Below are 54801 nucleotides of genomic sequence, written 5' to 3'. Positions count from 1 at the left end.
GCCGGGGGCCTGAATCTACTGCACAGGGTCAATTGCCCTTCGGGTGGACTCCTGCTCGCCCGGCATCAGGGTGTGGTCTCCCTGACCACAAGGATAAAGGTACAAGGGTGGACCTTCAGGTCCACCAAGGGGTGATCTGCGAGCCGTGGCCGTTATTATTCCATGTCCAGCTTCTTCAGCTTGTAACGCAGGGCGCGGAAGCTGATGCCGAGGAGTTGAGCGGCCGCGGTCTTGTTGTAGCCGGTTTTCTCCAGCGCCTTGATCACCACTTCGCGCTCCACGTCGGCCAGGTAGTCGTCCAGGGCGAAATCGTCGTCCGGGGCCGGTACGGCGGCTGCAGTGTCCTGGTGCTGGGTGCCAGTGGTTTCCGGGAGCTGGAGGTCCTCCGGCTCGATGGTGCCGCCTTCGCACAGGGTCAGTGCCCGCTCGAGGATGTTCTCCAGCTCGCGCACGTTGCCCGGAAAGGGATACGCCCGCAGCGCACCCAGCGCGGCGTCGTTGAGTTGTACGGGCGGGTCGTCGCCGTCGCCGGTCAGCCGCCCGAGGACGTGGTTCACCAGCATGGGGATGTCTTCCCGTCGCTGGCGCAGGCTCGGCACGGCGAGCTGGATGACGTTGATGCGGTAGAAGAGGTCCTGCCGGAACAGGCCTTCATCCACGAGCTGGCCGAGATCCTTGTGGGTGGCGGAGAGGATGCGTGCGTTGACGCTGATCTCCTGCTCGCTGCCCACCGGTCGCACGGCCTTCTCCTGGATGGCGCGCAGGAGCTTCACCTGCATGTGCTGGGGCAGTTCGGCGATTTCGTCCAGGAACAGGGTGCCGCCGTCGGCGGCCTGGAACAGCCCCTGCTTGTCGCGGTTGGCGCCGGTGAATGCACCTTTCACGTGGCCGAAGAACTCGCTCTCCATGAGCTCCGACGGGATGGCGCCGCAGTTGATGGGCACGAAGGGCTTTTCGCGCCGGTCACCCTTGTCGTGGATGGTGCGTGCCACCAGTTCCTTGCCGGTGCCGGATTCGCCGCTGATGTAGACGGGCGCCGTGCTGCGCGCCAGCTTGGCGATGGTGCCGCGGATCTTCTGCATGGCCGGCGAGTTGCCGAGGAGTGTGTCCCGGGAGCGGCGGTCGATGCGCGGGCCGTGGCTGAGCCGGGTGGCGCCCCCCACCAGCTGGCGCAGCATGCCGAGGTCCACGGGTTTCGGGACGAAGTCGAAGGCGCCCGCCTTGAGCGCCTGCACCGCCGTGTCCATGTTGCCGTAGGCGGTGATCACTGCCATGGGCAGCTCCGGCTGCTCGGCCACGGCCTCGCGGACCAGGTCAATGCCGTTGCCGTCCGGCAGCTGCATGTCGGTTATGCACAGATCAAACGCGTGCTGACCGAGCAGGTCGCGCGCTTCCTGCAGTGTGCCGGCGATGTGGCAGTCCACCTCCATGCGCTGGAGGGTGACCTGGATCAGTTCGCAGATGTCCGGCTCATCATCAATGATCAGGGCCAGGGGACGTTCCGTGGTCATGTCTGCTCGTGTCCTGTGGCTGTGAAGGTGATGCGGAAGCGGGTACCGGAGTCGCCGGTGTCCAGCAGGGTCAGCCGGGCGTGGTTGGCCTCGCAGAGCTCCCTGCAGAGGTAAAGCCCAAGCCCGGTGCCGTCTCCCGCGGTGGTGAAGAAGGGGTCGAAGAGCTGGTCCCGGCTTGCTGCGGGGATGCCGGGGCCGTTGTCGATGATGTCGAGATAGGGCTGCTCGCGCGGGTCGCGTCCGGCCATGACGGTGACGGTCAGTTCCCGCTCGGGGTGGCGGGCGTGCTTTGCCGCGTTGCGCAGGAGATTCATCAGCACCTGGTGCAGGTGGCCGGGGTCGAACTGAACGGTGGCATCGCGCGGTACCGTGCCGGCACGCAGTCGCAGGGGCTGCAGATCGGGCTGTGCGCGCACGTCGTCGTTCAGCTCGGCCGCCAGCTCCTGGAGGTGGACGGTGTCCAGATCCGGCTGCTGCCGACGGGAGAGCCGCAGCACGTTCTCCACGATGGCGTTCAGGCGTTGGCCGTGGCGCTGGATGATGTCCACCAGCCGGCGGTCCGCGTCGGTGAGCTCCGCCTCGCCCAGGAGCTGCCCGGCGTGGGTCATGGCCGACAGCGGGTTGCGGATTTCGTGGGCGATGCTGGCGGTGAGGCGCCCCAGAGAGGCGAGCTTGGCCTGCTGCACCTGGGCGTGCATCTCCGCCAGATCCTCCAGGAAGATCAGCACACCGCTGCCGGATGCGCCGGAGAGCACCCGGAAGCGGGGCTGCAGCACCGGCGAAAGGAGGTCCGGCTGAAACGACGGCGGCTCCGCGCGCGGATTGTCCTGCCACTGGGTCAGGGCCCGTGCCAGCGGGGCGCAGAGGTCTTCCAGGCGCGGTGCATCTACGTGGGGCGGCTGACCGAGCAGTTTCCAGGCGGTGGCGTTGATCAGGCGAACCCGCCCGGCGCGGTCCAGCACCAGGACGCCGTCCTGGAGGCGCTGCACGATGTGGCCGTTGAGCACTTCCTGGTCGGCCAGGTCCTCGCCGCGCTGCTCCGCCAGGGCGTGTTCCTCGCGGGCACGCTGGGCGAGCCGGTTGCCTGCCAAGGTCACCAGAAACAGGGCAATGCCGAACGCGCCCACTTCGGCGTAGCCGACCGTGCCCGCCTCGGTGTCGAGCTGTGCCAGGAACTCCAGAAACAGCAGCGTGAGCGTGGCGATGGCGGCGAACAGGGCGGCCAGCCGCCGCTCGACGAAGATGCCGCAGCCGGCCACGGCCACCAGCATGAGCACGCCCAGGCCGGGATCCTGTGCCCCGGCGGTATAAATGAGGGCGCTCAGCATGAAGATGTCCACCACGGCCTGGACACACACCTGCAGTGTCAGCGCCCGCTGCCACTGGTAGGCGATGGCCAGCAGCATCAGCGCCAGCACCAGGTAGACGAAGGCGAACTGCAGAAACAGTACCGGCTGCTCGGAGCGCACCAGCAGCGTGTCCTGGCCGGTGAGAAAGACGATGGCGAGCATCAGGGCCACGAGCAGGCGGTAGTAGGCGAACAGCCGCAACGGTCGCCAGGTGTAGCGGTCCCTGCTGTCCGCAGACAGGGCGGGAATGGATTCGCCGAGAATGCTCACCGGGTCTCAAGCCTCCTGCCGGGTCCGGTCGGGACGCGGCTGCTCATGCGGGTGGTGCATGCGCTCACGTCCCCGTGTGGCGGGGGGATGGTACACCGGTCGTCCGCCGCCGCCGCATTATAGACGTTTGCGCGGCCAGGCAATGTGATGAGATTCCGCTCACCCGCTTTGATTTGCGGCCGCCTTTGGTGGAGAATTGCGGTTCCATTTTCTCGGGAGGTCGGGCGTTACCATGAATCTTCACGAGTATCAGTCCAAGGAGCTGTTCTCCGAATACAACATTCCCATCCCCCAGGGCGATGTCGCCAAGACGGCCGACGAAGCCGTGGCCGTTGCCGAAAAGCTGGGTGGCAGCGTCTGGGTCGTGAAGGCCCAGGTCCACGCCGGTGGCCGTGGCAAGGCGGGTGGGGTCAAAGTCTGCAAGAGCAAGGACGAAGTCCGCGAGTACACGCAGTCCATCCTCGGCACCCGCCTGGTGACCCACCAGACGGATGACAAGGGCATGCCCATCAACAGCGTGATGGTCGAGCAGGGCCTGGATATCCAGTCCGAGCTCTACCTTGGCGCCGTGGTGGACCGCGCCACCAAGCGGATCGTGTTCATGGCCTCCGTTGCCGGCGGCATGGATATCGAGGAAGTCGCCGAGAACGAGCCGGAGAAGATCGTCACCGTCGCGGTGAACCCGGTCGCCGGCCTGCAGGCCTTCCAGTGCCGCCAGGTGGCGTTCGCCCTGGGCCTCAAGGGCGATCAGATCAAGCAGCTCGTGAAGATCATGGACGGCCTCTACCGCCTGTTCGTCGCCAGCGATCTGAGCCTGATCGAGATCAACCCGCTGATCGTTACCGGCGACGGCCAGCTGCTGGCGCTGGACGCTAAGCTGAACGTCGACGACAACGCCATCGAGGTGGGCCGCCAGAAGCGCATCGAAGCGATGTACGACGCCTCCCAGGAAGATCCCACCGAGGTGGAAGCGGCGCAGCATAACCTCAACTACATCACCCTGGACGGCAACATCGGCTGCATGGTCAACGGTGCCGGCCTCGCCATGGCAACCATGGACGTGGTCAAGGTGCACGGTGGCGAGCCCGCCAACTTCCTGGACGTGGGCGGCGGCACCAACACCGAGCGCGTGACGGCGGCCTTCAAGCTGATCCTTTCCAGTGATTCCGTGGAAGGCGTGCTGGTGAACATCTTCGGTGGCATCGTCCGCTGCGACATGATCGCCGAGGGCATTATTGCCGCGGTGAAGGAAGTGGGCGTGAACGTCCCCGTGGTGGTGCGCCTGGAAGGCACGAACGTGGAAGAGGGCAAGGCGCTGCTGAAAGACAGCGGCCTCGACCTCATCGCCGCCGACGACCTCTCCGATGCGGCGAAGAAGATGGTCGCCGCCGTCGGCAAGGCCGCCTGAGCCCACGCCACCGAATCACTGCGAGGTTGTTGTAATGAGTATTCTCGTCAACAAGGACACCAAGGTCATCGTCCAGGGCTTCACCGGCAAGCAGGGCACGTTCCACGCGGAGCAGGCCATTGCCTACGGCACCAACATTGTCGGTGGCGTCACCCCCGGCCGCGGCGGTGAAACGCACCTGGACCGGCCGATCTTCAACACCGTGAAAGACGCGGTGCGCGAAACCGGCGCCGATGCCTCCATGATCTACGTGCCGGGCGGGTTCGCCGCCGACGCGATCCTGGAAGCCGCCGAAGGCGGCATCAAGGTCATCGCCTGCATTACCGAGGGCATCCCCGTGCTGGACATGCTCAAGGTGAAGGCGGCGCTGGCCTACTATGATGACGTGCGTCTGATCGGCCCGAACTGCCCGGGCATCATCACGCCCGACGATTGCAAGATCGGCATCATGCCGGGGCATATCCACCAGAAGGGCCGCATCGGCATCGTCTCCCGGTCGGGGACACTCACCTACGAGGCGGTGAAGCAGACCACGGATGCCGGACTCGGTCAGAGCACCTGTGTCGGCATCGGCGGTGACCCGATTCAGGGTATGTCGTTCGTGGACGTGATCGAGCTGTTCAAGGACGATCCGCAGACCGAGGGCATCGTCATGGTCGGCGAGATTGGCGGCACGGCCGAGGAAGAGGCGGCCGAGTACATCCAGGCCAACGTCAACAAGCCGGTGGTGGCGTACATTGCGGGTGTTACGGCGCCTCCGGGCAAGCGCATGGGCCATGCGGGCGCCATCATCAGCGGTGGCAAGGGCACGGCGGACGACAAGTTCGGTGCCCTGGAGAAGGCCGGCGTGACCACTGTGCGGTCGCCGGCCGACATCGGCGAGAGCATGAAGAAGCTGCTCGGCTGATCCGTCTGCTGCCGACCTCCAGCCGCCGCCCCGTGCGCGGGGTGGCGGCCCACTGAACGGCATGGAGCGCACGAGCATGTCCGAGCAGCTGCGTGTCGCAATGGCCCAGCTGGACACCCGCGTCGGCGATGTGTCCGGCAACGTGGAGCAGGTGATCGCCACCGCACTCCGCGCCCGCGACAAGCACCACGCCGATGCGGTGGTCTTTCCCGAGCTGACCCTCACCGGCTATCCGCCGGAGGATCTCCTGTTCCGGCCCGATTTCATCCACAGCATTGGCCAGGCACTGGCGCGAATCCGGGACGAAGTCACCGGCGTGGCGGTGGTGGTCGGGTTTCCCCATCACGAGAAGGGGCGGCTGTACAACTCCGCCGCGGTCCTGCAGGACGGCATGGTGCTGGGCGTCTACCACAAGCACCACCTGCCGAATGGCGGCGTCTTTGACGACAAGCGCTATTTCGAGTCCGGCAGTACGCCGCTGGTGGTGGAGATTGCGGGTCATCGCTGCGGCGTGACCATCTGCGAGGATCTCTGGCATCCGGGCCCGGCCCGCTGGGCAGCAGACGAAGGCGCCCAGGTGCTCTTCAATCTCAATGCCTCCCCCTTCCACGCCGGCAAGTTCGAAGATCGCGAGACGGTGATCCGGGCCCGCCAGGAGGAGGCGGGGCTGCCCGTGGTCTATGTCAACCTGGTGGGCGGTCAGGATGAAGTGGTCTACGACGGCGTTTCCGTGGTCTACAGCGGCGACGGCGCCCTGGTCGCCCGCGCGCCCGCCTTCCGGGAAGCGCTCGTGCCGGTCACCTTCGTTCCGCGGGGTATATCTCTGGTTCCCGAGCCTGCGGAGGTGGATGCCCTGCCGGACGAGGACGAACAGGTCTACCGCGCCCTGGTCCGCGGCCTCGGCGACTACGTCAACAAGAACGGCTTCCCGGGTGTCGTCCTTGGTATGTCCGGCGGTATCGATTCCGCGTTCAGTGCCGCTGTTGCCGTGGATGCACTCGGGCCGGAGCGGGTGCATGCGGTTATGCTCACCTCCCGTTACACCTCGGAGGAGAGCTTGGAAGACGCTCAGGCCTGCGCTCAGATGCTGGGGGTGCGCTACTCGAGCCTGGACATCGACACCGCCTTCCAGGCCTGCATGGACGAGCTTGCGCCGCTGTTCGGCGACCGGCCCATGGATGCGACGGAAGAGAACATGCAGTCCCGTGCCCGGGGGCTGATGCTGATGGCATTGTCCAACAAGTTCGGCTCCATGGTCCTGGCAACGGGCAACAAGAGCGAGTACGCGGTCGGGTATGCCACGCTGTACGGCGACATGTGCGGCGGTTTCGCGCCGCTGAAGGACGTCTACAAGACCCAGGTCTACCGCCTGTCCGACTGGCGCAACGCCCTGGGGCGCGTGATCCCGCAGCGGATCATCGACAAAGCGCCCTCGGCCGAGCTGCGGCCCGACCAGAAGGACGAAGACTCGCTGCCGCCCTATCCGGTGCTGGATGGGGTTCTGCGGCGCTACCTGGACGAGGACGCCGCGCTGGCCACCCTGATCGACGAAGGGTACGACGACGAAGCCGTTCGGCATGTGGTGGCGTTGTTGCACCGGAACGAGTACAAGCGCCGGCAGGCGGCGCCGGGGGTGAAAGTCACGCGCAAGGCGTTCGGGCGGGAGCGCCGCTATCCGATTACCTCCGGTTACCGACCCTGGGCCGGCTAGACGGGAAATGCAGAAGAGGTTGCCATGAAAAAGATCGAAGCCGTGATCAAGCCGTTCAAGCTCGATGATGTGCGCGAGTCATTGTCCGATATCGGTATCACCGGGATGACCGTGACCGAAGTGAAGGGGTTCGGCCGCCAGAAGGGGCACACGGAGCTCTACCGGGGCGCCGAGTACGTGGTGGATTTCCTGCCCAAGATGCGGGTGGAACTGGTGGTGGGTGACGATCAGGTGGATCGCTGCGTCGATGCCATCATCGGTGCCGCCAAGACCGGCAAGATCGGCGACGGCAAGATCTTCGTAACCCCCGTGGACCGCGTGCTGCGCATCCGGACCGGGGAAGAGGACGAAGAAGCGATCTGACCGCGTCTGCAAGCCCGGATTGATGGTGGATCTGAAGATCCACCCTACGCCTCGCAATCCGTAGGGTGGACCTTCACAGGTCCACCATTTCTCGATCGACCGATCCACGCAGCACCCGTAGGGTGGACCTTCAGGTCCACCGATTCCCGAACCGATGGGCAATCCGTCCGGTCCTACGAATCCTGCTCGTTCTCCGCGGCGGCTGCGTCGCCAAGGCCGGGCGAGAAGAGCGTGTCCTGCAGTGCGGGGTGCTCGGGGTAGTTCATCTCCAGCACCCGCACCACGTCGGCCTGCAGGTCGGCGAGTTCCAGTTCGCCGTAGGCTTCGGCCAGCACCACCAGCGCGTCCCGCACCGCGGGCGTGCCCTGGAAGTTCTGAATCACGTTCTGCGCCCGGTTCGCGGCGGCCACGTAGGCGCCACGCTTCATGTAATACCCGGCCACGTACATCTCGTAATGGGCCAGATGCTGGCGCAGGATCACCATGCGCTCTTCGGCATCGTCGGCGTATTCGCTGTCCGGGTAGTTGTCCACCACCTGCAGGAAGTCCGCATAGGCTTCGCGTATGGCGTTGGGGTCGCGGGTGCGGCGGTCGATGTCGAAAGTGCGGGTGAGGAAATCGTTGCCGCGGTCCAGGTTGGCCCGCCCGCGCATGTAGCGCGCGTAGGCGACCTGCTCGTCCTGCGGATTGAGCCGCATGAAGCGGTCCGCCGCGTTGATGGCCGAGCCCATCTCGCGCGCCTGGAAGTAGGCGTAGATCAGGTCGAGCTGCGCCTGCCGGGAGTACGGTCCGAACGGGTAGCGGGCCTGCAGGTTCTCCAGGCGCTCGGCGGCCGTGCGGTAGTCGCCGCGGCTCATGGCGCTGCGGGCCGACTCGTAAAGCTCTTCCGCGGAACGCTCGTCCTGGCGATTGTCCCCGGCGCCACGCTGCATCGGGTCCGACACATCCGGGCTGCCGCCGCGGCCGCCGCAGCCGGCCAGCACGATGGCGAGGGTGATCAGGACTGCTAAGGACACTCGGGACATCACGGGCTTCCGCTTGCGGATCTCAAAGCGCGTATTCTAGGTGACGCATCGGCTGACGCATAGCATGGCGTTCAGCCGTTGCCCCGGGCTGACACTGTGCCCGGCAAGGCGGGTACACTGCGCAAAGCAGCCCGCGACGGACACACGTCGCGGCAACCCAGCAATGGTTTAGTGCCGGAGAGGGCAACAAAGTTCCCATGAGCGAGTTCCTGGAACTGGATGCAAACATCCCCGAGTCGGCGGCCGGCAAGCGTCTGGACCGGGCGCTGGCGGACGTGTTTCCGGACTACTCCCGGAGCCGTCTGCAGCAGTGGCTGAAAGACGGCGCCATCACCGTGGACGGCGCGCGCCGGCGCGGCCGGGATCCGGTGAAAGGCGGGGAAACGGTCGCCGTGCGCGCCGCCCTGGCCCCGAACGCGCCCTCGGTGGAACCCGAGCCGATCGAGCTCGACGTGGTCCACGAAGATGACGACATCCTGGTGCTGAACAAGCCGGCGGGGCTGGTCGTTCACCCTGGCGCCGGCAACCCGGACGGCACGCTGCAGAACGCCCTGCTGCATCGGCACCCGTATCTGGAGCAGATCCCCCGCTGCGGCATCGTGCACCGGATCGACAAGGACACCTCCGGGCTGATGGTGGTTGCCCTGAGCGATCGCGCGCATACCGCGCTGACTGAACAGCTTCAGGACAAGAGCGTGGGCCGCGAATACGAAGCGCTGGTCAGTGGCACGTTTACCGCCGGCGGTACCGTGGAGGCGCCCATTGCCCGTCACCCGCGGGATCGCAAACGCATGGCGGTGGTGGCTAGCGGTCGCCCTGCGGTCACCCATTACCGCATCGCCGAGCGGTTCAGTGCGCACACGTTGTTGCGGGTGTTCCTCGAGACCGGTCGCACGCACCAGATCCGCGTGCACATGGCGTACATCCAGCATCCGCTGGTGGGCGACCCCGTTTACGGCCTGCGTCCGCGCCTGCCGAAGCGAGCCGATGACACCGTGCGGGACGCGCTCGCCGGCCTCGGGCGGCAGGCGTTGCACGCGGCGCGCCTGGTGTTGCAGCATCCGGGGACGGAGGAAACCATGGCCTGGGAAACGCCCCGGCCGGCCGACATGGATGCGGTCATGGACGTTCTGCGGGAGCACGACCGACGAATGGCCCTATGAACCACGCCTGGATTCATCCGCAATGGCCCGCCCCGGCGCACGTCCGGGGGCTGTCCACCACCCGGCAGCACGGCTTCAGCGAACCGCCTTACCAGTGGCTCAATCTCGGGAGCCGCACGGCCGACGACCCGGACGCGGTCAGGCTCAACCGCAATTACCTGCGTGAACACGCCGGGCTGCCCGACGACGTCTTCTGGCTCAACCAGGTGCACGGCACGGCGGTGGTGGCGGCCCATGCCGGTGGTGACGAGCCCGAAGCCGACGCGGTGTGGACCGACCGGCCGGGGCTGCCCTGTGGCGTGCTCACCGCCGACTGCCTGCCCGTGCTGCTGTGTGACCGCCGCGGTACCTGCGTGGCGGCAGCCCATGCGGGGTGGCGCGGCCTTGCCGCCGGTGTGCTGGAGGCCACGGTGGCTGCGCTGCCGGCGCAGCCCGAGGACCTGATCGCATGGCTCGGCCCCGCCATCGGCCCGAGCCGCTTCGAGGTGGGTGACGACGTGCGCCAGGCGTTCCTGCAGGCCGGCCCCGGGGCCAGTGATGCGTTTGCCGCCGGCCGGCGCGGTCACTGGTACGCCGATCTCTACCGTCTGGCGTCCGCACGGCTGCGCGCCCTGGGCGTCCAGTCCGTCCACGGTGGCGGTTTCTGTACCCACACCGACCGGGACCGTTTCTTCTCCTACCGCCGCGACGGCGAGACCGGGCGCATGGGCACGGTGATCTGGCTGGCGCGTTGAGCGCCCGTCAGCCATATTGGCAGGGCACACTTTCCTTTTCCGTCATCCGTCCCCATCTAGGTTCTCAGAGATATCCACAGGAATTCGAGGACCCAACCCCATGCGAATGGATCGATTGACAACCAAGTTTCAAAACGCCCTGGCCGACGCCCAGTCGCTGGCGGTCGGTCGGGATCACCAGTTCATCGAGCCGGTGCACCTGATGGTGGCGCTGCTGGATCAGGAGGGCGGCACGGTCCGTCATCTCCTCAACCAGGCCGGCGTCAACGTCAACTACCTGCGCTCGCAACTGGGCGAGGCCATGGAGCGTCTCGCCTCGGTGGAGGGCAGTGACGGCCAGGTGGGCCTGTCCAACGACATCCAGCGGCTGCTGAACCAGACCGACAAGCTCGCGCAGAAGCGCAAGGACCAGTACATCTCCAGCGAGCTGTTCGTGCTCGCCGCGGTGGAGGACAAGGGCAACCTGGGCGAGCTGCTGCGCAAGGCGGGTGCGACCAGGGAAAAGCTCGAGAACGCCATCGAGGAGGTCCGTGGCGGTGAGGCGGTGAACGACCCCAACGCCGAGGACCAGCGCCAGGCGCTGGAGAAGTACACCATCGATCTCACCGAGCGCGCCGAACAGGGCAAGCTCGACCCGGTGATCGGCCGTGACGACGAGATCCGCCGGACCGTGCAGGTGCTGCAGCGGCGCACCAAGAACAACCCGGTGCTGATCGGCGAGCCCGGCGTGGGCAAGACCGCCATCGTCGAGGGGCTGGCCCAGCGCATCATCAACGGCGAGGTGCCCGAGGGGCTGAAGCACAAGCGGCTGCTGTCCCTGGACATGGGCGCCCTGATCGCGGGCGCGAAATTCCGCGGCGAGTTCGAGGAGCGCCTCAAGGGCGTGCTCAACGATCTGTCCAAGCAGGAGGGGCAGATCATCCTGTTCATCGACGAGATCCACACCATCGTCGGTGCCGGCAAGGCGGAAGGCTCCATGGACGCCGGCAACATGCTGAAGCCGGCGCTGGCTCGGGGCGAGCTGCACTGCATCGGCGCCACCACCCTGGACGAGTACCGCCAGAACATCGAGAAGGACGCCGCCCTGGAGCGGCGGTTCCAGAAGGTGCTGGTGGACGAGCCCTCGGTGGAGGACAGCATCGCCATCCTGCGCGGGCTCAAGGAGCGCTACGAGGTCCACCACAAGGTGGAGATCACCGACCCGGCCATTGTCGCCGCGGCGACCCTGTCGCATCGGTACATCACTGACCGGCAGCTGCCGGACAAGGCCATCGACCTCATCGACGAGGCGGCCAGCCGCATCCGCATGGAGATCGACTCCAAGCCGGAGTCCATGGATCGTCTGGAACGGCGGCTCATCCAGCTCAAGATCGAGCGCGAGGCCCTGAACAAGGAAGAGGACGAGGCGTCGAAGAAGCGGCTGAATACTCTGGAGGAAGAGGTCGAGCGGCTGGAGCAGGAGTACCGCGAGCTGGAGGAGATCTGGAACTCCGAGAAAGCGTCGGTGGAAGGCACAACCACCATCAAGGAGCAGCTCGAGCGGGCTCGTCAGGAGATGGAGACCGCGCGCCGCGCCGGCGATCTCACTCGCATGTCGGAGCTGCAGTACGGCCGTATCCCCGAGCTGGAGCGCAAGCTGGACATGGCCTCCCAGGCCGACATGACCGGCAGCAAGCAACTGCTGCGCAGCGAGGTGGGCGAGGAGGAGATCGCCGAGGTGGTCTCCAAGTGGACCGGTATCCCCGTGTCCAAGATGCTCGAGGGCGAGAAGGCCAAGCTGCTGCGCATGGAGGAGGCGTTGGGCGAGCGGGTCATCGGCCAGCAGGAGGCGGTGAAGGTGGTGGCCGATGCCATCCGCCGTTCGCGCGCCGGGTTGTCCGACCCCAATCGGCCGAACGGCTCGTTCCTGTTCCTCGGCCCTACCGGCGTTGGCAAGACCGAGCTCTGCAAGGCCTTGGCCACCTTCCTGTTCGATACCGAGGAGGCCATGGTCCGCATCGACATGTCGGAGTTCATGGAGAAGCACTCCGTGGCCCGCCTCGTCGGCGCGCCGCCGGGGTACGTGGGCTACGAGGAGGGCGGCTATCTGACGGAAGCCGTGCGCCGCAAGCCCTATTCCGTGATCCTGCTGGACGAGGTGGAGAAGGCCCACGCCGATGTCTTCAACATCCTGCTGCAGGTGCTGGATGACGGCCGGCTCACGGACGGCCACGGCCGCACCGTGGACTTCCGCAACACGGTCATCGTCATGACGTCCAACCTGGGCTCGGAGATCATCCAGTCCATGGCGGGTGAGGAGCACTACACGCAGATGCGCGCCTCGGTCATGGACATCGTCGGCACCCATTTCCGGCCGGAGTTCATCAACCGGGTCGACGACGTGGTGGTGTTCCATCCGCTGGATCAGGCCCAGATCAAGTCCATTGCCGCGATCCAGACCCGCTACCTGTCGGAACGGCTGGCGGAGAAAGACATGGCCATCCGCTTCACCGACGAAGCGCTGGGCAAGCTCTCCGAGGCCGGGTTCGATCCGGTCTACGGCGCGCGTCCGCTGAAGCGGGTGATCCAGTCGCAGGTGGAGAACAGCCTGGCCCACGAGATCCTTGAGGGGAACTTCGGCCCCGGGGATCTGATCGAGGTGGACCACGGCGACGATGGATTCACCTTCGAACGCAAGGCGCACGAAGCCGCGTGAGTTACCGCCGCTCCCGCCCCGGGAGCGGCGGCTCGCCTACCAGCGCTGGAACCGCTGCAACCCCAGTCCGTCGAGCCCGATGGCTGGGGTTTCGCCGTTGACGACATCCGCCACCAGGCGGGAGCAGCCGCAGGCGAAGGTCCAGCCCAGGTGGCCGGGGCCGGTATTGAGGAACAGGTTGGACAGGGGCGACGGGCCCAGCACCGGCGGGCCGTCCACGGTCATGGGGCGCAGCCCCGTCCAGTAATCCGGGGTGTGCTGCTCCGTGTGCTCGCCGAGGCTGGGGAACAGCCCCGACGCCTGGCGCAGCACGGTGGCGGCGCGGCGCGTCTGCAGGCTGGTGTCGTAGCCCGCGAACTCGGCGGTGCCCGCCAGGCGGATGCGATCACCCAGCACGGTGACCACGACCTTCCGCGCGTCGTCGATGAGCGGGATGACTGGCGGGTTCCACCAGCCGGCCAGCGGCAGCGTCACGGAGTAACCCTTGACCGGGTAGATGGGCAGGCGGATGCCGTGCGCTGCGGCAAGACGCTTGCTGTCGTTGCCCGCGGCAATCACGAAGCCATCCGCCTCGATATCGCCGGTGTCCGTCTCCACGCAGGCGATCCGATGGCCTTCGCGACGCAGGCCCCGGACATCGACGCCGTAACGGAATGTCACCCCCTCCGCCTCTGCCAGCGCAGCCAGGCGTTGCGTGAACAGCAGGGCATCTCCGCTTTCGTCGTCCGGGTAGTAGATGCCGCCGGTGAGCTGGTCCTCGGCCTCGCCCAGTGACGGCTCCAGGGCGATCGTCTGGCGCGCGTCCAGCACCGAGTGCCGCACGCCCAGCGGGGCCATCAAGGTGGATGCGTGCTGCGCCTTGTCCATGGCGGCACGCTCGTGGAAGACCTTGAGGATGCCGTTCTGGCCGTCGTCGTAACGGATGCCCGTATCCCGGCGCAACTGACGTAGCTGCTGCAGGCTGTAGACCGCCAGGGCGGCATTGACGCTGGTGTTGCGTTCGAAACGGTGGCGCGTGCTGTTGCGCAGGAACCCGAGCCCCCAGCCCGTGAGCCGGGGGATCTGGCCGGGGCGCAGCAGCAGGGGAGAGTCCTCGCGGCCGATCCAGCGCAGCAGCTGCCAGACAACACCGGGCGCATTCCAGGGTTCCGCGTGGCTGGCGTGCAGCAGTCCGCCGTTGGCGTAGCTGGTCTGCTGGCCTGGCATCGGGTCGCGGTCCACCACCGTGACTGCATGACCGTCCCGAGCGAGGTACCAGGCCGTTGTGACTCCCAGTACCCCGGCGCCGATCACGACGATCCGCATACCACCCCCGATGGCTGTTTGCGAGTGCTGCCGGCACCGCCGGCCCTGTTGCGATGATACAGGGTTCCGGCCGGCTCTTGCAGCGACGGATTGAGGCCGCAGGCGGGTCTCAGGGCCGTGCAGGGGAGTAGATGCACCAGCGGTTCTTGCCGTGCTCCTTGGCCTGGTACATGGCGCGGTCCGCCCGGTGGAGCAGGGGCCGCTCGGAGTCGCCGTGATCCGGGAACAGGCTGATGCCGATGCTCAGGCCGACAGGGAGTTCCGAGGGCATGCGGGCCGCTGCCGCCAGCAGCTTCTCGGCCACCGCCGCGGCGTCGCCGCTGCGTGCGATGCCGGCGATGACCACGAATTCGTCGCCGCCCAGTCGGGCCAGGGTGTCGCCGGGGCGGAGCACGCCGGCCAGCTGCGCGGAAAGACGGCACAGTAACTGGTCGCCTTCGTCGTGCCCGCGCTCGTCGTTAACCTGCTTGAACCCATCCACATCCAGCAGCATGACCGCGACCGGCCGATGGGTGCGCCGTGCCAGTCCGAGCTGGTGCCGTAGCCGGTCACTGAGTAGCCGGCGATTCGGCAGTCCCGTGAGGCCGTCGTGAAAGGCGTGGGACTCCAGCTCCTCCAGGAAGTTGGCGTGGCTCACCGTCAGCGCCGCAAGATCGGCCAGTCGTTTCATTACGTCCAGTTGCTGGCTGTTGGGCTGGCCGGCGTGGCGGTGGCAGACCGTAATCGCCCCAACCGTATTGCCGTCACGGGTGATGAGTGGCTCGCCCCAGATGCTGTGGATGCCGTGGGCCACGGCGAACCAGCGGTAATCCGGCCAGCGGTCCTCCATGCGCACGTCCGGGCAGATGTGCCTTTCGCCGGTGGCGACCACCGTGGCGCAGAGGCTCTCGTCCGGATCGAAACGATGATGGCTCTCGATGCCGTGGCGGAAGTGCTCGGTCATGCTTGGTGCCGCCAGCAGCCGTCCGCCCTCCGGCTTGGGGACTGAGATAATGGCGAGGCTCCCGGGCCACTGGTTCTCGGCGATCTCACAGATGGTAGAGAGGGTGCTGGTTACCGGTTCGCGACGCGCAACCCGCTCCAGGACCAGGGTGCGGGCATCCTGCAGGTTGGTACACGTCGCACCGGTGGTGTACCACCGCAGCAGTATCCGCTGGGAGTGGCCGTCGTGGTGCAGCAGCGTCTTGCGCAGCACCACCTGCTGCTGACGTGCCAGCGGGACCTGCAGCCGCCAGGTTCGGGCGGTGTCTGGGTAATCGCTGCCGCCGTGGGGCTGGAGGAATTCGCCCACTGAGAGGTCGTCCTCGCTGAGCAGCGTGGCAAGGTTGCGCCCGACCAGTTCCTGGCGCTCCTGGCCAAGCAGGCGGCTCAGTGCCCGGTTGGCTGACAGAATCCGCCCCTGGCGGTCGCAGGTGCATAGCGGGTCGTCGAGGCCGTCGAGGGTCTGTTGCAGCAGGCTGGCGTGGGCGATATGGCCTGTCTGCGACTGGGCCTCCCGCCGCCGCTCCAGCAGCAGCTGCAGGTGCGCAGACAGGGCGTCGAGTGCTTCCGGGGGCGGCTCCGGAGGCGCCCCCGCTTGATTCTCGGGAGTGAACAGGCAGAGCAATAGGTCTTCCTTCGGGTCCGGCAAGGGGATGAGCCGAAGGCCGCGGGCCGGTAGCGGGAGGTCCTGTTCCGCCGTTGTGGTGATTGCAGACTCCGGGTAGGGCAGGAACCGGGCGGCTGTGTGGGAGAGTTCAGCGAGATTGTGGGTATCGCCGGCGGCACCAATGAGGCTCGCCCGCCCCTGGGTCCAACGAAGGACGAAGGCTCCGCTCAGCCCTGGATCCAGGCACAGCCACTGTAGAATCGGCGTCAGGCTGGCAATGGGAAATTCATGTCCCACGGTTTTCCCGTGGCCGTAGTACAACTCCGCGTCCGGCGCTCCATTGCGCACGCTGCGTCCCTCCGTCCTTCTGGTGACGGTGCGATGACGACACTTGGGCGCGCGAATACGCAGGCCCTGCCCCCCAAGCGTTTTCTACACTTGAATAAAGCAGAAACTGGAGCGGGTGACCATAGCCTTTCGTCGGGTTGTTGAAGCCGCTGGTGCGGTGACTCACCCCAGTCGAGCGCCGTTGGGAACGGTCCTGTCGGGCACCGCGAGGACAACGCTGCCGTCGTCCTGATACAGCCCCGTTACCAGGCATTCGGAGCGCATCGGGCCGATCTGCTTGGGCGGAAAGTTAACGACAGCAATCACTTGCCGGCCGATGAGGCTGTCTGGTTCGTAGTGGTCGGTGATCTGCGCACTGGAGCGGCGTTGCCCCAGTTCGGGCCCGAAATCCACGGTCAGCCTGTAGGCGGGGCGGCGCGCTTCCGGGAACGGTTCGGCGGCGGTGATTGTTCCCGCGCGCAGCTCCACGGCCTGGAAGTGATCCCAGTCGATGGTCTCCATGGTGTCCTCCTGTGCGGTCCGATGGACTCATGGTGCCACGAAACGGAGGTTCAGTCGGTCTAGTCCGTTGTCCACAGTTCCTGTGGATAACTGTGTGGATAATATCTGTAAGCGGCGCCGAAACCCCTATCGGCAGGGGCTTTATGTCAGATTGGTGAACTTTTCGGCAGTTTTTTCAATATCCTTTTGTGTCAGGTAGTTAAAAGCGTTTGTGTGTAGTGGTTCTCTGCATTTTCCGTTTGTTCTCTCCGGCGTGGAGGGGTTGACAGCCCGTTTTCATTGCTGTGCACAACCGGCGCGCGCTTCACCGCGCCGGGACTTGTTACACTGCGCCTCGAAGGTCACCTCACCCGAACGGACAAAGTGGGTCGTGCATGCAAGACGAACAACGCACCATCGATACCGCAGCCCAGGCCGTGGTCGATCTGGGCAATCAACTGGCTGAGCGGGACCAGGATGCCGACATGGGCGATATCGCCGATGGCCTGCTCTCCGGGGCTGTCCACTACTGGCTGTACACGCGGCAGCCCTGCGAGGACCCGCGCTGCCCGGATTGCGCGCAGCTGCGAACGGCGGAATGGCGCATGCAGTTGCTGCAGCAGCTGGTGGAGGAAATGGCCCGGAGCAGCGACTATTTCGAATCACCGGACGACATGACCCCGGGCAACGCATGAAACGGATGACCTCTCAATGAGTGGAAACGAACGCAGCAAACCGCCGATCGCCGAGCGGCAGTCCAGTGTCAGCGCCCACCACGGCCATGAGCGGGACGATCCCTACGCCTGGCTGCGCGACCCGAACTGGCGCGAGGCCATGCGCGACCCGGCACAGCTGGCCGCGCCGATACGCGCCTATCTGGAAGCGGAGAACGACTACGCGGACGCGGTCATGGCGCCTACTGAGGCCTTCCGTGATGCCCTGTTCCGGGAGTTGCGCGGCCGCATCCGTGAGGACGACAGCTCTGTCCCCATGAAGGACGGCTCGTTCTACTACTACAGCCGTTACCGCGAGGGCGGCCAGCACCCGCTGCTCTGCCGCCGGGAAGGGGTGGAGGACGCACCGGAGGACATCCTGCTGGATGGCGACGGCGAATCCGCGGGGCACGACTACTTCCGCCTGGGCGGCGTCGAGCACAGCCCGGATCACCGCTATCTCGCCTACGCCGTGGACACCTCCGGTGCCGAGAGCTGGACCATCCGTATCCGCGATCTGCAGACCGGCACCGACCTGCCGGACAGTATTCGCGATGCCCGTGGTGACTTCGACTGGGCGGCGGACGGGCGCACCCTGTTCTACACCGTGCTGGATGACGACCACCGGCCCAAATGGGTCTACCGCCACCGCCTCGGTGAAGATCCGGCAGCGGATCACCTCGTTTATGAAGAGCCCGACGACGGCTTCTTCGTGGGCATGGACAAGACCGAGAGCGGCCGGTACCTGGTCATCTCCAGCCACGATCACGTCACCAGCGAGGTCCGCGTCATCCCGGCGGACAACCCCGACGCGGAACCGTGGCTGCTGCTGCCCCGGGAGACCGGCGTCGAGTACGACGTGGCCGATCACGGCGATCACTGGCTGATCCTGACCAACCGGGGTGCCGAGGACTTCCGCATCGTGCGCGCGCCACTCGAGTCGCCGGATCGCGCGGGCTGGGAGGATGTCGTCGCCCACGAGCCGGGGCGACTGATCCAGGGCATGATCGTCTACCGCGACTACCTCGTGCGCGTCGAGATCGCCGATGCGTTGCCGTCCATCGTCGTGCGCCATATGGCCTCCGGGGAGGAGCATGCCGTGCGCTTCGACGAGGACTGCTACGACCTCGGCGTGATCCCCGGTTACGAATTCGACACCGTGACCCTGCGGCTGACCTACAGCTCCTTCTCGACCCCTACGCGGGTGTACGACTACGACATGGCCACCCGCGGGCGCATGCTGCGCAAGGAGCAGGAGGTGCCCAGCGGGCACGACCCGGACGCCTATGTGACCCGGCGGCTGTTCGCCACCGCGCCGGATGGCGAGCAGGTGCCCATCTCCCTGTTCCACCACCGTGACGTCACCCCGGGGCCGGCCACGCCGCTGCTGCTCTACGGCTACGGCTCCTACGGCATGATCGACCTGCCCGGATTCTCGCCCCTGCGCCTGAGCCTGGTGAACCGGGGATTCGTCTACGCCTTGGCCCACGTGCGCGGTGGCAAGGACCGCGGCTATCGCTGGTACCGGGACGGCAAGCTGGAGAGCAAGTCCAATACCTTCGATGACTACATCGCCTGCGCGGAGCGGCTGATTGCCGCGGGCTACACCACGGCAGGCCGGATCACCGCCCATGGCGGCAGTGCCGGCGGCATGCTGGTGGGTGCGGTGCTCAACCGGCGTCCCGAGCTGTTTCACGCGGCAGTGGCGGATGTGCCCTTCGTGGACGTGCTCAACACCATGCTCGACCCGAGTCTGCCCCTGACACCACCGGAGTGGCCGGAGTGGGGCAACCCCATCGAGGATGCGTCTGCGTATCAGGGGATCCTAGCCTATTCGCCCTACGACAACGTGAACGCGCAGTACTACCCCCACATCCTGGTGACCGCCGGGGTGTCGGATCCGCGCGTAACCTACTGGGAGCCGGCCAAGTGGGTGGCCCGTCTGCGGACCCTGAAGCAGGATGACAACCTGCTGCTCCTGCGCACGAACATGAGCGCAGGACACGGCGGTCCGGGTGGCCGGTTCGACTTTCTCGAAGAGGTGGCGTACCGCTACGCCTTCATCCTCATGGTCTACGGTTACCAGGAGGCGCAGGCGGACGGCTGAGCGGAGGTGTCATGGAGATCCGCTGCAAGCGGGTCTACGACCCGCCGGAAGCCGGTGACGGCCGGCGGGTGCTGGTGGATCGCGTCTGGCCCCGGGGTGTGCGCAAGGCGGATGCCGCTGTCGATGCGTGGGAGCGGGATCTGGCGCCGACCTCGGAACTGCGCCGGTGGTTCGGTCATGATCCGAAGCGCTGGGAACGTTTCCATGCGTGCTATCGCGCCGAACTGGCGGCCATGCCAGACGCTCTGGACCGCCTGCTGGCTCAGGCCGGTGAGGGCCCGCTGACCCTCGTTTTCGCCGCCCGGGACCGGGAGCACAACAACGCCGTGGTGCTGCGCGACGTTCTGCGGGAACGACTGGCCGGCCGGCAGGAGGATCCCGGCAGTTCGCCGGTGTGCTACGCGGCCGATTTCCCGGCCTACAACGGTCTGGATGGTCGCGACTGACGTCGCTCCTGCGGGACGATGCCGGATCTGCGCTGGGTGGTCGCGGCTTGCGCCGCTCCTACGAAGCCGTGCCCGGGCCCGCTGTAGGAGCGGCGCAAGCCGCGACCACCCAGGCGCCAACAAAAAACGGGAGGTCGCGCTCGCGACCTCCCGTTCGGTGACAACGCGGATGGCAGTCCATCCGCAGTGGCCGGATTACTCCAGGTCGAAGCGGTCGGCGTTCATCACCTTGGTCCAGGCGGCAACGAAGTCCTTGACGAACTTCTCCTGGTTGTCGTCCTGAGCGTACACCTCCGCGTAGGACCGCAGGATCGAGTTGGAGCCGAACACCAGATCCACCCGGGTGGCGGTCCACCTGGGCTTGTCCGTCTTGCGATCGCGGATCTCGTAGACGTTATTGCCGGTGGGCACCCACGTGTAGGCCATGTCGGTCAGGTTGACAAAGAAATCGTTCGTCAGCTGACCCTCGCGGTCCGTGAACACGCCGTGCCTGGTGCCGCCGTGGTTGGTGCCGAGCACGCGCATGCCGCCAACCAGCACCGTCATCTCCGGCGCCGTCAGTCCCATGAGCTGGGTGCGGTCCAGCATCAACTCCTCGGGTTGGACGGTGTAGTCCTTCTTCACGAAGTTGCGGAAGCCGTCAGACAGCGGCTCCAGCCACTGGAAGGACTCCTCGTCGGTCACCTCGGCCGTGGCATCACCGCGGCCGGGGTGGAAGGGCACAGCGATGTCGTGCCCCGCAGCCCGAGCCGCCTTCTCGATGCCGACATTGCCCGCCAGCACGATCACGTCGGCCACACTGGCGCCGGTCTCGGAGGCGATGCCCTCAAGCACCTTGAGCACGCGGGCCAGCCGCTCCGGCTCGTTGGCGATCCAGTCCTTCTGCGGCGCCAGGCGGATGCGCGCGCCGTTCGCACCGCCCCGGTTGTCCGACTGACGGAAGGTGCGGGCGCTGTCCCAGGCGGTGGCCACCATGTCGCCGATGCTCAGGCCGCTGTCGGCGATCTTCTGCTTCACCACTTCCACGTTGTAGTCGGTGCTGCCCTGAGGGACGGGATCTTGCCAGATCAGATCCTCGGTAGGCGCCTCCGGGCCGATGTAGCGCTGCTTGGGGCCCAGGTCGCGGTGGATGAGCTTGAACCAAGCGCGGGCGAATACCTCATTGAAGTACTCCGGATCGTTGTAGAACTTCTCGGAGATCTTCCGGTATTCCGGGTCCACTTTCATGGCCATGTCCGCATCCGTCATGATCGGATTCAGACGGATGGAGGGATCCTCCACATCAACCGGCTTGTCCTCTTCCTTGATGTCCTTGGGCTCCCACTGCCAGGCCCCCGCCGGGCTCTTGGTGAGCTCCCACTCGTACTCGAGGAGCAGATAGAAGTAGCCGTTATCCCACTGAATCGGATTGGTAGTCCAGGCGCCTTCGATGCCGCTGGTCACCTGATCACGACCGATTCCGCGGGACACCTTGTTGTTCCAGCCCAGGCCCTGCTCGTCAACATCGGCCGTTTCAGGATCGGGGCCGAGATTCTCAGCATTGCCGTTGCCGTGGCACTTGCCGACCGTATGACCACCAGCGGTCAGGGCAACGGTCTCCTCGTCATTCATCGCCATGCGGGCGAAGGTCACGCGCACGTCATGAGCGGTCTTCTGCGGGTCGGGATTACCGTCCACACCTTCCGGGTTGACGTAGATCAGACCCATCATCACCGCCGCGAGCGGGTTCTCCAGAGACTCCGGGTTGCGGTCCTTGTCGTATCGGCTGTCAGGATTGTCGCTGGATGCGAGCCACTCCTTCTCGCTACCCCAGTAGGTATCCTTCTCCGGATGCCAGATGTCTTCGCGGCCGAAGGAGAAGCCGAAGGTCTTGAAGCCCATGGACTCGTAGGCGACGTTGCCGGCCAGCGCGATCAGGTCGGCCCAGCTCAGCTTGTTGCCGTACTTCTTCTTGATCGGCCACAGGAGGCGGCGGGCCTTGTCCAGGTTGGCATTGTCCGGCCAGCTGTTGATGGGTGCGAAGCGCTGATTACCGGTTCCGGCGCCGCCGCGGCCGTCGGCCACCCGATAGCTCCCGGCCGCATGCCAGGTCATGCGGATCATCAGGCCGCCGTAATGGCCCCAGTCGGCGGGCCACCAGTCCTGACTGTCGGTCATCAGCGCCGTCACGTCCTTCTTGACCGCATCGAAGTCCAGCTTGCGGACCTCGTCCCGGTAGTCGAAGTCCGGGTCCATGGGGTTGGTTTTACTGTCGTGCTGGTGGAGGATGTCCAGATTCAGGTTGTTCGGCCACCATTCCATCACGGAGTCCTTGACTTCCGTATTCGCGCCATGCACGACCGGGCATTTGCCTGCAGTCTCGCTCTTTGCCATCTCTACTGCTCTCCGTTCGTTACCGTTTTGATGAACAGATCCCTCTGCGTCCTGACCACAGCATAGTCTGTCGTGGCGGTCAGGCCTGTGTCGGGCGTTGCGGTTGCGCGGCTGGGTCGAGTGGTAGTCGCTGCCCGGGGGAGACGATCCGGGCGCGCTGCCGCATCCTGCCGCAACGTCCACCTTTATAAAACACACAGTCGATAGACGCCAATGCAAAATCGGGATCATGTCGATAGATTTCGCCGATGCGCTGCGTCGAACGACTGTCCTTCACTCCTGACCGAGGCCCTGAGCCCGGCCCGGCAAATGGCCCAGAAACTCGGCCAGGATTCGCGCCGTGTGGGATGCATCCTTACCGGCCACGTCCTCCGGCACACCCCGCGCCACCACCTGCCCACCGGCGTCGCCGCCCTCGGGGCCCATGTCGATGAGCCAGTCCGCCTCGGCGATCAGGTCCAGGTTGTGCTCGATCAGCACCACGGTGTTGCCGGCGTCCACGAGGCGGTGGAGGACATGGATGAGCTTCTCCACATCGGCCATGTGCAGGCCCACGGTGGGTTCATCCAGCACGTAGACGGTGTGGGGCTGCTGGCGGCCCTTCATGTTGGGTCGCGCTTTGGCCAGCTCGGTGACCAGTTTGATGCGCTGGGCCTCGCCGCCGGACAGTGTCGGGCTCTGCTGGCCCAGGGTCAGGTAACCCAGCCCCACCGCCTGCAGCAGCTCCAGGGCGTGGTGGATCTTCGGGTGGGCGCTGAAGAAGTCCACCGCCTCGTCCACGCTCATGTTGAGCACGTCGCCGATGGACTTGCCCTTGTAGGTCACTGCCAGGGTCTCCGGCGTGAAGCGCAGCCCGTAGCAGAGTTCGCAGGGTACGGTGACGTCCGGCAGGAAGCTCATCTCGATCTTCTTCACGCCTTGGCCGTCGCAGCCGGGGCAGCGACCGTCCTTTGTGTTGAACGAGAACCGCCCGGCGTTGTAGCCACGCAGCCGCGCCTCTTCGGTGTCGGCGTAGAGTCGGCGGGTGGCGTCCCAGAAGCCGATGTAGGTGGCCGGACAGGAACGGGGTGTCTTGCCGATGGGTGTCTGGTCTACTTCCAGCACCCGGTCCACGTGTTCCGCGCCGGTGATGCCGGCGCAGCCGTCGAGGACAGGCGTCGGGTCACTGGGGCGGCGGCCGGTGAGCCGCTTGAGGCCGGCCTGCAGGACACCGCGCACCAGCGACGACTTGCCGCTGCCGGATACGCCGGTGACGCACACCAGCCGGTGCAGGGGGATGTCGACGTCCACGCTCACCAGGTTGTGCAGGCTGGCCTGCTGCACGGTCACCGTCTGCTCGGCAGGAAAGCCCCGGCGCTCGCCGCGCAGCGGATGGCGTAGCGGGTTGCCGAGGGCGCGGCCGGTGACCGAGTCCGGGTTGGCCAGCAGTTGGTCCACGGTGCCCTCGGCCACCACGCGGCCGCCGTTCACCCCGGCGCCCGGGCCCAAGTCGATGACGTGCTCGGCGCGGCGGATGGTGTCCTCATCGTGTTCCACCACCACGATTGTGTTGCCCTGGCCCTCCAGACGCTGGAGCGTGTCCAGCAGCATGCGGTTGTCCCGCGGGTGCAGCCCGATGGTGGGCTCGTCCAGCACGTAGCACACGCCCTGCAGGCTTGAGCCGAGCTGGGCAGCCAGCCGGATGCGCTGGGCCTCGCCGCCGGAGAGGGTGGGGGCGGCACGGTCCAGAGCGAGATAGCCCAGACCCACCTGCTGCAGGAACTCCAGCCGGTTGCGCAGCTCCGGCAGGATGTCCTGGGCGATGGCGGCGTCGCGGCCGGTCAGGCTCAGGTCGTTGGCCCAGCCGGCCGCGTGCGCCACGGACTGCTCCGAGACTGCGGCAATGCTGTGCCCCTTGAACCGCATGGCCAGCGCCACCGGGTTGAGCCGCTGACCGTCACAGGTGGGGCAGATCACCGGCTCGGCGTCGTCCTCGGTCCAGGCGTTCTCCTCGCCGGTCTGCTCGGCGTCGAAGCCGGGCAGCACCTGGCCGGTGCCAAAGCACGATGGACACCAGCCGTGCTTGGAGTTGTAGGAGAACAGCCGCGGATCCGGCTCCTCGAAGCTGGTGCCGCAGGACGGGCAGGCGCGCTCGCTGGAGAAGACAACGTCGGCGGCACCGTCGGTGGCCAGTTTCAGGGTGTGCTTGCCGTACTCCAGTGCGCGTTCGACCGTGGTGCGCAGGGCGTTCTCGTTCGCCGGGTCCACCGTGAACGTGGCCAATGGCAGGTCGATGTCGTGCTCGCGGAAGCGGTCCAGCCGCGGCCAGTCGGCGGTCGGCAGATCGTCGCCGTCCACGCGCAGGTGGTCGAAGCCCTTGTTCGCCGCCCACTTGGCGAGATCCGTGTACACGCCCTTGCGCGCGGCGATCAGCGGCGCCAGCAGGGTGACCTCCCGGTCACGGTAATCGGCGAGGATGCGCGCGCAGATGGCCTCTGGCGACTGCGCCTCGATGGGCACGTCGCACTCCGGGCAGTACTGGGTGCCCAGCTTGACGTACAGCAGCCGCAGGAAGTGGTGCACCTCGGTCATGGTGGCCACGGTGGACTTGCGCCCGCCGCGGCTGGTGCGCTGCTCGATGGCCACCGTGGGCGGGATGCCGAAGATGGCTTCCACGTCCGGGCGGCTGGCGGGTTGCACGATCTGCCGCGCGTAGGCGTTCAACGACTCCAGGTACCGCCGCTGGCCCTCGTTGAACAGGATGTCGAAGGCCACCGTGCTTTTGCCCGAGCCGGACAGCCCGGTGATCACGGTCAGCGTGTTGCGCGGGATGCGGATGTCGATGTTCTTGAGGTTGTGTTCGCGGGCGTGGTGGATGGTGATGGCGTCGGCGGGGGCGTAGGCCGCCGGGGCTTCGGCGACGGCAGATGCCTCTGGAGGAGTGACGTCAGTCGCAACCCGTGTGGCGTTGGACGCCGTGCCTGGACCTGTCGCGACGGACGTCGCTCCTACACTCGGATTGACCCCCTGGTACTGCCGCAAAGCGCTTCCGGTATGGCTGGCGTCCACCGCCATCACCTCCTGCGGCGTGCCCGCGGCGACGACCGTGCCGCCCTGATCCCCGCCCTCCGGACCCATGTCGATGAGCCAGTCGGCACAGCCGATCACGTCCAGGTTGTGCTCGATCACCAGCAGCGAGTGGCCGGCGTCCAGCAGCCGCTGGAACGCCTGCAGCAGCACTGCCACGTCGGCGAAGTGAAGCCCGGTGGTGGGCTCGTCGAACAGGAACAGCATGCGCCCCTGGCCCTTGCGCCGGCGCGCCGCCTCGCCCAGGTGGCCGGCCAGTTTCACGCGCTGTGCCTCACCGCCGGAGAGGGTGGGCACCGGCTGGCCGAGCTTGAGGTAGCCCAGGCCCACCGCTTCCAGCGGCTCCAGCCGGTTGCGGATCTCGCGGTTGTCGCCGAAGAACCGCACCGCCTCGGTGACCGTAAGCTCCAAGGCACCGGCGATGGAGCGGGGCGCGTCGTCCACGCCCGGGGCCGGGGGCAGCTTCACCTCCAGCACGTCGTCGCGGTAACGGCGGCCATCGCAGTCCGGGCAGCGGATGTAGACGTCGGAGAGGAACTGCATCTCCACATGCTCGAAGCCGTTGCCGCCGCAGGTGGGGCAGCGGCCGGCGCCACCGTTGAAGCTGAAGGTGCCGGGCTTGTAACCGCGCTCCCTGGCCAGCGGCTCGGCGGCGTAGGCCTTGCGGATGGCCTCGAAGGCGCCCACGTAGCTGGCCGGGTTGGAGCGGGTGGTCTTGCCGATGGGGGACTGGTCCACCAGCACCACGTCATCCAGGTGCTCGTCGCCCTCCAGGGCGTCCACGTGACCGGCCGGGTTGGTGCCGTGGCCTTTGCGCCGGGCCAGGGTGTTGTAGAGCACGTCCGTGACCAGGGTGGATTTGCCGGAGCCGGAGACGCCGGTGACGCACACCAGTCGCTCCAGCGGGATGTCCGCGTCCAGGCCCTGCAGGTTGTGCTCGGTGGCGCCGCGCAGGCGCAGCCAGTGGTCGGCCGGTTCCCGGCGGACGTCCGGCCGCGCCGCGGCAACGCTGCGCCGACCGGCCAGGTAGTCGCCGGTGAGCGAGCCCTCGGTGCCGGCCACCTTGTCCGGGGTATCGAAACAGACGATCTCGCCGCCCCGCTCGCCGGGGCCGGGGCCGATATCCAGGATGCGGTTGGCGGCGTGCATGACGTCCGGGTCGTGCTCCACCACCAGCAGCGAGTTGCCGGCGTCGCGCAGGCGGTGCATCACCTCGATGATGCGGCCCATGTCGCGCGGGTGCAGGCCGATGCTGGGCTCGTCCAGCACGAACAGCGTGTTCACCAGCGATGTGCCCAGCGCCGTGGTGAGGTTGATGCGCTGCACCTCGCCGCCGGAGAGGGTGCGCGACTGGCGGTCCAGGGTGAGATAGCCCAGGCCTACCTGGGTGAGGTAGCGCAGCCGTGCGCGGATGCCGTCCAGCAGCAGCTCGGCGGCCTCGTCCAGCGGGGCGGGCAGCTCCACATGCTCGAAGTAGTCGCGCAGGCGTCCCAGAGGCAGGTTCATCATGTCCTGCAGGTTGAGCCCGGGTAGCCCCAGGAAGCGCTCCTGATCAAGCTGCGCGCCGTGCGGCCGGTAGCGGTGGTCGCGCGCCACCACCCGGTCCACCTCGTCGTGGCCGCCCACGCGCCACAGCAGGGGCTCGGGCTTGAGGCGCGCGCCGTCGCAGTCGGGGCAACGGTCGTAGCTGCGGTAGCGGGACAGCAGCACGCGCATGTGCATTTTGTAGCTCTTGCGCTCCACCCAGTCGAAGTAGCGGCGCACGCCGTACCAGCAGCGCTGGTTCCAGCCGCCTTCCCCCTCGATGACCCAGTCGCGGTGGTCCTGGGGCAGATCCTTCCACGGGATGTCCGTGGCGATGCCGGCGCGGCGTGCGTAGCGCATGAGATCCGTCTGGGATTCCGCCGAGCGGCCGGACTGGAACGGGCGGATGCAGCCATCGGCCAGCGTCTTGTTCTCGTCCGGGATCACCAGGGAGTAGTCGATGCCCATGACCCGCCCGAAACCGCGGCAGGTCTCGCAGGCACCTACCGGCGAGTTGAACGAGAACAGGCTGGACGAAGGCGCCTGGTAGTGGATGTCGCAGTCGGCGCAGTGGAAGTCCGCGGAGAAGCGCCAGGGATCCAGCGGCTTACGGTCGTCGTCCAGCGGATGTACGGCCACGTTGCCGCGCCCCAGGTGCAGGCCGGCCTCCAGCGCCTCCACCAGACGGTCGCGCCGATCGCCGGCCAGGCGCACCCGGTCCACCACCACCTCGACGCGGTTCTTCAGCGTCTTGTGAAAACGGGTGTACCCCTGGCTTTCCAGCAGCCCCTTGAGCTCCTTGGCGGTCAGCCCCTTGGGCACGGCCACTGTGGCCACCACCATGGCGCGCTGCCCCTCGGCGCGGGCGAGCAGCCGGGCGGCGATGCTCTCCGGGTCGTCCTTCTGCACCCGCTGGCCGCAGCCGCCGCAGTAGAGCTGCGCCGTGCGCGCAAACAGCAGCTTCAGGTGGTCGTTGAGCTCGGTCATGGTGCCCACGGTGGAGCGGGATGTGCGCACCGGGTTGTTCTGATCGATGGCGATGGACGGCGGAATGCCCTCAATGGCGTCCACCGCCGGCTTGTCCATGCGGTCCAGAAACTGCCGCGCGTAGGGGGAGAAGGTCTCCACGTAGCGGCGCTGCCCTTCGGAGTACACCGTGTCGAAGGCCAGGGACGACTTACCCGAGCCGGACACGCCGGTGACTACCACCAGCTCGCCCAGTGGCAGGTCGATGTCCAGATTGCGGAGGTTGTTCTGGCGGGCGCCCTTGATGCGGATCACGTCGTGGGCCATGGAACTCCCCGGTCACCGTGGATAGACGGGGGAGTATAACGGCTATTGGCGCCGCAGTGCCTGCAGCACCGAGCGCAGACCTTCCTCCAGAACCGGATGGTAGAAGGGGAGCTGCAGCGCCTCGTCCACGGTGACACGCTGCTGAATCAGCCATGCGAGTGCGTGTCCCAGGTGCTCCGCCTCCGGCGCCACCAACTCGGCACCCAACAGGCGACCGCTGGCGTCTGCATCTACATGCAGCACACCCTCGGGCCGATTCATCAGTATTGCCCGCCCCTGCTCCGCCATGTTGAACGATGCCGAGACCGCGTCCGACGGTAGGTCTGCTACCGGAACACCCACGCGCGCAAAACCCGGTTCCGTGAACACAATGGCCAGCGGCGTGCGCCGTTCCTGCGGTTGGGTTCCCTGCAGGGCCTGCCGTGCGGCGATAACGCCCTCGTCAGCGGCTTCGTGCATGAGCGGACGCAGACCATGGACATCCCCGGCGAAGAATACCGGCAGATCGGCCACCCGCAGCGTCCTGGGGTCAATCTCCGGCAGTCCTCGCCGGTCGAGCGGAACGTCCAGGGCTTCGAGTCCCAGCCCTTCCACGTTCGGCTGCCGTCCCACGGCGGCGAGGACACGGTCTACCGTCAGCGTCTGTCCCTCGCCCCAATGCACGCAGACGCCCTCATCGGTGCGCTGCAGAACGACGTCGGTGCCGGTATGGATTGCCATGTGCCGATTCAGCGCTGCCTTGGCCACGGTGTTGCTTGTCCTCCGCTGGAGTCCGCCCAGACGCGCGCCGTGGCCGAAGGCATGCACGTCCAGACCAAGCATGCCGAGGGCCTGCCCGAGTTCCAGGCCGATGGGCCCGAGCCCGATCACGGCGATGCGTCCGGGCAGGTCCGCTTGGTCGAAGAGGGTGTCCGAGGTGAGGATTCGGTCCGAAACGGGCGCCCAAGCCGTCGGGATCAGCGGCCGGGTGCCGGTGGCCACAATGATATGCCGCGCCTGAATGTGCTCGCCGTTGACGTCCAGCGTCTGCGCATCCAGAAAACGTGGCTGTCCGGCAATGTAGCGTTCGCCCAGTTTGCGTACGCTGGCAGCGGGAACTGCGGCGAATCGGTCCCGGAGGGTCTGGACGTGGGCCATCACCGCCGGTACGTCTACCTCGATGGCGGTGTCGACCAGGTGCTCGCGGTCAATGGCCTCCCGGGCGGCGGCCACGTCGCGCGCCGCGTGCAGGAGTGCCTTGGACGGCATGCAGCCGACCCGCGCACAGGTGGTTCCCAGAGGGCCAGGGTCGATCAGGACCGTGTCCCGCGTGCTGCGGCCAGCCTCTTTCAGGGCGCTGAGCCCGGCAGTGCCGCCACCGATGATGGCCAGTTCCACATTGCGTTTCACGGTACAGGCCTCCGGTTGCAGGCGTCTCAGTGGTTCAGGTTGCCCCGGTACAGGGCGCGGAGTGTCAGCGCGCTCACGCCCAGAAGCAGAATGGTCACGGCCCCGGTCAACAGCCCCAGGAGCATGTCCACGTTGGCCCCGGTGGCGTCACTATAATGAAAAACCGCCACCGTGAATGCCGCCGCCGGGAACGTATACGCCCACCAGGAGGGGAAGAAGGGCAAGCGTGCAAATGCCGGAAGCTGCGCAACAACCAGCAGTGCCGTCATTACGGCCACGTAGAACAGCAGCGTACCGGCTGTCCCCACGTCACCGGTAAGTGCGTGCCAGGCCAGAAAGGCCACACTGGGGGGTGCCAGAAGCACGGCCAGCGTCGGGCGCATGGGCGGCTCCAGTGCCGGGCCGGTGATCAGCCGATGGAATACCATGACACCGAGGACCACCCAGAACAGTATGCCGGCGGCGAAGAAGAACCAGCCCAGCTGGGCATAGCCCGCGGGTGCCGCCGCCAGGGGTACCAGGACATTACCCACGGCCGGTATGAACCAGGCCGGGTTCAGGGCGGCCGCGGGCTGCTCGCCGCCGAGCCAGCGGGTCACGATGCCTACCGTCAGGATGAGGTGCAGTGCCGCCCCGCTCCCCCACAACCAGAGGCTGACGGAGGGCGTCGTGCTCTGGGCCTGCAGACCGAGAAGGATCAGCGAGATGGAGATCGCCGGCAGAAAGTTGATGCGAACAGGGTGGCGGATCTCTTCCAGCACGGCACGTGGTGCGATGACCGCCTTGCAGGCGTAACCTGCCAGTAACAGGACGAACACCGTCGCCGACACCAGACCAACAGCCCCGGCGATCGGCGCAGGCAACCCCCAGTGTTCCCCGGCGGCCTGCCAGACCAGCCCGAGACCGCTCAACCCCATGACCGCGGCAAACAGCGGAAGAGGCAGCGTGGCGCAGCGCGCTTGCGATGGATCGGTCATGACGCTTGGCAACTCCCAGTATCACCACGCAAAGCGCCGGACCGCTCGGCCCGGCGCACTATACCGCGACATCCTGCGCCAGGTGCAGTGGGGGGCGTCAGTGACATAGTCACAGAGTGCCTGTGGCCGAACCAGGATGAGCTGTGCTTGCCAGTGGTGCGCTCCGCCCTCAAGGGGAGCAGGGTCACCGACGTGGGGCCCTCCCTGGATGGCCTCAGTGAGTCAGGACCATGTCGCCCTGGCATCTGCGCCGCATGTCTGATCCTGGAGCCTCCAAGTAAGGGTTCTTCCGTTTCGATAATGCAAGCCATGGTAATGGGTGCGAAAAATACTTGTTCCAGAAACGCATGTAATCCTTTATAAGAGGTTTTAGAAAAAAAGCGTCTTCCGCCTCAGAAGGCCTCGTGCGACAGATATGCCCAACTCCTTTCTTTTCAAAGAAGAGGGCGGTTGTATGCGCAATAATGAGCCAGTCACACAAGAACGAGTCGATGTAGAAAGGGATGCTAATATCCTCTCTACAACCGATTCCAATGGCAGAATCACTCATGTAAATGATGAGTTTGTCAAAATAAGTGGATTCGAAAGGGAAGAATTAATAGGTCAGCCGCATAATATAATTAGACATCCGGATATGCCAAGGCAGGCGTTTCTCGAACTCTGGATGACCCTGCAAAAAGGTCAATCCTGGATGGGCATTGTAAAGAATCGCTGCAAGAGTGGTGATCATTATTGGGTTCATGCGTATGTGACACCCATCTTTGATGCCGATGGCAATCTCCAGGAGTGCCAGTCGATCCGCCAGAAGCCCGATGAGGAGGATGTTGAGCGGGCAGCAGCGCTTTATGAGAAGTTGAAACGTGCGGAACCCGAGAGCGGCCGAGTAAGCAACGTCACGCGCCGTGCGCGGTGTCCCGGGGTCATGGGCCGTGTTGCTGCCACATGCTTAGCCGGATGTGCGCCCATGGTTACGCTTGCTGCCTATTCACAACCGGCAGGTTCAGTCGTGTTCGTGGCGGCAGCGAGTACGACGATATTCCTTGCAGGCCTCTGGTGGGCTTTCAATCCGCTTCGAAATCTGGAGAGAGCGGCTCGGCAAGTCGTCGATGACCCGTTGGCTGAGGCCGTTTACTGCGGTCGTCACGATGAGAATGCACGAGTTCACGTCGCCCTGACGCGTCGACGTACTGAGGTGCAGGCGATCACCAAGCGCATTCTGGACACGACGCTGAAGGTACAAAGCACCGCGGCTAGTGCGTTGCGAGCCATTGATGAAGGAAGCCAGAAGGCAGAATACCAAACCAGCGAAACGCAGCAGGTCGCGGGCGCCATGGAGGAGATGGCTCAATCCGTCCACGAAGTCGCCTGTGGCTCGTCACAGGGTCTGGGCACTGTCGGTGATGCTCGCGATGCCGCCTCACAGGGCCGGGAGGCCATGGATAACACCAAGGAATCTCTTCACGAACTCAAACTCCACATTGAGGCGTCATCGAGTGTTGTCAGTCGGCTTGCCAGTGAAACGGAGCGCATCAGCGGCGCCCTGGCCCTCATCCAGCAGATAACCGAGAAGACCAACCTGCTCGCGCTGAACGCCGCGATCGAGGCGGCACGGGCAGGCGATGCGGGGCGGGGGTTCGCGGTTGTGGCCGATGAAGTCCGTGACCTTGCCAATAGTACGGCAGCGTCGACCAAGGAAGTGCAAGGGATTATCGAGTCGCTGCAGCAGGCGGCAGGGGAAGCAGTTGAGTCTATGCAGCACAGCACTGAAAGGGCACAGCAAACCGAATACGACGCTGAACGGGCGCACGACGTACTCGGAAGTATCGACGCGAAAGTCGCTATGCTCCAGGACGCCACGAAGCAGATAAAGACTGCCACCGAGGAACAGAGCAGCACAGCCGAGGAAGTCAATCGCAACATGAGCAACATTGACGTTCTTGCCGGTGAACTCTGTGAATCGTGCACCGCGGCACGCGAGAGCATGGACCGGCTCGCCGCGGAGATACGGGACGCATCCGGCCTGGTTCGCCGGTTCTCATCATGGTCCTGAACCCTTAACCGCCTTGCTGCGTTGGCGTTCGGACTCGACGGAGATGTCATGTCAAGCGCAGAGGAAGATACCGAAAACGAGCTTGCCCGGCTGCTTTGGAGGACCACTCCGCATGCGGTCGTGGCAATCGACACGACTCAGCACATTCGTTTGTTCAACCGCGCCGCGGAAAGGCTTTTCGGTTACGAGAGCTCTGAGCTTAAGGGGGCTCCGCTGGACTGGCTCATTCCCGACGACATGGTCCAGCAGCACAAGGTGCACCTTGACGCCTTTGTATCCAGCGGGCAGCGCGCTCGCTGGATGCGGGAACGTACCGCAATACGCGCCCGGCACCGAACGGGCCGGGAGATCATCGTCCAGGCTGCCATCGTGCGGCTGCCCACGGAGCCGGAGCCACTGTTTGCGGCGGTAATCGAAGACATAGCCAGTCAGCACGAACAACAGCAGGCTATCGCACGGCTACTGGAGATTCTGGAGAGTACGCCTGATCTGGTTGCCATGGCCGATCAAGACGCAAGGGTTACCTACCTGAACGCTGCCGGGAGGAACATTCTGGGCATTCCCGAGGACCTGGACGCGGCAGAGGTTGATATCGGCGCGTCGCACCCCGAATGGTCCGCAACGCGGCTCTTTCAGCAGGCGTTCCCTCAGGCAGCTGAATTCGGGATGTGGCGTGGTGAAATGGCCTTGCGCAATCACTTGGGTGAAGAGATCCCGGTGGATCAAGTGGTGATTGCCCATCATGGGAATGGTGGAACGGTGCAGCGGTTCTCGACGATCGCTCGTGACCTGAGTGGCCGCAAGAGAATGGAGGCGACTCTGCGCCAGCAGGCTCGCGCTCTGGAGCAGACTGCCGACATGGTGTGGATTGTGAGCACCAGCGGTCAGATTGTTTACGTCAATGAGGCGTTCAAGCGAATTACGGGCTATGACTCTGAGGAGGCGATAGGGGAGCGCCCTGGTGAGCTCTTGTCATCCGCCGAGCATGCAGGCGCCTTCGATAGTGTGCTGCGTCAAAGCGCGGATACTGGTGTCGCACAGACGGGTGTTTTCAAGAACCGCCGCAAGGATGGATCGCCCATCTACACGGAAGAAACCATTGCCCCCGTGATATCGCGGGACGGTGCGGTCGAGTGCTTCGTGGCAACCGGCCGGGATATCACCGATCGGGTCGGCATGGAGCGCCGGCTTCAGGACCTTGCATACAGGGATCAGTTAACTGGGCTGAATAATCGGGTGTGGTTCCACGAGAGCCTCGAAGAAATGCTCAAGACTGCACATGCGGGCGATGCGCCGCGACCCCTCGCCGTACTTTTCCTGGATCTGGACAACTTCAAGGCCATCAATGACGCCCTTGGGCACCGTGTTGGTGATGAGATTCTGGAGAGAATCGGTGCGAGGATTCGCGCTGTCCTGGATGACAGGAATGTGGTCGCCCGTTACGGCGGGGACGAGTTCGCGATCCTGATTCCGAACGTCTCCGATGAGGCCCGCTTGCTGGCGCTTGCGGATCAGCTCCATGACGCGCTGGCAACGCCCAGCGTTGTGTCCGGCTATCAGTTCGATGCATCCATCAGCATGGGCATCGCGACCTGTCCGCATGCCGGCCAGACGGCTGATGATCTTATTCAGGCGGCTGACACTGCGATGTACCAGGCGAAGACGAAAGGTGGTGGTCAGACCGCATATTATACGCCGGTCATGTCCGAGCGCGCGTACCGCAAGTTCCGACTGCTCGAGTCGCTCCCGGGGGCAGGTACCCGGGGCGAGTTGCGCGTATTGCTTCAACCACTGTTCGATGTTCACGGGCAACAGCTGGTTGCGGCGGAAGCACTTCTGCGGTGGAGCCACCCCCACCTCGGAGAGGTCTCGCCCCGGGAGTTCATTCCGGCCGCCGAGGAGGGAGGCAGCATCAACCAGATAGGCGTGTGGATGCTGGAAACCGTGTGTCGGGAAATCCATGGATGGCGGGCCGCCGGGCTGAATCCGCCGCCCGTGACCGTGAACATATCGGCCGTGCAACTGGACGACCCGGCCTTTGTGCATAGCGTGCGAGACCTGCTCGCCGAATACGAACTCACGTCCGGACACCTGGTATTCGAGCTAACGGAATCCGTCTTCGTTGGTGACGACAAAGATCGTGAGGCGGCGTTGATACGGTTGCGTGGCTTAGGCGTAAGTCTTGCGATCGACGACTTCGGTACCGGTTACTGCTCCCTCGCTTACCTCCGGCGTCTGCCCGCAGACTGGATCAAGGTTGCCCGCGAGTTCATTCAGGGCCTCCCCGAACATCAGGACAACAGGGCTGTTCTCCAGTCGATTCAATCGCTTGGACAGGCGTTGGGCAGCAAGGTGGTTGCCGAAGGCATAGAGACGCAGCAGGAGCACGAGTGGGTTCGAAGGATCGGTATTGACGCGGTTCAGGGCTATTTCTTTGCACGCCCCATGACTGCCGAAGACCTGGCTGAGCAGTGGCTGGGCTCCTCCCTTTGAGGACGGGGGGTGCGTATCTTCTGTCGCGTCGTATCGTAGTTGGAACGCTTCGCGCAAAGCCGAGGCATAAAGCCGCCTCGTTGTGCCCGGCGGCGCCCGCTGATGTGTGCCGCCGGGCAATCACGATTCTGGACCAAGCCACGCTCCTGGAGCCAGGCGGTGACCCTTACGAAGAATCCGCCGGTGCCTTGGGGATTACTCAGAGTTTCCCTTGCGTCCGGATGCCCGTGGCCTCAGGTTCATTGCGTAAAGGCTGAGCAGGCCCACCATCAGCAGTGCCAGGCTGTTCGGGTTGGGGATAGCGACAGGATCGTCCTGGGCCAGGTCCCAGAAACTCGTTGTCATGCCCCAGTTCGCACTCGGCACCCCTGGGTCATCCTCGCTCCTGGTACGGCCTCGCCACATGCCCTCGGTGCTCTCGTCGTGGGCCGTTGCGGCGAAGTTGGCCCAGCTGCCTTCGTGGATGATGTCGCCATCTGCCCGGATGTCGATCAGCAGGTTGCCGTCACCAGGGTCGTACTGGAAGCTCTCCCCACTGATGCTGAACGGGTGATCGGAGCCGCCATCCAGTGTCAGGTGCGTGAAGTGGTGCTCGACTTCTCCAAAATTGTCCTCCAACGGCAGATTTGTATCAGCGGGATCTGCGTCTGTGACCGAGAAGCGGATGTCGAAAGACCCGCTGACGAGGTTGCCTTGCCCTGCAACCGACCAGAACCCGAAGGCATCGATATTCACCGTATCGGCGAAGAGGTCCGATCCGTAGATGTACTGGGTCTGGTGTGCCAGATCACAGCCGAAAGGAATGCAATTCAGTCCCGTGGCTGAATCGCCCACATCAATACGTGCTGCCGAGGCAGTGTCAGCCAGGAAGACCCCAGGAAAGGAGAGTACGGTCGTGAATACGAAAGGCGCTGCCCATTTTCTTGCTTTACTCATCTAAACACCCGATTATTCTTGAATTTGGCACACCGCTCCATGCAAGTGCCAAGCCATTCGAATTGGTTGTGAATTCAAAGGCGCGCATGGCGGCGGTAGGGGCGATTTTGGTGGGTGCCACGACCGGGTTGTGGGACAGCTGAACCAATGTGAGTGTAAAGCTTTCTTTACTGAAATCGGGACCTTTCCGCCGGTTCTTGCCGGAGAGCGTAAAAGATTCCGACATCTGTCATCAGAGGCGCCGGCTCTGCCGCAGGATTGCCGACCACGCGTCGTGGTCAGGCGGGAGTCTGGCGATGTTGGCGTGGTGGAGCCCCGCAGGAATGATGGTCGGCCAGGTGATAAGCTGTAAGTGGAGGAGCATGGAGGAACTAACCATGGGCGCCGACGATTTCTCCGCGCTGGTAAGCGTGGACTGGCTGGCCCGCCACCTGAGCGATGCGCGCGTCTGCGTGATTGATGCAAGCTGGCATCTGCCGAGCGCCAAACGTGATGCAGTGGCAGAGTTTGGGCAGGGGCATATTCCGGGCGCGGTATTCTTCGATATCGACCGGATCGTGGACCCGGACGCCGAACTCCCGCACACGCTGCCGGCAGCGGCGGACTTCGCCCGTGCCGTTGGTGCGCTCGGCATCAGCAACGACAGCCAGGTGGTGGTGTACGACACGCGAGGGCTGTTCTCGGCAGCCCGGGCCTGGTGGATGTTCCGGGTCTTCGGCCACGAGCAGGTGTCCATTCTCGATGGCGGCCTGCCGGCATGGGTGCGGGCTGGCCAGCCGCTGGAGGCCGGGGATGTGCCCGTCGAGCCGCGGGCGTTCAAGGCGCGGTTCCAGCCGGATCACGTGTGGCGCCTTGAAGACGTGCAGCGCAACCTCGGCTCCGGTGAGGCGGTCATGCTGGATGCCAGGCCAGAGGGGCGGTTTGCGGGACGTGATCCTGAGCCCCGCCCAGGGGTTCGCGGTGGGCATGTCCCGGGGGCGCGCAACCTGCCGGCCGATCGTCTGGTGGACCCCGCCACCGGGCGCATGCACGACACGGACACGCTCGCCGAGCTGTTTTCGGGCACTGACGACAAACCGGTGGTGTGTAGCTGCGGCAGTGGTGTGACCGCCTGTGCGCTGGCGTTTGCCCTGCACCGGTTGGGCCGGGACGATGTGGCCGTCTACGACGGCTCCTGGACGGAGTGGGGCGGCCGGGATGACACGCCGGTGGACACGAGCGATTGATCTGCGCGCGTTCGCCCAGCCCTGGTGGATCTCCGCCCGGCTGCGGCCGGCGCACCGGGTCAGCTCCTGAAATGTAATCGCCCGGAGCGGCATCGCCGGGATCCGCACCGGGCGCGAGCCAATCTGATCGAGGGTCAGAGCTTACGGGCAAGTGCCCTCTTCGAAGTACCCCTCGTCGGTTTCCGCCAGCGTCGCCTCATTGAAGAGATTCCACAGGCCGAGGTTGTCATCGGAGCCCTGGGCGTAGGCGGTGCCACCGGACTGGTAGGCACGGCCGGCCTCGACGTGGTCATAGGTGCTGCTGGTGGTCTCGGTGCAGGCAAAGCCGTTGTCATCATCGCCGTTGCCGTCGTCACCGTTACCATCATCCCCGTTGCCATCGTCGCCGTTACCGGGATCGTCCGGCGCATCATCAATACGGCGATTGTTGGCGAAGAGGTAGGTGGTGAGGTAATGGGGGTAATCGATGCTGTTGCTGGTGATGTAGCTGCCACCGTTGCCGGCACCGGCCGGCCAGTTATGCCCCATCCCGGTGTTCTGGATCAGTGACACCCGCGGCCCGTCGGCATCCTCGAACAGGGTGCCGGAGCCGCTGGTATTGTTGCCGCGCAGGTCGTCCAGGCTGAAGGGCGAAGTGGCATCGGCGCCGTAGATGCTGGCCATGATGTCGGCGTTCAGCGGGTTGTAGCCCGGGGCAACGATGTCGTCATTGTCGCCGTAGATCACGGAAGCGATCTGCGTGTCGAACTCGGAGGTGTTGTTGCCGGCGAAGTCTTCACAGGTGTTGCGGCCCTGGGCCTCGCTGGTGGAGACGAAGCCGATATCCCCGGAACCAGTGCCCACCGTCGGGCCCGCATTGTTGCCGAAGCCGGCAAAGACGTCCGGTGCCAGGCAGCCCATCACCATGGCTTGCGAGCCACCGGAGGACAGCCCGCTGATGTAGACCTGATCGGGGTCTACCGTCATGTCGTTGCGGTCGAGCATCTCGCCCACAAGGTCCAGCAGGTTACCGTTGTGGCGGTTGGTGCGCGTGTGGTTGCTGTCGTAGTAGTCCCAGCAGCCGAGCAGCACGCCGCCGCCAGGGGCATTGGGCAGGACCACGACCATGCCGAACTCATCGGCCGTGGCCTCCCAGTTGCCGGCGTTCATCAGGTCGGTGTTTGTCTGGGTGCAGCCGTGCAGGTTGACCATCAGTGCGCGTTCGTCGCCGAGCACGGGCTCGGAATCGGGCATGTAGATCTGTACGTTCATGCCGGCGATGGTCTCTTCGCTCCAGGCGCCCTCTGCTGCGTCACCACCGCTGGAGCCCCCCTCGTCACTGCCGGAGTCGCTGCAGCCGGGCAAGCTTTCAAAGCCTGGGCCGCAGTCGATGGCAATGGCACGGTCGAACGGCGAGAAGAGTAGCACCAGGGCCGCCAGAGGGGCGGCGAAGGTGAACAGGCGCCAGGAACTGGTCGGATTTGTCCTTATCGTCATTGTTCTTCTCCTCATTGTGCGCCGGTCAGGCAATCGAACGCGTCTGCGTCGGCGCTTTGGTGTTTTTGTCGAAGTCAGTCGCATTACATGAGACATGACTCATTCGTCATTTAATGCCAGGTTCTTATGGATGTCAAACAGGATTGCTTTTGAAAGCAACGTGTTGCGATGCCGCGCTGGCGGGTTTTCGGGCGGGGCAGGCGGATGGCCAGTGGAGCCAGGAGTCATCAGGTACTGGCCCGGAGTATCGGCTGCGCGTCCGCTCAGCCCTGGTGGATCTCCACCCGGTGGCGGCCGGCGCGCTTTGCGCGGTACGCCGCGTCGTCGGCGCGCCTGGTCAGTTCCTGGAGGGTGACGGCCTCCATAGCGGGAGCTGCCGATGCCAGACCGACACTCACGGTAACGGGGATGGCATGATCGGTGCCGTTCGGCCCCTGGAACGGCCTCTCCGCGACTTGCTCACAGATCTTCTCTGCCAGCATCCGTGCCGTTGCCGCGTCCGCGCCTGGTAGGATGATGGCGAACTCTTCGCCGCCGAATCGGGTGGCCAGATCCTCGATGCGGGTGCATCGTTCGATGCGAGCCGCGATCTGTCGAAGCAGATGGTCGCCGCAGATGTGTCCATAGTCGTCGTTGATCGCCTTGAAGTGGTCCACGTCGATGAAGATCACGCTCATTGGCCTGCGTTCGAGCGCCGCCCGCTCCACCAGGTGTTCGCCCACGCGAAGGAAGCAGCGGCGATTGGGGATGCCGGTGAGAGTGTCTGTCTCGGCGTCTCGTTTCAGGCTGCTGTGCGCATTGTGGGCCGGATTGGCCAGCATGATCGCGCCCAGCAGGATCACTGAAGCGGTCTGGAACAGTCGAATCCAGGCGACGCTGCCCATGTTGCCCGGGTCGATGGCGTAGTCCCAGGCCAGGTTGCTGATCACGAAGAGCGCCGCGATAAAGGTTGCGACAACGGAGAACCGCCCCAGGTAGACGCCCTTGGCATCCAGGTAGGCGGCTGTATGCACCGCGCGCAGCCAGTGGGTGAGGCGGGCAAGGCGCGTCGTTGCGGTGTCGGTATCCTGCGTCAGTACCCGCACTGAAGCGGTGCTCGCGGATCAGCTTCGGATATGGAGCCTGAAGCTTGACCGGAAGCGATCAACGATTCAATCAACCAGTTCTCACCCGAGCACGGTAACCGGACAGGCTGCGCCGTGAATGACGCGCTGGCTCACGCTTCCCAGCAGGGACTCGATGCGATTGAGGCCGCGCCGGCCCAAGACCACCTCGGCCGGGCCCAGGTCCCGCACATACTGATTGATGGCCCGCGCCGGGTTGTCGTGGCGACGAACGTGGACCACATCCGTGTCCGCGTCCAGGGCGTCGCCCATGGCATCGCGGGCGGTCCTGAACGCATCCTCGGCGCTCTGCCGCGCCATCTGGCTGAGCGTGCGGCGTGATACTGCGTCTGTCCCCGTCGTGGAGATCATGGCGTTGTGACTGGGGTCGATGCCCATTAGCCCCGGGAAGGCGTGCAGCAGGTGAATGGCGGCGCCACTGCGTGCGGCGAGTCGGGCCGCGTATTCTGCTGCCTTGCCGGACGGACGGGAGCCGTCCACCGGCACGACAAAGGGGACGGGCCCGCCGTCGCGGGCCTCCACCGATTCCCGACCGGCCGTGACCACGGTCACCGGCTGCCGGACGCTCTGGATGACACGCTCGCTCACGCTGCCGAGCAACAGCTCCTGCACACGGCCAAGCCCGCGGCGGCCCATGACCACCTGGACGTCGTGGCCGTCGCCCACGAAAGCCGCGATGGCAGACGGCGGCTTGCCGTCGAGGACGTGCTCGGTGACGTTGTCGGCAGCCCCCAGGTACTCGCGGGCGTGCTGGAATGCGCGGCGGGCGCTGCCATTGCGCAGGGTCTCGAAGGCTTCCGCGGTGAGCCGCTCGGCGCTGGCGTCTCCCGGGCTGCGGCCGAGGGTTTCCATCACGTGCTGAATGGAACCCGGGAAGGCGTGCACGAGATGGATGTCGGCATCCAGCGTGCGCGCCATGCGGGAAGCGTAACGCACGGCGGCGCCGGCATGATCCGAGCCGTCCACCGGCACGATGATGTCCTGAATGCAGGCGTTCATGGAGTCCTCCGGCGGCCCGACGGCCGGTCGATTGCTAACGCGCCATGCCGGGCAGTAGACCACGACCGCCCGGGAGGTCCGTTGACGCAGATCAAGGGTGGCAGCGGCGCGCGTCTCTCGTGCGGTGGCGCATTGCTGCTATGCTCAGTGACCCGATCCAAGGCTTTATCGAATACCAAGGGGGAGAACGACACCAATGGCAGAGAATCAACGCATTGTGCTGGCCGCACGCCCGGAAGGCATGCCCGACGAGTCGCACCTGAAGCTGGAGTCGGCGCCCATGCCCGAACCGGCCGACGGCCAGGTCCTGCTGCGTACCATTTACCTGTCCCTGGACCCGTACATGCGCGGGCGCATGAGTGCCGCCAAGTCCTATGCGCAGTCCGTGGAAGTGGGCGGCGTCATGGAGGGCGGCACGGTCTGCGAAGTGGTGGAATCGCGCAGCCCGGACTGGCAGGCCGGCGATCTGGCCCTGGCGCACACCGGCTGGCAGGCCTATGCCGCCGTCAATCCCAAAGGGCTGAAACGCCTCAACCCGGACGATGCGCCGATCAGCACTGCCGTGGGCGTACTCGGCATGCCCGGCTTTACTGCCTATGTGGGCACGGTGGAGCACGGCCGGCCGCAGAAAGGCGAGACGGTGGTCGTCTCTGCCGCCAGCGGCGCCGTGGGGCAGGTGGTCGGCCAGCTCGCCCAGCACTGGGGCTGCCGGGCCGTGGGGGTTGCCGGCGGGCCGGACAAGTGCCGGTTTGTTACCGAATCCATGGGGTTTGACGCCTGTGTCGATCACCGCTCCCCGACCTTCGAGCAGGATCTGGCGGCGGCGTGCCCGGACGGTGTCGACATCTACTGGGAGAACGTGGGCGGCAAGGTGCAGGCGGCGGTGCTGCCGCTGCTCAACGAGTTCGCACGCATCCCCGTGTGCGGCCTGATCGCCCACTACAACGAGACCAGCGCGCCGGAAGGCCCGGACAAACTCTCGGGTTTCATGCGTCACATCCTGACCAAGCGGCTGACCGTGCGCGGCTTCATCCAGTTCGACCACGCGGAGCGCCGCGGCGAGTTCTTCAAGACCGTCGCGCCGTTGGTGAAGAGCGGTGAGATCAAGTACCGCAACGACGTGGTGCAGGGGCTGGAGAACGCCGTGTCGGCGTTCCAGGGGCTGCTCACCGGCAAGAATTTCGGCAAGTTGTTGGTGCAGGTAGGCGACGACCCGACGCAGTAACGCGACCGTGGGGTGGATCGTCGTGTGATGGTTCGGTGGACCTGAAGGTCCACCCTACGAATGCCCGGATGTCCCGGTTATTCGGGTTATTCGGGTTATTCGGGCGTAGGCCGGACCTTCAGGTCCGGCGCCCACCCGTTCCGGCATACCCGCCCGGCCAATCCGTAACGCCCATGGGGCTACCAGGTCCCGACGTTCTCCATGGACTTCCACGGCTCCTGCTCCGGCAGCGGGTCGCCCTTTTGCAGCAGCTCGATGGAGACCCCGTCCGGCGAGCGCACGAACGCCATGCGGCCGTCGCGGGGCGGGCGGTTGATGGTGACGCCGGCGTCCATGAGCGACCGGCACAGAGCGTAGATGTCCTGGACCCGATAGGCCAGGTGGCCGAAGTTGCGGCCGCCGTCCAGCTCTTCCGGATCCCAGTTCCAGGTCAGCTCGATCATGGGCGCCTTGTCCTCCCGGGCCCGTTCCGCGTCCTCCGGCGCCGCCAGGAAGATCAGCGTGAAGCGGCCGGCTTTCACCTCCCTGCGGCTGATTTCCACCATGCCGAGTTTGTTGCAGTAGAAATCGAGGGAGTCGTCGATATCGCTGATCCGGACCATGGTGTGCAGGTATTGCATGGTGTCATGCCTCGGGTTGTCGTGAGTTGTTCCTGTCGGCGGCGGGCTGCGAGGGCCGGCGGACGCCGGCGCGGCCGCTGCGCAGCCCCACTGCGATCACCATACCCGCCGCCAGCAGGGTGAGACCACCCAGGCCGACCATGGTCTGCCGCAGGCCGATCCAGTCACTGGCAGAGCCCACCCCAAGCACCACCGAGGCCATGGTCAGGTAGGCCAGCACGTAGAAGCTGGAAACGATCTCGCCCCGGCGTTCCGCCGGTGCCTCGCGACTGACCGTTGCCACCGCGCCGATGGCCGTGACGCCGGCCCCGAACGCCGTGGTGACCGTGCCGAGCGCGAAGACCAGCGGCGAGACCAGCACGATGCCGGTGACGCAGATGGTCATGCCGGCCGCCAGGAGAATGGGGCCGAACAGCAGCGTCTGCCGCGGCTCCTGACGCCGGGCAGCGAACTGACCGATGCCGGCCACGAGCTGGAACGCGGCGGCATAAAGCCCCGCCAGCGCGCGATTGTCGATAGCCACCAGCTCGGTCGCCAGCGATGGCCCCAGGGACGCGTACAGGCTGCCCGCCGACCAGGACAGGCACATGGCGGCACCGGCGAACAGAAAGCTGCCGAGAATGGGGCGGGGCACGGACAGACGCGTGGGCCGCCAGTCCCGCAGGCGAAAGCCGGGCCGCTTGCGGCCGATTCGCCGGGGCCAGCGTACGGATACGAGAAGGACGGCCGTGGTCAGTGCCAGGCAGCCCACCACCATGAACGGCGTGACCAGCGGCCAGAGATCCAGGTGCAGCAGGGCGGAGCTGAACAGCGGCCCGGCCGTGGCACCGGCCGTGAAGGTGAGCGCCGAGATGGCCGCCGCGCGCACCCAGTTGTTGTCGGGATCCAGCTCCACCAGGGCCGCCGTGGCGGTGCCGGTGACGATCCCGGTGCCCACGCCGGTGAGCAGGCGGCCGGCGCCGAGCCAGTAGATGTCGGCGGCCACGGCGAACACGATGCTTGCCGCCGCGATGCAGAGCAGGCCGGGCACCAGCACTTCGCGGCGGCCGGCCAGGTCCGACAGGGCGCCGATGGTGGGCAGCATGGCGATGACGCCCACCACGTACACCGCAAACACCGCCGTCAGCGCCGTGGACGTGAAGCCCCAATGCACCTGCCACACCGCGTACAGCGGCGTGGGGACGTTGCTGGCGAAAATTGCCGTGAAGATGGCGAGAACGGCGGCCAGACTTGCCAGTCGCCGACCGTGTCGGCGCCGCCTCATGGCGTACTGCGCCGTTCGTCCGGGTGCATGTCAGGGTGATCCGCCCGGTCGGGCAGCACGGGGTCGTAGCCGTGGTCGCGCAATGCCTGGATCAGCTCCCGGGTGTGATCGGCACCCAGGGTCTCCAGGGTGGTCTCCACCTCCACCGCTCGCAGGGGTAGATCGGTGAACTGGCGCTGATGCGCGATCTGGATGATGCCGGCGTTGTGGTCGGCCAGCACCCGCGTCAGGTCCGCCAGGGCGCCGGGTACATCCGGCACGCCCACGCGCACCCGCACCACACGGTCGGTGCGCACGAGGCCGCGCTGGATTACCGATGACAGGGGCAGCAGGTCGATGTTGCCCCCGCACAGCACGGTGCCCACGCGCCGGTCGCGGAATCGCTCCGGGTGCGCCAGGATCGCGGCGAGGCCGGCGGCGCCCGCGCCCTCCACCACCGTCTTCTCGATCTCCAGGAGCAGGAGAATGGCCTGCTCCAGGTGCGCTTCTTCCACCAGCAGGATGTCGGAGACCAAGTCGCGGATCAGGGGCAGGGTGCGCTGGCCGGGCACCTTCACGGCGATGCCTTCGGCAATGGTCGCCGGCCCCGTGGACACGGGATCGCCGGCGATGGCCTGTTTCATGGCCGGAAAGCGGCTGCTCTGCACGCCGATGATTTCGATGTCCGGCTTGATCGCGCGGGCGGCGACGGCCATGCCACCGATAAGGCCGCCGCCGCCGATGGGCACCACCAGGGTATCCAGGTCCGGTACGGCCGCCAGCATTTCCAGCGCAATGGTGCCCTGGCCGGCAATGACGTGGTCGTCGTCATAGGGGTGGACGAACACATGACCGCGTTCGGCGGCGAGGCGCTCGGCGAAGGCGCCGGCCTCGGCGACGCCGTCACCTTCCAGCCGCACGTCGGCGCCGAAACGGCGCGTGTTGGCGACTTTCATGTTCGGCGTGTGCCGGGGCATGACGATGGTTGCGCCGATCCCGAGCCGGCTGGCGTGGTAGGCCAGTGCCTGGGCGTGGTTGCCCGCGGACATGGCAATGACGCCCCGCGCCCTTTCCTCCGGCGAAAGTGCCAGCAGGCGATTCAGCGCGCCGCGTTCCTTGAACGCCGCGGTGAACTGGTGGTTCTCGAACTTCAGGTACAGCTCCGCGCCAAGCATGGCCGAGAGAGTGCGGGAGCGGTCGCAGCGGGTGCACTGGATGCTGCCTTCGAGCTTCCCGGCCGCTTCGCGGATGGCGTCGATGGTGACTGTCACGGATCAGTCCTTGACCGGGCGCGGCCGGCCGTCGGCGTCAAGGGCCACGTATGTGAACAGGCCTTCGGTGACCAGCAGGCGTTCACGCTGCTGGTCACCGGCGCGCAGGACCCAGGCCTGCACATCCACGGTCATGGAGGTGCGGCCGACGCGGTGCATGCTGGCGTAGCAGCACAGCACGTCGCCCACGTACACGGGCAGGTGGAACTTCATGGATTCCACCGCCACCGTGGCGACCCGGCCCCGCGAGTACTCGGCGGCAAGCAGGCTGCCGCCCACGTCCATCTGTGACAGCAGCCAGCCGCCGAAGATGTCGCCCGACGGGTTGGTGTCCGCCGGCATGGCCAGGGTGCGCAGCATGAGATCGCCGGTCGGGGTGTCCGCGGCCATGGCGTGCTCCTGTTCAGTGGGTGTGCCGTTATCCGTGATTGTAACGGAGTGGGGCGGCGGGAGCGTCACCGGGAGTTGCAATGCGGCGCCAGGTTCGTGACCCTGAGTGGACCGTCGGCCAAGGGCCACCCCGTATGGTTTTTCCATCATCCGCCTGCCGCGCGCTGCTTGTTGCGGCTTGCGTGCTCGCTGTTGCGGGCTGCGCCACCACCGAGCCGCCCCGGCCGGCGCCGGAGCTGCTGGATCGCGTGCCGTTTCCGTTCACAGAAGGCGTACCGCAGGAGCGTCCGCAGCCACCGCTGCGTGCCGATGGGCTGCAGGACGACGAGATCAATACCGTCAGCGTCTACCGCGACCGGATCCGTGGCGTGGTCAACATCACCACGCTGAGCGCCTATCGCACGCGGTTCGGCCGGCCGTTCCCGGATTCCGGTACCGGTAGCGGGTTCATCATCGATCAGCGCGGGACGGTGGTCACCAACCACCACGTGGTCGAGCGCGGTCAGCGCCTGATCGTGACGCTCTACGACGGCAGTCTCTACCGCGCCGAGGTGGTGGGCACGGATCCGGAGCTGGACCTGGCGGTGCTGCGGTTCGACCCCCAGGGCCGCGAGCTGACGACACTGCCCCGGGGCAGGAGTGACGAGCTGCAGGTCGGTCAGAGCGTGTACGCGCTGGGGAACCCGTTCGGGCTAGAAGGGACGCTGACCACTGGTGTGGTCTCGGCACTGAACCGCCCCGTGCAGACGGGCTCGGGATTCATCATGCGGGATCTCGTTCAGACCGACGCGGCCATCAACCCCGGCAACTCGGGCGGTCCGCTGCTGGATTCGCGCGGGCGGGTGATTGCCGTGAACACCATGATGGTCTCCCCCGGGCCGGGCAGCGTCGGCATCGGCCTGGCGGTGCCGGTGAACGCCGTGGACCGCGTGGTCGGGCAGATTCTCCGCGAGGGGCGCGTGACCCGGGGCTGGATCGATGTGCGCGGGCTGGCGTTGACCCCGTCGCTGGCGTCAGCCGGCGGGCTGCCCGTCCGCCAGGGCATTCTGGTGACGCATGTTCAACCCGGAAGCGAGGCGGAGGCAGCTGGCCTGCGCGGCGGTGACAGTCGGCGCCAGGTGCGTCACGGGCCGCACCGTGTGCCCATGGGCGGCGACGTGATCGTCGCCGTCAACGGCGAGCCCACCACAAGCGTCGCCGAGCTGTTCGCGAGCCTCGAAGCAACGCAGCCGGACGACGAGGCCACGGTGACCGTATTGCGGAACGGTGAGCGCCGGCAGGTGACCATCACACTGAGTGCCCGGCCGGGCACGCAGGGGAAATGACCAGGCGGCCGATGCCGCGGGAGGATTGAGGTGACACAACAAGGTTCCGGGTGGTTGGAGCGCGTGACCGAGCACCGGCGCTGGGTTCTGGCGGGCATGGTTGGGCTGGCGGTGCTGTTGGTACTGGCTGGCTGGTCGTTGCTGCAGAGCGACGAGACCCCGCCGCCGGCCGGGTTGCTGGAGCGCGATGAGGAACTGCCCGAGGAGATCCCCGAGCTGCCGGCGGACATCACCTACGATGAGCGTCAGGATGTACTGCCGCCGCTGGTGGAGCTTCGCGCCGGCTCGGCCGACGAGCTGGGGGAGGCCTTCGCCGCCGTTGATTACGAATGGCCGCCGGGATCCACCGTGCCCGCGGTGTCGGTGCGTGCATTCCCGCCACTGGGCGACCTCACCGTGGACGAACGCAAGTCGCTGTTCTTCCGCTCACTGTTGCCGCTGGTGGTCGCGGAGAACCAGATCATGCTGGCCACGCGCGAGCGGATCCAGATGATCTTCGCCGAGGGTGAAGTGGCACCGGATTCCCGCGAGGCAAGGCTGCTGCAGACGCTGGCGGAGCGCTTCCGCGTGGATGGAGATCCCAACAGCGCTGCCTTCCGGGAGGAGTTGCTGCGCCGCGTGGATGTGGTACCGACCGACATGGCCCTGGCCCAGGCGGCCAACGAGAGTGGGTGGGGCCAGTCGCGGTTCACCCGGGAGGCGAACAACCTCTTCGGCGTGTGGACGTGGCATGAGAACCGCGGCATCGTGCCGGAGCGACGCGCCGCGGGGGCGACGCATTTTGTGCGCGTGTTCCCGAACCTGCGAGCCTCGGTGCGCAATTATCTCTATACCATCAACGTGGGTGACGCCTACAGCGGCCTCCGGGACGTTCGGGAGCAGGCCCGGGCCGACGGTGGCGGACTCTCCGGCATGCGTCTGGCGACGGGGCTCGAACGTTATTCGGAGCGGGGCGCGGCGTACGTCGAGGAGATCCAGTCCATGATCCGGACCAACGATCTCGCGGAACTCGCCGGGCTGGAGCTGACGCCGGTCGAGGCGACCCGTTTGCTCGGCGAGCAGTGAACCTGTCTGCCGTCCCGGTGACCAAGGGCCAGACGCGTCTGAATGGCGGGCATTCAGAGCGTTAGAGGGGGGCAGCCAACCATGCCGGGACCGGGCATCGCGACCCGCACCATTCCGCTCTGTCTGGTCATCCTGGCGGCGATGGTGCTGGCGGCGTGTGACGACGCGCCGCAGCAGGCCGAATCCGAGGAGCAGCAGCGTACACCCGTGGCCGCGGTGGAGATGGAGCCGCGCGACCTGTCGCGCCGACTGTCCGTGTCGGCCACCGTGCAGCCGCGGGTGCAGATCCGGCTGGCCAGCCGGGCGAACGGAACGTTGGAAGAGGTCGGCCCGGAAGTCGGTGATCGGGTTGAGGCGGGCGACGTGATGGCACGGCTGGACGTTTCCGAAGAGCAGGCGGAACTGGCCCGCGCCCGGGCCCAGGAACGGGATGTCCGCAGCCAGTACGAACGTACCCGCGAACTCAACGAGCAGGGCGTTGCCAGCGCGGCGCAGCTGCAGCGCGACGAGGCGGCCGTGCTGGTGGCGGAGAGCGAGCGCCGACTGTGGGAGAGTCGCGTGGCGTTCGGGCGGGTCGAGGCGCCCCGTGACGCCGTGGTTACCGCGCGCTACGTGGAGCCGGGCGAGGCGGTGGATGCCCGGCAGACCCTGTTCGAACTGGCGGTGATGGACGAACTGGTCATGCGACCGGGCGTGTCCGAGCGGGATGTCGTGCATCTCAGCGCCGGCATGTCCGTCCCCATCCGGCTGGACGCCATGCCGGGGCGTGAGTTTACCGGCGAAGTGCGCAGAGTCTTTCCCATGGCGTCCCATGACAGCCGGCTGGTCACCGTCGAGGTGTCGCTGCCCGCGGATGCCGCCGCTGACGGTGTGCGGCCCGGGTTCCTGGGGCGGATGCGCATGGCAATTGACCGGCGCGATGACGTGCTGGTCGTGCCGGCCGATGCCATTAGTGACCGGGACGGGCGGCGGTTCGTGTTCGTCATCGAGGACGAGCGCCTGGTGGAGCGGGCGGTGGAACCCGGCATCTCCCGCGGCGAGTGGACGAAGATCCGCGACGGGCTGGAGCCGGGCGACGTGGTGCTCGCCAGCAACCCCGGCGATCTGCAGGACGGTGACGCCGTGCGCATCGTCACCTGGCGGGACTGACCCGCCGCCACGAACAGGTAGTACGCCATGGAACGCATCACCCGGCACCGTAGAAGTCCGGCCAATGCCGCCATCCGCAGGCCCATCGGCACGCTGGCGCTGGCGTCGGTGGTGTTCGTTCTGGGGCTGTTCTTTCTCGATCGACTGCCGGTGGATCTGCTGCCCCATGTGGAGTACCCGCAGATCCGGGTGACCGTGAACTACCCGGGCGTGGCGCCGGAAGTCATGGAGGAGCAGGTCACACGCGTGCTCGAGCGCGAGCTCGCCGCCACCGAGAATCTGGTCACCATCGACAGCCGCGCCTCCCAGGGGCGCACCAACGTCAACCTGTTCTTCGAGTTCGGCACCAACCTGGACGTGGCGCTGCAGGATGCCTCGCGCCATCTGGAGCTGGCCCGCACCCAGCTGCCGCCCGACATCGAGCCTCCGCGGCTGTACAAGTTCGACGCCTCCCAGGACGCGGTCTGGCAGGCCGGGTTCAGTTCCAGTGTGCGCTCCGAGGCGGCGGTGCGGGACTGGGTGGACAACCAGCTCGTGCCCCAGTTGATCGCCATCCACGGCGTCTCGGGGGTGGAGGCCGCCGGCGGCATGGTGCGCGAGATGGAGGTGATCGCCGACCAGGCGCGCCTGCGCTCCTACGGGATGGGGTTCGATGATCTGCTGGATGCTCTGGCGCGCGAGAACGCCGACATCGCCGCCGGTTGGGTCACCTCCGACTCCTTCGACGTGATGGCGAAAACGGACGGGCTGTTCACGTCCGTGGACGACATCCGCAATGTGCTCCTGCCCATGCCGGGCAACAATGCCCAGCATGTGCCCATCACCGATGTGGCGGAGGTGCGCGACGGCTTCCAGGAGCAGCGCGTGCTCGCCCGCCTGAATGGCGTGTCCGCCGCCCAGGTGTCCGCATTCAAGCTGCCTGCGGCCAATACCGTGGAGGTGGTCGACAGCCTCAACGACACCATGGCCGGCCTGGAGCGCTCGGGCTTCGTGCCGGAGGATATTCGCTTCCAGACCACGCGCGACCCGGCGTTCTTCGTTCGTGGCGCCGTCACCGGCGTCGCCACCGCGGCAGTGCTCGGCGGTACCCTGGCGATGCTGATGGTGCTGTTCTTCCTCGGCAGCCTGCGCAAGGCGTTCGTGATCGGGCTGTCCATCCCCATCGCCATCATGGCCACGTTCGCCATGATGGGCGCGGGCGGGCTGACCCTGAACATCATGAGTCTGGGCGGGCTGGCCCTGGGTGTCGGCCTGCTGCTGGACAACGCCATCGTCATGCTGGAGAACATCTCCCGCCATCGGGACAAATTGGGCAAATCCGCCAGGGATGCCGCCCACGACGGCTCCCGGGAGGTGATTTCCGCCATCACCGCCGGCACGGCCACCAACCTGGCGGCGGTGCTGCCGTTCCTGTTGATCACCGGCGTGGCGTCGCTAATCTTCCGGGAGCTGATCCTCACCATCTCCTTCGCCATCGTCGCCACGCTGGCCGCCGCGGTCACGCTGGTTCCCATGCTGGCGGCGGTGCTTGGCGGCGTCCGGTTCCGTAGCCATCTGGGCGACACAGCCCCGTTCCGGGGCTTTAACTGGCTCATGGATCGCACCCGTGGGGGCTACCGCCGCGTGATGCCGTGTATCCTGCGCTGGCGTTGGGGCGTCATCGCCAGCGCGGCTGTGGCCATGGCCGCAGCCGTGCCGGTCTTCACCGACCTGGGCAACGAGTTCCTGCCGCAGGTGGATGACGGCAACGTCAACGTGCGCCTGTTCCTGCCGCCCGGCACGTCGCCCCGGGACACCGACGCCGCCAAGCGCCTGGTGGAGGAGGAAATCCAGGCGATGCCGCACGTGGAGAGTATGTTCACCATCGTTGGCGGCCACTTCAGCGGTGGCATCATCAACGAGCGGCCATCCACGGCACGCAGCCGGGTGCAGCTGGCGCCGGCCGGAGAGCGGCCGGACATGCCCGCCGGCCGGTGGGTGGAGGACGCACAGCAACGGCTGGAGGCGCTGGACATCCCCGGTGCCCGCATCAGCGTGCGGCCGCCGCGCATTGACGGGCTGCGGTTCGCCACGCGCGGTGACGATCTGATGATCGGAGTCATGGGAGAGGATCTGGAGACCATGGGCGCCGCGGCGCGGGAAATTACCTCGCGGCTGGAGGGCATCCCCGGCCTCGAAGGCGTCGAGCTCAGCCGCGAAGACGAAAGCCCCATGCTCAATGTGCGGGTGGACCGGGAGCGGGCGGCGGACCTGGGGTTGCGCGTCTCGGATGTGGGGCAGTCCGTGCGCAATGCCGTGGACGGGGCGGTGCCGACCCAGTTCATGACCCGCAACCAGGAGTACGACGTGCGCGTGCGCTTGCCCCGGGACGAGGTCCAGGACATCGAAACCCTCGGCGAGCTGCTGCTGTTCCGGCACAACGGCGAACCGATCCAGCTGCGGGATGTGGCCGAGTTCCGTATTGGCGACAGCCCGGCGCACATCGAACGTGAGAATCAGAACCGGCTCGTGCGGGTTGGCGGCGACATCAACACCGACGTCAACGATGTGGGCAGCGTCATGGCGGAGGTGGATGCCCGACTTGAGGGGCTGGATTTGCCCGAAGGCTACAGCCTGATCTACGGCGGTCAGTGGGAGACCATCCAGGAAACCAACAGGGAACTGGGAACGGTGATTCTGCTGGCCGTGTTCCTGGTGTTCGTCGTGCTGGCGGTCCAGTACGAGCGGCTTAGCAATCCGCTGGTGATCATCAGTGCGGCGCCGCTGTCGATGATCGGCGTCACCGCGATCCTCTGGGCCACGGGGACAGTGGTCTCCGCGCCAGTGCTCATCGGCATGATCCTGCTGATCGGCATCGTCGTGAACAACGCCATACTGCTGGTGGAGTACATTGAACTGGGGCGTCGAAACGCCGGGCTGTCCGTTGCGCGGGCGACCGTCGCCGCCGGTGGGCTGCGCCTGCGGCCGATTCTGATGACTACCCTGACTACGGTGCTGGGCATGACGCCACTGGCCGTGGGCATGGGCGCCGGGACCGAGATCATGCAGCCCCTGGCGCTGACGGTGATCGGCGGGCTGCTCATGGGCATGCTGCTCACGCTCGTGGTCGTGCCCTGCCTCTACCTGGTCATCGACGATGCGGCCGCGCGGCTCAAAGCGTGGTTGACCGGGCGGGAACGGCCACTCGCGACCGCTTAGGAGGAACAGATATGCCCCTGGCTGCAGGCCGCTTCTGGTTCACGGTGCTCAAGGACACGGTCCAGCTCTGGCTGGACCGCAACGCCTTCGCTTACGCGGGCGCGTTGGCGTTCTACACCCTGTTCTCCCTGGCGCCGGTGATGATCATCGCCATTGCCATTATTGGCGTGGTGCTGGGGCAGGACGCTGCTCAGGGGCAGATCGTGGGGCAGCTCGAAGGAGCCATCGGCGCCGATGCGGCCGAGGCGGTGGAACAGGCGGTGGCGGCGTCGCGCCTGGAGCAGGCGGGCTGGCTGCCGACCGTCATAGGCGTGGCCGCCATGCTGGTGGGTGCCACCACCGTGTTCGCGCAGATGCAGCTCTCCCTGAATGCCATCTGGGGCGTGGTCGCACGCCCCACTCGCAGCGGGCTGCTTATCCTGGCGAAAAACCGGCTGTTGTCCCTGGCGGTGGTGCTTGCGATCGGTTTCGTGATGTTGGTGTCGCTGCTGGTCACAGTGGTTCTGCGGGCGCTGATCCGCTTTGCCGAGGAGTGGCTGCCGGTGCATGCGAGCATTGTCGGCATGACCGAGTTCGTCCTGTCTATGGCGTTGATCACCGTGCTGTTCGCCATGATCTTCCGCATCCTCCCGGATGTGGTGCTGAGGTGGCGGGAGGTGCTTCCGGGCGCGCTGGTGACAGCCGTGCTGTTCGTAGTGGGGCGGTACGTCATCGCCACCTATCTCACGCTCGCGGCACCGGCATCGCCCTACGGGGCGGCCGGCTCGCTGGTGTTGTTGCTATTGTGGGTGTACTACTCATCGTTGATTCTGCTGTTCGGTGCCGCGTTCACCAAGACCCTGCTGCTCGAGCGCGGTGGACGGGTGATGCCGCGGAACATGGCGGTGTGCGTGCGCAGCGAACTGGTGGAGGAGCCGAGTACGACTGGGGACGGACGCCCGTGAGCATTTTTGAACACCACGAGTTCGACGGCCACGAGCAGGTCTGCTTCGGCCACGATCCCGAGTCCGGCCTGCGCGCCATCATTGCCGTGCACAACACCCGATTGGGACCGGGCCTGGGTGGCCTGCGCATGTGGCCCTACGAGTCGGAGGGGGCCGCGATCACAGACGTGCTCCGGCTCTCCCGCGGCATGACCTACAAGAACGCCATGGCCGGCCTGGCCCATGGTGGCGGCAAGGCGGTGATCATCGGCGACCCGGCAAGCGACAAGACCCCGGCGCTAATGCGCGCCATGGGGCGGTTCATCCAGCGGCAGTCCGGGTGCTACATCACCGCCGAGGACTCCGGCATCAGCGTGCCGGATCTGCAGACGCTGGCGCAGGAGACCCCATTTGTCACCGGTGTCATGACCGCACGGGGGCCGGATGGCGAAGTGCTCACCGGCGACCCGTCGCCGGCGACGGCGCTGGGTGTGTTCACGGGGATCCATGCGGCAGTCCGCCACGCCTTGCAGCGGGACGAGCTGGGCGGCCTCAGGGTGGCCATCCAGGGCCTCGGCAGCGTGGGCTACCGGTTGGCCGGGCACCTGCACGAGGCCGGCGCGACGCTGGTGGTGAGTGACATCAATCCGGCAGCCGTGGAACGCGCCGGGGCGGCCTTCGGTGCCCGCGTGGTGGATGTCGACGCCATCCACGCCGAACCAGTGGACGTCTACGCGCCTTGTGCCATGGGGGCGGCCATCAATGACCGCACCCTTCCCGAGTTGCAGGCCCGCATCGTCGCCGGCGCCGCCAACAACCAGCTCCAGCGCCCGGATCACGGCCGCGCCCTGCACCGACGCGGCATCCTCTATGCGCCGGATTACGTGATCAATGCCGGGGGCGTCATCGACGTGGGTGCTCAGTGGGGCGATTACGATGCCGCTCAGGTGCGCGAGCGGGTGCTTGCAATCGGTGACACGCTCGATCAGGTGTTCCGCGAGGCCCGTGACACCGGTGAACCACCGGAGGTGATCGCAGACCGCATCGCCGAACGCCGTTTCCGGGCGTAACCAGGGCCACCGAACCGTAGGGTGGACGTTCACGTCCACCTCCCGAAGGCATGGTAGACCCTCGGTGGCTATGACAGGCCCTAAGAGCCATGGTGGACCTGAAGGTCCACCCTACTGGTTTCAGAACGCTTTTGGCCTGGTTCAGGCGTAGATACCGTCTTGCGGGTCAAGCGGTAGACCCCGTAGGGCGGACCTTCAGGTCCGCCATCCCGGGCCCCCCATGCCGGTTGGCCGTCAGGCCAACGCGGGGTCGTAAGGGCGCTGGTTTTTGAT

At 66.1% G+C, this 54801-nt stretch carries 38 protein-coding genes; 20 read left to right on the top strand and 18 right to left on the bottom strand.

Going from position 1 to position 54801, the window contains the following annotated elements; translation table 11 throughout:
- Nucleotides 1–155: 155 nt before the first annotated feature.
- Nucleotides 156–1511 carry a sigma-54-dependent transcriptional regulator gene (locus tag ACNSTU_RS16120; protein ID WP_418212669.1) on the bottom strand — a complete coding sequence of 452 codons (1356 nt, stop codon included), beginning with the start codon at nucleotides 1509–1511 and terminating at the stop codon, nucleotides 156–158.
- Nucleotides 1508–3130, bottom strand: coding sequence for a sensor histidine kinase (locus ACNSTU_RS16115; protein ID WP_418212668.1), 1623 nt, complete (start codon nucleotides 3128–3130; stop codon nucleotides 1508–1510). Before ACNSTU_RS16115 ends, ACNSTU_RS16120 begins: the two co-directional genes overlap by 4 nt.
- Before the next feature lie 232 nt (nucleotides 3131–3362).
- Between ACNSTU_RS16115 and sucC the strand changes: the two genes are divergently transcribed.
- The 4 genes from sucC (at nucleotide 3363) to ACNSTU_RS16095 (ending at nucleotide 7519) form a co-directional block, all read left to right on the top strand.
- On the top strand, nucleotides 3363–4538 hold the full coding sequence (gene sucC, locus ACNSTU_RS16110; RefSeq protein ID WP_418212667.1) for an ADP-forming succinate--CoA ligase subunit beta: 1176 nt from the start codon (nucleotides 3363–3365) through the stop codon (nucleotides 4536–4538).
- A gap of 34 nt (nucleotides 4539–4572) precedes the next feature.
- The gene (gene sucD / locus ACNSTU_RS16105) at nucleotides 4573–5445 is read left to right on the top strand and encodes a succinate--CoA ligase subunit alpha (RefSeq protein WP_290635430.1); all 873 of its coding nucleotides are present in this window, start codon (nucleotides 4573–4575) and stop codon (nucleotides 5443–5445) included.
- Nucleotides 5446–5521: 76 nt separating this feature from the next.
- A complete protein-coding gene (locus tag ACNSTU_RS16100) occupies nucleotides 5522–7156 on the top strand; it encodes an NAD+ synthase (protein WP_290635432.1) in 1635 nt (544 codons plus the stop codon).
- Nucleotides 7157–7180: 24 nt separating this feature from the next.
- Nucleotides 7181–7519: a P-II family nitrogen regulator gene (locus tag ACNSTU_RS16095; protein WP_290635434.1), complete on the top strand. Its 339-nt coding sequence runs from the start codon at nucleotides 7181–7183 to the stop codon at nucleotides 7517–7519.
- Between the two features lie 173 nt (nucleotides 7520–7692).
- Here ACNSTU_RS16095 and ACNSTU_RS16090 read toward each other — a convergent pair whose 3' ends face one another.
- Entirely contained in the window at nucleotides 7693–8544 is an 852-nt protein-coding gene (locus ACNSTU_RS16090; protein ID WP_418212666.1) for an outer membrane protein assembly factor BamD, read from the bottom strand.
- Nucleotides 8545–8741: 197 nt separating this feature from the next.
- Between ACNSTU_RS16090 and rluD the strand changes: the two genes are divergently transcribed.
- The 3 genes from rluD (at nucleotide 8742) to clpB (ending at nucleotide 13136) form a co-directional block, all read left to right on the top strand.
- Nucleotides 8742–9707 carry a 23S rRNA pseudouridine(1911/1915/1917) synthase RluD gene (rluD, locus tag ACNSTU_RS16085; RefSeq protein ID WP_290635438.1) on the top strand — a complete coding sequence of 322 codons (966 nt, stop codon included), beginning with the start codon at nucleotides 8742–8744 and terminating at the stop codon, nucleotides 9705–9707.
- Entirely contained in the window at nucleotides 9704–10441 is a 738-nt protein-coding gene (pgeF, locus tag ACNSTU_RS16080) for a peptidoglycan editing factor PgeF (RefSeq protein WP_290635440.1), read from the top strand. Before rluD ends, pgeF begins: the two co-directional genes overlap by 4 nt.
- Before the next feature lie 100 nt (nucleotides 10442–10541).
- Nucleotides 10542–13136 carry an ATP-dependent chaperone ClpB gene (clpB, locus tag ACNSTU_RS16075; protein WP_290637043.1) on the top strand — a complete coding sequence of 865 codons (2595 nt, stop codon included), beginning with the start codon at nucleotides 10542–10544 and terminating at the stop codon, nucleotides 13134–13136.
- A gap of 36 nt (nucleotides 13137–13172) precedes the next feature.
- Here clpB and ACNSTU_RS16070 read toward each other — a convergent pair whose 3' ends face one another.
- The 3 genes from ACNSTU_RS16070 to ACNSTU_RS16060 all read right to left on the bottom strand — a co-directional run bounded on the left by ACNSTU_RS16070 (nucleotide 13173) and on the right by ACNSTU_RS16060 (nucleotide 16878).
- On the bottom strand, nucleotides 13173–14441 hold the full coding sequence (locus ACNSTU_RS16070; protein WP_290637044.1) for a D-amino acid dehydrogenase: 1269 nt from the start codon (nucleotides 14439–14441) through the stop codon (nucleotides 13173–13175).
- Nucleotides 14442–14550: 109 nt separating this feature from the next.
- Nucleotides 14551–16377, bottom strand: coding sequence for a diguanylate cyclase domain-containing protein (locus tag ACNSTU_RS16065; RefSeq protein ID WP_290637045.1), 1827 nt, complete (start codon nucleotides 16375–16377; stop codon nucleotides 14551–14553).
- Between the two features lie 162 nt (nucleotides 16378–16539).
- On the bottom strand, nucleotides 16540–16878 hold the full coding sequence (locus tag ACNSTU_RS16060; RefSeq protein WP_290631952.1) for a tRNA-binding protein: 339 nt from the start codon (nucleotides 16876–16878) through the stop codon (nucleotides 16540–16542).
- Between the two features lie 374 nt (nucleotides 16879–17252).
- Between ACNSTU_RS16060 and ACNSTU_RS16055 the strand changes: the two genes are divergently transcribed.
- Genes ACNSTU_RS16055 through ACNSTU_RS16045 form a run of 3 tightly spaced genes read left to right on the top strand, consistent with a single transcriptional unit; the run spans nucleotide 17253 to nucleotide 20123 of the window.
- The gene (locus tag ACNSTU_RS16055) at nucleotides 17253–17552 is read left to right on the top strand and encodes a hypothetical protein (RefSeq protein ID WP_290631954.1); all 300 of its coding nucleotides are present in this window, start codon (nucleotides 17253–17255) and stop codon (nucleotides 17550–17552) included.
- Between the two features lie 16 nt (nucleotides 17553–17568).
- Nucleotides 17569–19677 (top strand): S9 family peptidase, encoded by a 2109-nt coding sequence (locus ACNSTU_RS16050; RefSeq protein WP_290631956.1) that lies wholly within the window; start codon nucleotides 17569–17571, stop codon nucleotides 19675–19677.
- Nucleotides 19678–19688: 11 nt separating this feature from the next.
- Entirely contained in the window at nucleotides 19689–20123 is a 435-nt protein-coding gene (locus tag ACNSTU_RS16045) for a DUF488 domain-containing protein (protein ID WP_290631958.1), read from the top strand.
- A 195-nt stretch (nucleotides 20124–20318) separates the two neighbouring features.
- Here the strand turns inward: ACNSTU_RS16045 and katG are convergent, their stop codons facing one another.
- The 4 genes from katG to ACNSTU_RS16025 form a co-directional block, all read right to left on the bottom strand.
- The gene (gene katG / locus ACNSTU_RS16040; protein ID WP_290631960.1) at nucleotides 20319–22496 is read right to left on the bottom strand and encodes a catalase/peroxidase HPI; all 2178 of its coding nucleotides are present in this window, start codon (nucleotides 22494–22496) and stop codon (nucleotides 20319–20321) included.
- Between the two features lie 273 nt (nucleotides 22497–22769).
- Nucleotides 22770–28379, bottom strand: coding sequence for an excinuclease ABC subunit UvrA (gene uvrA, locus ACNSTU_RS16035; RefSeq protein WP_418212665.1), 5610 nt, complete (start codon nucleotides 28377–28379; stop codon nucleotides 22770–22772).
- A 42-nt stretch (nucleotides 28380–28421) separates the two neighbouring features.
- Nucleotides 28422–29768, bottom strand: coding sequence for a dihydrolipoyl dehydrogenase (locus tag ACNSTU_RS16030; RefSeq protein ID WP_290631505.1), 1347 nt, complete (start codon nucleotides 29766–29768; stop codon nucleotides 28422–28424).
- 26 nt (nucleotides 29769–29794) lie between these two features.
- On the bottom strand, nucleotides 29795–30745 hold the full coding sequence (locus ACNSTU_RS16025) for an SLAC1 anion channel family protein (protein WP_290631507.1): 951 nt from the start codon (nucleotides 30743–30745) through the stop codon (nucleotides 29795–29797).
- Between the two features lie 454 nt (nucleotides 30746–31199).
- Here ACNSTU_RS16025 and ACNSTU_RS16020 point away from each other — a divergent pair, with 454 nt between their 5' ends.
- Together ACNSTU_RS16020 and ACNSTU_RS16015 are read left to right on the top strand one after the other, a co-directional pair.
- Nucleotides 31200–32795 (top strand): methyl-accepting chemotaxis protein, encoded by a 1596-nt coding sequence (locus ACNSTU_RS16020; RefSeq protein ID WP_290631509.1) that lies wholly within the window; start codon nucleotides 31200–31202, stop codon nucleotides 32793–32795.
- A 48-nt stretch (nucleotides 32796–32843) separates the two neighbouring features.
- Complete coding sequence (locus ACNSTU_RS16015; protein WP_290631511.1) at nucleotides 32844–35288, top strand: EAL and GGDEF domain-containing protein; 2445 nt, start codon at nucleotides 32844–32846, stop codon at nucleotides 35286–35288.
- Nucleotides 35289–35483: 195 nt separating this feature from the next.
- On the opposite strand, the gene ACNSTU_RS16010 is transcribed toward ACNSTU_RS16015, so the two are convergent.
- Nucleotides 35484–36224, bottom strand: coding sequence for a hypothetical protein (locus ACNSTU_RS16010; protein WP_418212664.1), 741 nt, complete (start codon nucleotides 36222–36224; stop codon nucleotides 35484–35486).
- A 362-nt stretch (nucleotides 36225–36586) separates the two neighbouring features.
- On the opposite strand from ACNSTU_RS16010, the gene sseA reads away from it, so the two are divergent.
- The gene (gene sseA / locus ACNSTU_RS16005; RefSeq protein WP_418212663.1) at nucleotides 36587–37450 is read left to right on the top strand and encodes a 3-mercaptopyruvate sulfurtransferase; all 864 of its coding nucleotides are present in this window, start codon (nucleotides 36587–36589) and stop codon (nucleotides 37448–37450) included.
- A 141-nt stretch (nucleotides 37451–37591) separates the two neighbouring features.
- On the opposite strand, the gene ACNSTU_RS16000 is transcribed toward sseA, so the two are convergent.
- From ACNSTU_RS16000 to ACNSTU_RS15990, 3 genes are all read right to left on the bottom strand, one after another.
- Nucleotides 37592–38926 (bottom strand): PHB depolymerase family esterase, encoded by a 1335-nt coding sequence (locus ACNSTU_RS16000; protein WP_418212662.1) that lies wholly within the window; start codon nucleotides 38924–38926, stop codon nucleotides 37592–37594.
- Nucleotides 38927–39189: 263 nt separating this feature from the next.
- Entirely contained in the window at nucleotides 39190–40011 is an 822-nt protein-coding gene (locus ACNSTU_RS15995) for a GGDEF domain-containing protein (protein WP_290630874.1), read from the bottom strand.
- An 81-nt stretch (nucleotides 40012–40092) separates the two neighbouring features.
- On the bottom strand, nucleotides 40093–41049 hold the full coding sequence (locus ACNSTU_RS15990) for a universal stress protein (RefSeq protein WP_290630872.1): 957 nt from the start codon (nucleotides 41047–41049) through the stop codon (nucleotides 40093–40095).
- 196 nt (nucleotides 41050–41245) lie between these two features.
- Between ACNSTU_RS15990 and ACNSTU_RS15985 the strand changes: the two genes are divergently transcribed.
- Entirely contained in the window at nucleotides 41246–42274 is a 1029-nt protein-coding gene (locus tag ACNSTU_RS15985; RefSeq protein WP_290637883.1) for an NADP-dependent oxidoreductase, read from the top strand.
- 179 nt (nucleotides 42275–42453) lie between these two features.
- Here ACNSTU_RS15985 and ACNSTU_RS15980 read toward each other — a convergent pair whose 3' ends face one another.
- Genes ACNSTU_RS15980 through ACNSTU_RS15965 form a run of 4 tightly spaced genes read right to left on the bottom strand, consistent with a single transcriptional unit; the run spans nucleotide 42454 to nucleotide 45798 of the window.
- Nucleotides 42454–42894, bottom strand: a complete 441-nt coding sequence (locus ACNSTU_RS15980; RefSeq protein ID WP_290633435.1) for a VOC family protein — start codon at nucleotides 42892–42894, stop codon at nucleotides 42454–42456.
- A gap of 4 nt (nucleotides 42895–42898) precedes the next feature.
- Nucleotides 42899–44158, bottom strand: a complete 1260-nt coding sequence (locus ACNSTU_RS15975) for an MFS transporter (RefSeq protein ID WP_290637885.1) — start codon at nucleotides 44156–44158, stop codon at nucleotides 42899–42901.
- Nucleotides 44155–45408 carry a threonine ammonia-lyase gene (locus ACNSTU_RS15970; RefSeq protein WP_290633430.1) on the bottom strand — a complete coding sequence of 418 codons (1254 nt, stop codon included), beginning with the start codon at nucleotides 45406–45408 and terminating at the stop codon, nucleotides 44155–44157. Before ACNSTU_RS15970 ends, ACNSTU_RS15975 begins: the two co-directional genes overlap by 4 nt.
- A 3-nt stretch (nucleotides 45409–45411) precedes the next feature.
- Nucleotides 45412–45798 (bottom strand): acyl-CoA thioesterase, encoded by a 387-nt coding sequence (locus ACNSTU_RS15965; RefSeq protein ID WP_290633428.1) that lies wholly within the window; start codon nucleotides 45796–45798, stop codon nucleotides 45412–45414.
- 134 nt (nucleotides 45799–45932) lie between these two features.
- Here ACNSTU_RS15965 and ACNSTU_RS15960 point away from each other — a divergent pair, with 134 nt between their 5' ends.
- From ACNSTU_RS15960 to ACNSTU_RS15935, 6 genes are all read left to right on the top strand, one after another.
- Complete coding sequence (locus ACNSTU_RS15960) at nucleotides 45933–47123, top strand: S1C family serine protease (RefSeq protein WP_290633426.1); 1191 nt, start codon at nucleotides 45933–45935, stop codon at nucleotides 47121–47123.
- 30 nt (nucleotides 47124–47153) lie between these two features.
- The gene (locus ACNSTU_RS15955; protein WP_290633424.1) at nucleotides 47154–48188 is read left to right on the top strand and encodes a glucosaminidase domain-containing protein; all 1035 of its coding nucleotides are present in this window, start codon (nucleotides 47154–47156) and stop codon (nucleotides 48186–48188) included.
- Nucleotides 48189–48269: 81 nt separating this feature from the next.
- A complete protein-coding gene (locus ACNSTU_RS15950; protein WP_290633422.1) occupies nucleotides 48270–49337 on the top strand; it encodes an efflux RND transporter periplasmic adaptor subunit in 1068 nt (355 codons plus the stop codon).
- 27 nt (nucleotides 49338–49364) lie between these two features.
- Nucleotides 49365–52535 carry an efflux RND transporter permease subunit gene (locus tag ACNSTU_RS15945; protein ID WP_290633420.1) on the top strand — a complete coding sequence of 1057 codons (3171 nt, stop codon included), beginning with the start codon at nucleotides 49365–49367 and terminating at the stop codon, nucleotides 52533–52535.
- An 11-nt stretch (nucleotides 52536–52546) separates the two neighbouring features.
- Nucleotides 52547–53479 (top strand): YihY/virulence factor BrkB family protein, encoded by a 933-nt coding sequence (locus ACNSTU_RS15940; protein ID WP_290633418.1) that lies wholly within the window; start codon nucleotides 52547–52549, stop codon nucleotides 53477–53479.
- A complete protein-coding gene (locus tag ACNSTU_RS15935; protein ID WP_290633416.1) occupies nucleotides 53476–54528 on the top strand; it encodes a Glu/Leu/Phe/Val dehydrogenase dimerization domain-containing protein in 1053 nt (350 codons plus the stop codon). Before ACNSTU_RS15940 ends, ACNSTU_RS15935 begins: the two co-directional genes overlap by 4 nt.
- Nucleotides 54529–54801 lie beyond the last annotated feature (273 nt).

The organism is Aquisalimonas sp. APHAB1-3, assembly GCF_048323695.1.
Taxonomy (GTDB): domain Bacteria; phylum Pseudomonadota; class Gammaproteobacteria; order Nitrococcales; family Aquisalimonadaceae; genus Aquisalimonas.
This window is presented reverse-complemented; position numbering and strand designations above follow the sequence as displayed.

Coding starts and splice junctions, on each gene's coding strand:
- rluD (WP_290635438.1), top strand. CDS start 8,742: ATGAGCGAGTTCCTGGAACTGGATGCAAACATCCCCGAGTCGGCGGCC.
- ACNSTU_RS16010 (WP_418212664.1), bottom strand. CDS start 36,224: ATGAGTAAAGCAAGAAAATGGGCAGCGCCTTTCGTATTCACGACCGTA.
- ACNSTU_RS16070 (WP_290637044.1), bottom strand. CDS start 14,441: ATGCGGATCGTCGTGATCGGCGCCGGGGTACTGGGAGTCACAACGGCC.
- uvrA (WP_418212665.1), bottom strand. CDS start 28,379: ATGGCCCACGACGTGATCCGCATCAAGGGCGCCCGCCAGAACAACCTC.
- ACNSTU_RS16020 (WP_290631509.1), top strand. CDS start 31,200: ATGCGCAATAATGAGCCAGTCACACAAGAACGAGTCGATGTAGAAAGG.
- ACNSTU_RS16095 (WP_290635434.1), top strand. CDS start 7,181: ATGAAAAAGATCGAAGCCGTGATCAAGCCGTTCAAGCTCGATGATGTG.
- ACNSTU_RS16100 (WP_290635432.1), top strand. CDS start 5,522: ATGTCCGAGCAGCTGCGTGTCGCAATGGCCCAGCTGGACACCCGCGTC.
- pgeF (WP_290635440.1), top strand. CDS start 9,704: ATGAACCACGCCTGGATTCATCCGCAATGGCCCGCCCCGGCGCACGTC.
- ACNSTU_RS16025 (WP_290631507.1), bottom strand. CDS start 30,745: ATGACCGATCCATCGCAAGCGCGCTGCGCCACGCTGCCTCTTCCGCTG.
- ACNSTU_RS15965 (WP_290633428.1), bottom strand. CDS start 45,798: ATGGCCGCGGACACCCCGACCGGCGATCTCATGCTGCGCACCCTGGCC.
- ACNSTU_RS15980 (WP_290633435.1), bottom strand. CDS start 42,894: ATGCAATACCTGCACACCATGGTCCGGATCAGCGATATCGACGACTCC.
- katG (WP_290631960.1), bottom strand. CDS start 22,496: ATGGCAAAGAGCGAGACTGCAGGCAAATGCCCGGTCGTGCATGGCGCG.
- ACNSTU_RS15990 (WP_290630872.1), bottom strand. CDS start 41,049: ATGAACGCCTGCATTCAGGACATCATCGTGCCGGTGGACGGCTCGGAT.
- ACNSTU_RS15975 (WP_290637885.1), bottom strand. CDS start 44,158: ATGAGGCGGCGCCGACACGGTCGGCGACTGGCAAGTCTGGCCGCCGTT.
- ACNSTU_RS15945 (WP_290633420.1), top strand. CDS start 49,365: ATGGAACGCATCACCCGGCACCGTAGAAGTCCGGCCAATGCCGCCATC.
- ACNSTU_RS16060 (WP_290631952.1), bottom strand. CDS start 16,878: ATGGAGACCATCGACTGGGATCACTTCCAGGCCGTGGAGCTGCGCGCG.
- clpB (WP_290637043.1), top strand. CDS start 10,542: ATGCGAATGGATCGATTGACAACCAAGTTTCAAAACGCCCTGGCCGAC.
- ACNSTU_RS16050 (WP_290631956.1), top strand. CDS start 17,569: ATGAGTGGAAACGAACGCAGCAAACCGCCGATCGCCGAGCGGCAGTCC.
- ACNSTU_RS16055 (WP_290631954.1), top strand. CDS start 17,253: ATGCAAGACGAACAACGCACCATCGATACCGCAGCCCAGGCCGTGGTC.
- ACNSTU_RS15950 (WP_290633422.1), top strand. CDS start 48,270: ATGCCGGGACCGGGCATCGCGACCCGCACCATTCCGCTCTGTCTGGTC.
- ACNSTU_RS16045 (WP_290631958.1), top strand. CDS start 19,689: ATGGAGATCCGCTGCAAGCGGGTCTACGACCCGCCGGAAGCCGGTGAC.
- sucD (WP_290635430.1), top strand. CDS start 4,573: ATGAGTATTCTCGTCAACAAGGACACCAAGGTCATCGTCCAGGGCTTC.
- ACNSTU_RS15960 (WP_290633426.1), top strand. CDS start 45,933: ATGGTTTTTCCATCATCCGCCTGCCGCGCGCTGCTTGTTGCGGCTTGC.
- sucC (WP_418212667.1), top strand. CDS start 3,363: ATGAATCTTCACGAGTATCAGTCCAAGGAGCTGTTCTCCGAATACAAC.
- sseA (WP_418212663.1), top strand. CDS start 36,587: ATGGAGGAACTAACCATGGGCGCCGACGATTTCTCCGCGCTGGTAAGC.
- ACNSTU_RS16090 (WP_418212666.1), bottom strand. CDS start 8,544: ATGTCCCGAGTGTCCTTAGCAGTCCTGATCACCCTCGCCATCGTGCTG.
- ACNSTU_RS16120 (WP_418212669.1), bottom strand. CDS start 1,511: ATGACCACGGAACGTCCCCTGGCCCTGATCATTGATGATGAGCCGGAC.
- ACNSTU_RS15985 (WP_290637883.1), top strand. CDS start 41,246: ATGGCAGAGAATCAACGCATTGTGCTGGCCGCACGCCCGGAAGGCATG.
- ACNSTU_RS16015 (WP_290631511.1), top strand. CDS start 32,844: ATGTCAAGCGCAGAGGAAGATACCGAAAACGAGCTTGCCCGGCTGCTT.
- ACNSTU_RS15940 (WP_290633418.1), top strand. CDS start 52,547: ATGCCCCTGGCTGCAGGCCGCTTCTGGTTCACGGTGCTCAAGGACACG.
- ACNSTU_RS16000 (WP_418212662.1), bottom strand. CDS start 38,926: ATGACGATAAGGACAAATCCGACCAGTTCCTGGCGCCTGTTCACCTTC.